The following is a 42,382-nucleotide window of genomic DNA, read 5'->3' as shown; positions in this document are numbered from 1 at the left end:
CCGCCCCGGCGCCCTCGTCGGCTTCGACGTCGACCTGACCGCGCAGGAGATCCAGCGGCGCGCCCAGATCCTCGCAGCCCTCGGGCCCGACTGGGACCCGGTCGAGGTGCTGCGCGGCGAAGAGGAGGCGTATGACCTGCTGTACTCGGGCCTGGACGCCGACCAGCAGCGGATCCACGACGACCTCGTCGCCGCCGGGGTGCTCCCCCGCCGCCCGGGCGGTGGCCGTGCTGCCGCTTGACCCGCAGGCCGACCCGGGCCGCCGCGCCTGGGTACGCTGCCCGGGCTGCGACGACGCCCGCGCCTGCGGGCCGTGCGCGGATCGGCGGACGTGCCCGGACCACTGGCGCTACCTGCTGAGCAACACCGGCAGCCTGCTCCACCTGCAGTGCCCGGGGTGCACCCACGTGTGGGTTCACGAGACGGGCTTCGGCGCGACCCGCTCCCGCTGGGACCGCCTCACCGACACCCTCCGCGGCCTCTGACGCGAAGCCCCCACGGGGGCGACGCACGTGCGACGACCCGACGGCCGTCCGCGTGCCCACCCGCCCGATCCCGCCAGACCAGGCCACTTCGCGCCAAGCGCGACGAAAGGCACCCGCGCTGCGGCTCCCCCCGGCTACACAGAGGGCTGCTGGAGCCGGCGGCCGCCACGGCCGTGCTCGGGGGAGGTCTGGACGGTTGCCGACGATCAACATGGCCGTACCGCTCGCGGTCGTCGTCTCCTTCCGCCTGCGCCGGCGCACCCGGGCCCGCAGCCGGGCGGAGGAGCGGACCACGGCCCTCATCATCCCGGCGCCGGGGGTCCTGCTCGCTCCCACCCCGGTCGGCCGCAGAGTCCTGGGCGTCCTGGGCCGGCCGGCCGGCGGCGTCACCCGGGCCGGCCGGTGAGCCCGCGCGCCCGCAGGCCGCGACGGGCGCCGCTGGGCAGGCGCCCGCCGGTACGGCGGCGCACCCGCAGGCCGGCCCGGCGGCAGCGCGCGCAGGAGCGCACAGCCGGTCTCCTGGTGGGCGGGGCCGCGGCGCTCGCCTTCGCGGCGGCCGTGGTCGACTGGCTGCTGACCCACTGGTGGGTCCCGGCCGCGGTCGGCGCCTGCGCGGTGGCCGCCGTCGCCGCCCGGCTGCACCGGGCGCGGCAGCGGGCGCGGTGGGAGGCGGTCCGCGCGCAGGGGCTGCGCTACGGGCTCCCCCGGCTGGACGCCCTGCACCACTCCCGCTTCGAGGACGCGGTACGGGACCTGATGCGCCGGGACGGCTGCGCGGACGCGGTCCGGGTCGGGGGCGGCGGGGACCTGGGAGCCGATGTGAAGGCCACCGACCCCTTCCGCCGGCGCTGGTCTGTTAACTGCACTTCGGTTGGGTCGTTGAGCGGGACGACGCCTACCCCCAAGGAGTCCCATTGCCCAGGGACCTACACCGCGAGCTGATTGACGGACGTACTGACGTACCCCGTGTCGGTGCGGTGATCCAGATGCCCCGCCAGATTCCGCCGTACGCCGTGGCCGACGCTGCCGGCATCTTGGTCGCCCCCGTCGAGTCCTACCTCAAGGACCTCTCCCTCGGTGACAACAGCCCGGCGACCTGTCGCAGTTATGCCAACGACCTGCTGCGCTGGTTCCGGCTGCTGTGGCTGCTTGGCGTCGACTGGGAAAAGGCCACCGGGGCGGAGGCCGCGACCATGGTCGGCTGGCTCCGCACCGCCAAGAACCCGCAGCGCCGCCGCAGCAACCCGTCGTCCCCGCCACCAGGGTCGGTGAATCCGCGCACCGGCAAGCAGTACCTGAGAGCCGGATACGCGCCGACCACCATCAATCACGCTCTGACCGTCGTCAGCGGCTTCTACGCTTTCCACCGCCACTACGGTCGCGGCCCGGTGGTCAACCCGGTGCCGGAGTCCGTGCAGCGCCGGCGGGCCCTCGCCCACCGCAGCCCGGACAGCCCGACGCCGCTGCACCGCCGGGCCCGGCTGAGGCAGCGAACCCCGCAGAAGCAGCCCCGAGCGATCCCCGACGCGATGTGGGACGAGTTGTTCGCAGCCATGAACCACGACCGCGACCGGGCCCTGCTCCAGCTCTACGTCTCCAGCGGAGCTCGCGCGAGCGAACTGCTTGGCATCACCTTGGGCGACATCGACTGGTCGGGCCAGCAGCTCTACGTCATCAGCAAGGGCACCGACCTGCGCGAACCGGTCCCGGCCAGCCCGCAGGGCTTCCTGCTGCTGGCCGCCTACCTTGACCAGGCCGGGATCCCCGCCGCAGACGAGCCGGTCTGGCGGACCCGGCACGGCGCCGAGAAGCCTCTCACCTACTGGGCCATACGCCGCATCCTCCAGCGCGCGAACACCAAGCTTGAAACCAACTGGACCCTCCACGACCTGCGGCACACCGCCGCTCAGCGGATGGCCAACGACGCCAACCTGACCCTCTCGGAAGTACGTACGATCATGCGACACGCCGCCCTGGCCACCACGGGCATCTACCTCAACACCCGCATCGACGACCTCTTCGACAAGCTCCAGGAGCACTACAACCGGCCGCGCGTCGAGCGGTCCTTCGCCCCCGGCTATGACCCCGCTGACATCCAGGCGGTGTTCGGTGGCTAACGTCCACGGCACGCTCGTCCCCACCTACACCGCCCGCAACCGCCGGACGGTGTTCCGGGACATGACCTTCGACGAACCGGTCGCCACCCGCTTCCCAGACGCCGCCGTGAAGGCCGCCCCGGCTCCGCGGCCGGACGACCCGCCGGCTCCTTTCGGCGACCTGTCCCGGACGTCGGTCCTGCAGCTGTGCTCGCTGGTCGAGCAGTTCGCGCCGGGCCTCACTCACTCCACCTACGTTAAGCGCCGCCGCGGTTTGCGGCTCCTGTTCGAGCACCTGGAAACCCTGCCTGGCGCGGACTGGCAGGCCAAGTGGGAGAACAGCCCCTTCGACGGTGACAAGGCCTTGCCGGTCAATACGCTCGTGGTTTCCGGATCGACCCAGGACCGGCAGGCCGTGACATCGGCGGCAAAACTGGCTTTCTGCGCGCGCGTCATCCGGCCCTCAGTCGGCGGGTTCCGCGCCAACAGGTTCGGCGATTACCCCGAAAGCTTCGGGTTGGCTAGCCACGACCCGGCCCTGGAGGCGTTCTATGCGGCGGTCGATGCCCGATCCAACCTCGGTCTCAGCCACCGCATCCGCGTCAAGTTCGACATCGCCTGCGCGCTCACTACGCAGGGGATCGGACTGGAACACCTCACTCCTGAGGCCCTGCTGCACTATTCGCTGGAATGTCGGCGCCTCGGCGTCACTCACGGTGCCAGCAAGGACCAGTCGTGTTTCGCAGCCCGAGGGGCTTGGGAGATTCTGCACTCTACCGGGCACTTCCCGCCCGGCACCCCCGCGACGCTGCGGAAGTTCATCTATACCGGCCAGCTCACCCCGGAGCAGCTGGTCGACCGCTACCCACTGCGCAATCAGGGGATCCGGCGGTTGATCATCGACTACCTCCTACGCAGGCAGGCCGACACCGACTACGTCACTCGCGACGGCTTGGCCCGCATTCTGGCGGGCACCTTCTGGTCGAAGATCGAGCAGATTCACCCTGACCAGGCCAGCCTCGCCCTCGGCCAGGACGTCTGGGACCAGTGGCGGGCACATGTCGCCTTCTGGGAGAGGGACCGCGCCAAGGAGCGGAAGAACACCGAGTCGATTCTCCTGGCGATTCGCGGCTTCTACCTGGACCTGCAGTCCTGGGCGGTCGAGGAACCTGAGCGCTGGGTTCCCTGGGTGGCTCCATGCCCGGTCCGGCCCGAGGACCTCAAGGGCTTCTCCAAGCGCCGGCGCGAGATCAACCGGCGGATGGCCGACCGCACCAGGCAGCGGCAGCCGCTGCTGCCTGGCCTGGTCAAACACGTCGAAGAACGACACGAACGGTTCTGCGGACTGTTAGAAGCGGCACGGCAAGTCGGCCTGGGAGAGTCCTTCGAGCACGGTGGCCGACGCTACCGCCGCAGCGACTCAACGAAGGACCAGCGACGGTTCAAGATCGAGACTGAGCCCCCAGTCCGCATCCACGACGAGGACACCGGCGAGCTGATCAACGTCACTTTCGCCGAGGACTCAGCGTTCTGGGAATGGGCGGCCATCGAGGTCCTGCGGCACAGCGGCATCCGTATCGAGGAGCTGTCGGAACTCACTCACCTAAGCGTCCGACAGTACGAGCGACCGAACGGCGAGGTCATCGCCCTGCTGGTCATCACTCCGTCGAAGAACGACCGTGAACGAGTGATCCCGATGTCAGCGGACCTCTTCCACGCGATCGCCCAGATCATCCGCCGCCACCACCGCGGCGGACAGACGATCCCGCTAGTCAGCCGCTACGACGGACACGAGAAGACCTGGTCTGACCCCATGCCCTTCCTCTTCCAGAGGCAGGTCGGCAGCATCCGCAGCGTCCTGGCGACCGGCACGATGCTCAACATGCTCCGCCGCACCTGCAAGGCGATCGGCGAGACGAACAGAGCATTTGCCGGCCTTGCCTTCACACCCCACGACTTCCGAAGGCTCTTCGCAACCGAGATCGTCAACGGCGGACTCCCCATCCACATCGGTGCCGCACTGCTTGGCCATCTCAATCTGCAGACCACTCAGGGTTACGTCGCGGTCTTCAACGAGGACGTCGTCGCGCATTACCAGCGGTTCCTCAACAACCGTCGGGCCCTACGCCCGGCCGCCGAATACGGCGAGGTCACTGAGCAGGAGTGGGCAGAGTTCCAGGAGCACTTCGAGAAGCGGAAGGTCGAGCTGGGCAGCTGCGCGCGCCCCTATGGGACCCCCTGCCGGCACGAGCACGCTTGCATCCGCTGCCCCGTACTCCAGGTCAATCCCAAAATGGTGGCGCGACTCGATGAACTGGAGAAGGATCTGCTCTTGCGGCGACAACGTGCTCAGGCGGAATCGTGGCTGGGGGAGATCGACGGGATCGATCAGACCCTCGTCTTCCTCCGCGGTAAGCGCGCGGAAGCCCTCCGCCTCACGCGAAGGACCCCTGTTGATCTGGGGCTCCCGCGGCCACGTTCCTAGGAGCCATTGTGACCACCCCGCTGAGCCCGACGACCATCCAGCGACTGGCGTTCGTCCGCTTCCTCCACGAGCAGGGCATAGCCCAAAGCAGCCAGCCCGAGCCGCTGTCAGCAGCCGCAGTCCTGTCGTTCCAGGATGCGGTGGAGCACTTCTTGCTGATAGCCGCCGACCATCTGAAGGTCAACCTGCCGAGCAGCATGCAGTTCCTCCAATACTGGGAGAGGCTGAACCCGTCCATGCCCGTCGGCCAGGAACTGCCCAGCAAGCAAGCCCTCGACCGGGTGAACAAGATCCGCGTCGCACTCAAGCACTACGGAACGATCCCTTCAACTCAGGCAATCTCCCAGGCGAAAGCGGACGTGACCACGTTCTTCACCGATGCGACACAGATGATCTTCAATGTCGACTTCGGCACCGTGGACATGGTGGACCTGGTTGCGAGGGAGGAGACCAGCAGGTTTCTTCATGAGGCGCACACCCACGCCGTCGCAGGAAACGTCATCCCGGCGATGGCCGGCTTGGTCCTCGCCATGGAAGAACTGCTCGACTACTACACAGGCGACAACCAGCACCAAAGGCACTGGCCGACGAACCCGTTCCAGTTCGGCCCCAAACTCGATCGCTACCGAGACCCCACGTTCCCCCTCGACACTGCGAAGCCTGAGCTGAAGCAGATCGAACGACTGACCGAGTCGGTCAGTCGTATCCAGCAGGCGATGCAGGTGATGGCACTCGGGATCGACTATGCAAAATACATCCAGTTCAGGGCAATCTCGCCAGCCATCGGCCGCTACTTTGCGGGCCCTATTCGGATTCACTTCTCGCCCGCACACCGGTCGCTGACGCTGGACGATTACAAAGCGTCGCGGCTCTTCGTCATCGAGTCTGCCCTGCGGGCAACTAGAGCAGACGCCACCCTCGCAAGGACGGCGTCCCACTACTCGGCGATCGAGGAAGTAGCGACAACAGCTAAGTACGTCTTCGAAGAGATGCACTGGACAGGCCCAGCCGAACCAGCACTGTAGTTGCCGTTCAGGCGCCCGGGTGAAGTGCAGAGAAGGGTGATCCAGTGCAAGCACCGCGCCAAGGGCCTGGACGGCTCGGCGGTGGGCACGCCGGACCTCCAGGTCCTCAACGGCACCGCGCGCCAGGTGCACGGCGCCGACGTCGCGGTGATCGTGACGAACGGCCGGGTCACCAGGCCGGCGGTGGCCTTCGCCGCACAGCAGCGCCTTCACGTCGTCGACCGCCAGACCTTGGCCGTCTGGGCGGCCGACTCACGCCCCCTGTGGGAAGTCCTGCGCTCCGTCCCCCCGCCGCGCCGCCCGACCCCCCGCTCGTAGCGGGAAACGGCCCCGGCCGCCGTGGTCAGGTCGGCCAGGCGACGGTGCCGTTGCGGACCACCAGGGGTTCGGGGCGGTCCGATTCGTGGAAGCGGGTCCAGCCGAGGGCGACCGCGCCGTCGGCGTGGCGGTGGCGGTCGACGGCCCTGGCCGCGAGCCGGGAGAGGAGCACGCCGACGTCGTCGAACTCGTCGGGGTGGAGTTCCTGCCGGCTGGTCAGCGCCCAGCCGCCGGAGCCCGGGCCGTCGCGGCGGACCAGTACGGACACCAGGGCGCCGCCCGACGAACGGGCAGGGCCCGAGCCGCCCAGCAGGGGCCGGTGGTCGTCCTCCGCGCCCGGGGCCGCGTACGGCTCTGCGGGTACGGGCTCCGGCCGCGGGCCGAGGCCGAGGTGCAGGCGCAGTTCGGTGAGCTCCGCCTCGGACAGGTCGTCGCGGAGGTCCACGGCGAGGACCACTTCATACGTGTCGGACATGGCCGCAGGCCAGCGGCCGGCTCCGACGGTCGGCTGAGCCGCCGGGTGCGGATCGCCCTGGATGCGGGCGTGCAGGTGTTCGTCGTGCCGGCCGTCGGCGTGGAGCAGGGCGCTGCGCAGGGTGCCTTCCAGGGGGAAGCCCGCCTGGAGGGCGACGCGGCAGGAGGCCTCGTTCGCGACGGAGTGCGTGATCCTCAGCCGGTGCAGTCCCAGTTCGTCCAAAGCCCACCGGCTGACGCGGGCTACGGCCGCGGCCATGACCCCGTGCCCCCGGCCCTCGGGCAGCAGCCAGTACACGAACTCGGCGCTGCCGCCCGCCAGGTCGACGTCGGCCAGCCCGACCAGGCCCACCGGGCGTTCGCCGGAGGGCGGGGTGATCGCCCAGACCGCCGCCTCCTCGGCGCGCCAGCGCCCGCCCCACCGCGCGATCTTCTCGCGGGCGCCGGCGGGCGTCAGGTCCTCGGGCCGATTCCAGTGCCGGATGCCGGGGTCGCGGCAGGAGTCCGCCAGGGCTTCCGCGTCGGTGTCGGTCTCGCGCCAGGGGCGCAGCAGGAAACCGGCGCGGAGGGCGAACTCCGGCTGGTCGCCCGCTCCCATGGCGCCGGCGGGGAGCACGGGCGGTATCGGATGCATCCGATCATGATGTCAGCCCGCCCTGTTAGCGTCGCCGCACCGTTGTGCAGGGGCAACGAATCGGGAGGGTGCGGGTGGACGTCCGGGGAGGCGGGGCGGTCGGGTACCGCTCGGCGGAGGCGGTCGCGCGGGCGGCCGGGGAGCTGATCGGCGGGGACGGCGGCAGCGTGCCCGAGTACGAGGCGCTGCTCGACGCGGTCGTCCGCCTGGCCGGACGGGACCGGGGCGCGCTCGCTGCGGCCCTGCAGCCGGTCGTGGAGCAGTGGCCCGGCCCGTACCAGCCGCAGGCGGCCGCCGCGAGGCGGCTCCTCGCGGTGGTCCGCAGCGCGGCGGGACCGGTCGAGCCGGGCCCCGCGGAGGCGTCGCGCTGGCTGGAGACCTGCCAGCACGAGGCGGTCGACCTGGTGCTCGCGGCCCGGGCCGGCGAGGTCTGCTCCCTGCTGCGCCGCGGTGCGGTGGTGCCGATGCTGCTGGCCACCTCCGACAGCGCGGACGGCACGCTGGATCCGCGCGAGCTGGTGATGCGGCTGACGGAGTACGAGCAGGCGGGCGCCCGGCCCGGGCCCGCCGACCTCGGGCAGGCGCTGCTGCGGTGCGGCGGCGGGCCCGCCGACCCGGACGTGGTGTCGGCCGCCGAGGAGTTGGAGCTGCCGGAGGGGCCGCGGGTCGCCGCGTGGCTGCGCGCCGGCGGGCTGCCGCAGCCGGAGCTCACCGTGGAGCGTGAGCCGGGCGAGCCGGAGCCGCCGAGCCGCCGGCGGCGGGCCCGCGTGGGGCGGCGGATCCTCGTCGGCACCGGGGAGCTCCCCGGGCGGGGGGACTTCCCGCGGCCGTTCTGGTCGCTGTTCCGCCGCTTCGAGCCGCTGATCGGCTGCAACCACCTGCTGCTGCGGTCCCGCGAGCGGCACGCCGCCGCCGCGCTGCCCTGGCATCCGGAGATCGTGGCGTCGCGTCTGCTGACGCAGGTCGCGGCGACCGCCGACCAGAACGGCGCCGGTGACGGCAGCCCGGACTTCCTGCCGGCGCTGGCCCGCAGCTCGGGCCCGGCCGGGCCGGCCGTGCACCTGGCCGTGGCGTACGGGCTCGGGGCCCGGCCCGACGCCGCCCGCGCCGCGGCGGTGGAGGCACTGGCCGGACTGGCGGCGCGCGGCCGCCTCGACGGGGCGCTGCTGGGCGCCCACTTGGCCCGGCTGGTGCTCCTGGGCACGCTGAAACTCCCGGTGGTCACGGCATCGCTCCGTGAGGCCGCGGAAGCCCCGGGCGGCGCGGCCGCCGTGTGGCCGGTGGCGGCCGCGGCCCTCCCCGAGCTGCTGGCGCCGCCGGCCGCGGGCGGGCCCGTACGGCCGCATGTGCCGCTGTTGGCCCTGGCCGCGGACTGCGCCGCGGCCTGCGGCGCGCGCGGCACAGTCCCCGGCGTCGACGCCCTCGCGGCCCGGCCGGGCTCGGCCCCCTCCACCCGCGAAGCCCGCCGCCTCCACACGACGCTCGCGGCCCCGGCGTGAGGCGCGGCGTCCCGGCTCACCGGGTGCCGCGGGCGGGCCCCGGCGGGCAGCCGGTGGTCCGGGGCGGCCTTCGGCCCGGCGCATCCGATGGCACCGGCAGCCTTCCGACGGCGATGCTTCCGCGGTGAACGCCCTTCCCCCGCCGCGCGACCGGCACCTCCTGCCGGTACGGGGCCCGCGGGGCTGCGGCTTCGTCCTCGGCTATGCGGACATGCGCGACCTGGTGGCCGGCCTGGTGCTGCCGCAGGCGCGTCGATGTACGTCATGAGCGCGATGGAGACGTCCCGCGAGCTCGTTCGGCACTCCACGGGTACGAGTTCGCCACCAAGGCTGTCACGCACGCGCTGTCCGCCCTGGAGCCCGTCCTCGCCGACCGTCTCGCCGTGCAGGAGCCGCTCCACGGCCTCATCGCGCGGGCCGCGGACGCCGGGCTGATCACGGCCGGACTCGCCGCCGAACTCGACCGCGGCCGGCTCCTGCGCGACCGACTCGCGCGGGGCGCCGCGTCGAGCGCGGCCCTCCCCCCGCTTCGGGCGGTCGCCTTGGTGCGTGCCGTCTTCGAGGCCGTCTCCCCACTCCTGCGCCCTGCGTCGGCGGGGCCGACAGCCCACGAGGGGGGCGGAGCGGGCCTCGCACGACTGTGGGGGGAGTACCGGCGCGGACCATTCCCAGAAGGCTTCCGCGGCGTGGACGTCGACGGCGTGGACCTGACCCTCTTGGACGCCGACGTGGCGGGCGTCGTGCAGAGCGAGCTGTCGGGCGGCCTCGACGGCAGGGGCGTCGCCGTGCTCTGGCGCTGCATCGCCACTCTCGACGGGATCGTTCCCCTGCTCCACGAGGAGTACTGCGCCTCCTGCTTCAGCAGGCTCAGGGCCATGGCCCGGGTCGCGGCGGCGCCCCACACCCCCGCCGCGACCTGACCGTTGCGGGCGGGCTCAGGGGATGCGCCACTGCTGGGACTTGTTGTTCGCGGTGCAGGGGGTGACCGTGAGTTGCCGGCCCGCGCCGTTCGACGTCAGGCAGCCGCCCTGGAAGGCGATGTCCTTGATGGTGTAGGCGTTCGAGGACGGGACGCGCTCCAGGTTCCACCAGAGTCCGCCGCCCGCGCCGCCCAGTTCCACGCGCACCGTTTCACCGAAGTGGGTGAGGGCACGGGCGAGGGGCTGGCCGCTGGAGGAGCACACGCGGAAGCTCTCGTAGCTGCCGCGCTCGTACACCCACCCGAAGGCCGTGGTGCCGCCCATGACGACCTGCGTTCCCGACGCCTGGCTGTTGGAGGCCAGGCCGACCTTGAGGCCGTCGCCGACGCTGGTGATGGCGCCCCACACGCCGCCGCCGCAGCCCTGGAGCGGGGTCGAGCCCGAGCCGCCGCCGGCCCCGCCGGACGGGGTGCCGCCCGACGGGGTGCCGCCGCTCGGGGAGCCGCCTGCGGCGTTCTGGGCGGGGGCCGGCGCAGGCGGCTGGGCCGCCCCTGCACCACCCGGCCCGCCGGGGGGCGTGCCGGTGCCGCCGCCGCCCTGCCCGTCCGCCGGGTCCTGGGCCGGCGGCGGGGCCGCCGACGCGGGTGGAGGGGACTGCGTGCCGCCGGTGGCGGTCGCGCCGGGGGCTGCACCGCCCGGGGCCTCGGCGGACGCCGACGCGGCGGGCTGCGCCCCCGCGCCCCGCGCCTCGGAGTCCCGCGCCCACGGCGCCACCTGCAGGACGGTGACGGCCACCGTGGCGGTCACCGTGACCGACACGGCGACCGGAACGACGACTGCCGCCGGAAGCCGGAACTTTCGCCACCGCTTCTTCCGCTCGCCGCCTGCGGGCTGCCCGGCGGCCGCGGCGACGACCGGCCCGGCCGGGGCGTCGAGTTCGCCCAGGGGCCGGCCGGCCGCCGCCCGGCGGGCCGCCGCGGCCATCACGGAGGCGTCGGCGTACCGCTCCTCGGGCCTCTTCGCCAGTGCCCGGGCGACGAAGGCGCGTACGGGCCCGGGGAACTCGCCGGGGAGGTCGGGCGCGGGTTCGCGGACGTGCTTGAGCGCGATCTCGATCACCGAGTCACCGCTGAACGGCGGTTCTCCGGTGAGCAGTTCGAAGCAGACGACGCCCATGGAGTACAGGTCGGAGGCGGCGACGGCGCCGAGGCCCTCGGCCTGCTCGGGTGCCATGTACAGGGCGGTGCCGAGGACGGCGTGGGAGTCGGTGATGCTGGTGGTGGCCGCGCTGGAGCGGGCGATGCCGAAGTCGGTGACGGTCACCCGCCCGTCCTCGGCCACCATCAGGTTCGACGGCTTGATGTCGCGGTGGGTCACCCCGCTCAGGTGGGCGGCGTGCAGCGCGTCCAGGGCCTGGGCGGCGATGTCGAGCGCCTGCTCGGGCGGGAGCGGGCCGGACCGGGAGCGGAGCTCGCCGAGGGTGCGGCCCTCGATGAGCCCCATGACGATGTACGCGACCCGCTCGCCCGTCTCCAGGGGGCTCTCGCCGTAGTCGTGGACGTCGACGATGCCGGGGTGGCTGAGCGAGGCGAGGACGGTGGCCTCGCGTCGGAAGCGGGCGGCGAAGCCGGGCGCGTCGAGCAGGGCGGGGAGCAGGACCTTCACGGCGACCTGCCGCCTGAGTACCCGGTCGTCGGCGCGCCACACCTCGCCCATTCCGCCGCCGCCGATCCGCTCGGTCAGCGCGTACCGGTCCCCGAGGACCGTGCCCCGTCCCCACATGTGTGCTCCCCCGCGATGCCGGCTGCCCGGTGGTCCGTACAACAAGTGCAGTGCGGGACAGGGTACTTGGGGTCGGTGTCGTTCCCCGCACGGCAGCTGGGGCCTGTCGCGAAAGTGGATCTTGTTCGTTGGTGATCACGTCTCGTGGGGCGGATCAACCGCCTCAAGCGCCACCGGGCCGTTGCCACCCGGTACGACAAACTCGCCGTCCGCCACGAAGCAACCGTCCTGGTCGCAGCCATCGACGAATGGCTGCGACCAGCACGTCCCGACGCCCCTCAGACGATGTCGAATTCGTTGCCCTCGGGGTCCTGCATGGCAGCGGCGTAGAACCCCGCATCCGGATCGTCCTTGATCCGCAGCACGGTGGCGCCGGCTTTGACCAGCCGCTCCACCGTAGCCTTGACCCGCTGTACGCGGACGTCCAGTGGGACGTCACGGCCCCCACCGACCTTCAGGTCGAAGTGCCACCGGTTCTTGGCGGCCTTCGGCTCCGGAACCTCCTGGAACCACACCCGTGGCCCGCGTCCCTCGGGATCGATGATCGACTCCGGAATGTCCCCGGCGCCGGCCGGCAACTCTGCCTCGGGCACCCCCACCGCCGCCCAATAAGCACGCCACGTGGCATGCCCGTCGGGCGCAGGCTCAGGCACATAGCCCAGGGCCTCGGACCAGAAGGCCACCATCCTCTGCGGATCGGAGCAATCGATCGTCAGCTGCACTGTCATCTCCATGCGCGGAGCCTGCCAGGCAGGTCTGACAGCCGATCCACTTTCACAACAGGCTTTAAGCGGTCGTCCCCCAGTGCCAGAGGAGGTCGCCGCCCTCGGGGAGGGCCGACCAGCGGGCGGCGGCCGCGTCGAGGCGCGGGCCCGTGCGGGCCAGGGCGTCCGGGCCGATCGGGGGGCGGCCGACACCGCGGCCTTCGGCGGGCAGGCCGCGCCACACCCGGTACGCCCAGTTCACGGACAGCTCGGCGGCCAGCACGGCGTCGCCGCCGCGGCGCAGGACCTTCATCCCGGAGCGGCGGTGCCGGCCCGGGGCGAGCAGCTCGAAGCCCTGGAAGGTGGCGCCGCGCGCCACCGCGCCCCAGAAGCCGTCGTCGATGCCGAGGGCGGTCTCGACGACGGCGTGGACCAGGTCGTGCGGCAAGGTCGGGCCGACGGGCTGGGCGGGCAGCCTGACGTCCGGGCCCTTGCGGTGGCGGACGAGGATCTCGTGCTGGTTGTCCGGCAGCTTCCGGAAGGACATCTCCATCGGGGCCGACGGTAGACGCGGCGCCGGCCGCCGCCAAGCCGGTTTCAGCCCGCGGCGGGCTGCGCGGCCTCGGCAGGCGCGGCGGGCTTGGCGGGTGCCGCGGGCTTCGCGGGCTTCGCGGGCAGGCCGACCGTGCCCGCGCAGCCGAGCGTGTCGCCCGTGACCGGGGCGCCCTCGGCGACGTTCCGGTCGTAGGTGACGTGCCGGACGGTGACGGGGTCCCTCCCGACGGCCACGTCGAGGGTGGTGCCGTGTCCGGGGACGGCCCGGAGGCGGGCGCCGGGCAGGGCCGCCGCGACCGTGGCCGCGTCGTCCTCCCGGCCGGGCGCGTACCGGATGACCGGCGGCCCGGCCGGCCGGGCGGCGGGCGCCGCCGCGGAGGTGTCCGTCACGACGAACGCGTCGGCGCGCAGGGCCGCCGCGACCGCGGCGTCGTCGACGCGCACCCGGATCCCCGCCGGGTTGGTGCGGGCGGGCGCCGCGTAGGCCGGCTGGATGCGGGTGTCGCCGGTGATCGGCCGGTCCGCGGCCAGCGCCGCCCACAGCGCCCGGGAGCGGGCCTCGTGCCACAGCAGGGTGGAGCCGACGCCGGGCACACGGTGGTCGAACTCCCGGATGGGGACGGTGGCGAACTCGGTCTGCCCGGCCTTCAGCCGGCCCAGGGCCCAGGCGAAGTGGACGAGGTCGTCGAAGCCGGTGCCGGCGTCGGTGCGGACGGACTTGAGGAGGGTGCGGACGGTGCGCGCGGCGCCCACCGGGTCGGTGAGGGTGCCCTCGGCGGTGAGCCGGCTCAGCAGGTCGGAGACGGTGCGCTGCTGGCGGCGGACCCGGCCGAGGTCGCCGGGGCGGTTGATGTGGCGGGCGCGGACGTACTGGAGGGTGCCGCGCCCGTCGGTGCGGTGGAGGCCTGCTGGGATGTCGAGCCCGGAGTTCTCGTCCTTGAGGGGCTTGTCGGTGCAGACGACGCCGCCGCCGATGCCGTCGACGGCCTGTTCGAAGCCGAGGAAGCCGGTTTCCAGGTAGTGGTCGATGCGCAGTCCGGTGGCCTTCTCCACGGTGCGGACGGTCATGTCGGCGCCGCCGAGCGCGTACGCGCCGTTGATCTTTCCGAGCCGGGCCGGTTCGGTGTCCTGGGCGTAGGCGACGTAGGAGTCGCGCGGGATGGAGACGACGCTGGCGCGGCGCTCGTCGGCGGAGAGGTGGACGAGCATCATCACGTCGGTGCAGTTGCAGCCCTTGCCTCCCACGTTCAGCCGGCGCTTGTCGGCTGCCGAGATGCCGGTGCGGCTGTCGATGCCGACGACGAGGATGTTCGTACCGCGGCCGGGGGCGCCGGCCGGGCCTCCGGCGGCGGGGCGTGCCTCGGCGGTGAGGGAGGAGCCCGCGGCGAGCGTCGCCAGCAGGGTCAAGGCAGTTGTGAATCGGCGCAACACACACCCCCATAACGTTCCTTTTCGGGCATCGCAGACAGTAGTGGTCGGTGGGGGCGGGGACGGGGCTACGCGCCGGGAGCCGGCCGAGCGCCGCCCGGGTAGTGGGCGGCCACGTTGTCGGCGGCGGGCCGCAGGCGTCCGGCCGGGCCGCGGGAGAAGACCCGCAGGACATTGGCCGTGACCGTCCGGGTGAAGGCCCCGGCCCGTCCGTCCAGGCCGTGGTTGGCCGTGCCGCCGGGGCCGGCCGCGTCGAGCGCCTCGACCCACCTCATGGTGCCCGTCGCGAAGACGCCGGCACCGCCGGGCAGGGTCGCGTACGCGGAGTCGGCGTGCGTACGGCGCCCCTTGCACACCACCGGCGAGTGGGCGACGATCTCGATCGGCCGCGGGGTGGGCCGGGCGGTGTCGACGCGGTCGAACTCGACGCCCACCAGGTGGGGGAAGGACTCCCCGCGCCGCACCCCGGTCCCCGCCATCAGCCAGTGGTCCGGATCGGACACCACGTACGGGGCGTCGACCGGGTACCCCTCGTACAGGACTCCGAGGAGGCTGCTCTCGGGGTCGGGTGCCGGCGCCTGCCGGAAGTCGTTGGTGGGCGGCAGCCCGCGGCGGTGGCCGGGGTCCTTCGCGTAGTCCTCCTTGAAGCAGACGACGGTCCGCCGCGGCCCGACCGGCGACGGCTCGTAGCGGATGCGCCGGTAGCAGCAGTTCGCCCCGAACACCGCAAGGTTCATGCCGGCGTCCCGTGCGCGGGTCACGTGGAGCCGCTGCTCGGGGCTCCAGTACTCGTCATGCCCGAGGGAGAGCAGGGCGGTCGCCCCGTACAGCAGGCCGGGACGGTGGGCGACGTCCGCACCGGTGGCGTAGGCCAGCGGGACGCCGAGCCGCTCGGCCAGCGCGAGGAGGGGCGCCTCGAAGAAGAGGAACTGGCCGGCGCCGTGCCGGTTGGCGTAGGGGCGGTCGAAGGAGACGGCGAGCGAGCGGGAGCCCTTCCGGCCGGTCGCGCCCTGGTACAGGTCGGCCCCGCCCCACCGGTTGTACGCCTGCCAGGTGGCGACGGAGTTGACGAGGACCGTACGGCCGACGGTGGCGGCGCTGCGCAGGGTGACGGGGACGAACCGCTGGGCGCGCCCGTCGACGGTGTCCAGCCGCAGGAGGTAGCAGCCCTCCGGCCAGCCGGCGGTCTGCAGCAGCACCGAGCGCTCCCAGTCGGTGGTCACCGTGCGGGTGGCCGGTTCGAGGCGCGCGGGGCTCTGGCGGCGGCCGCGCAGGGGCCCCGAACGCCACACGAGGCGGGCGCGGGCGCCGCCGTACCAGCCCATCCGGTAGGCGCTGACGGTGTAGGCGGCGGAGGTCGTGGAGACGCGGAGGCCGATCGGCTCGCCGGGCAGCACGCTGGCGCGTTCCGCGAAGCCCTCGACGGCATGCGCGGCGCCGGGCCGGGTGACGCGCCACCCGGGGTCGCCCGGGCGCCGGTTCTCGGCCGCGACGTCGAAGCCGCCCCGCGGCGCCGCGGCCACCCCCCGACCGCCGGGCCGGCGGCCCGGACGCGCGGCGGCAGCCGACCCGGACCACGGCCCGGCGACGACGGCGAGCGACAGACCCGCGATCCCGAGCACCCGCCGCCGCCCGGCCCGGCCGGGGCTCGACTCCAGCCCGGGGCCGGGGCCGGGGTTCGGGCCGGGGTCGGGGGTTGCTTCCGCAGTCCCCTCCGGGCCGCGAGCGGGCCGGAGGCCATCGCCGGGCCCGGAACGCGGGGCCGGCTCCTGCCCGTCGGTTTCGCCGCGTTCGCTCCGTCGGTCCATCGCAGCACACTCCGGGCGTGAGTCGTCGTCCGTGCGCACTCCTGTGTAGCGGAGCGACCGGTGGGGGCGGCGCACGCGGCCGTTCACGGCGCGCCGCGCGGAGTGGGCCGCCAGGGGGAACGCGGGGTGGAAGTGCGTCGTTGGGACTCGTATGACCGTACCTGTGACACCGGACATCCCCGAGACGCTGGACCGGCGCGAGGGCCCCTACGGGGAGGTGGTGCTGCGCCGGCGCGGCACCACGTACGAGATCATCGCGAACGGCTGTTTTCTCATGGACACCTCGGACGGGCGCTCCGAGCGGATGCTCGTCGATGCCGCGTACCTGGCGCTCGACCCGCCGCCCGGCTCCCGCCCCGGCCTGCTGATCGGAGGCCTGGGCGTCGGGTTCTCGCTGGCCCATGCCGCCGCCCGGCCCGACTGGGGCCGGATCGCCGTCGTCGAGCGCGAGGCCGCGGTCGTCGACTGGCACGTCAGCGGGCCGCTCGCCGAGGTGTCGGCCGCGGCGCTGGCCGACCCGCGCACCGAGATTCTGCGGACCGACCTGGTCGCCTACCTGGCCGGGTCCGCCGACCGGTACGACGCGCTGTGCCTCGACATCGACAACGGCCCGGACTGGACGGTCGACGAGGACAACCGCGGCCTGTACTCGCCCTCGGGCCTGGCGGCGTGCCGGGACCGGCTGCGGCCCGGCGGCGTGCTGGCGGTGTGGTCGGCGCAGCCGTCCGCCGCGTTCGAAGCCGCCCTCCGGGCGGCCGGGTTCGAGGACGTGCGGACGCAGGAGGTCCCGGTGGCTCGCGGCGTACCGGACGCGGTCCACCTGGCCCGGAGGCCGTGACCGTCCGAGGGGGCTCCCGCGGCGGGTGGGCCGGCCCGGGCGGCTGCGGGGGGACAACCGGGTCGGAGCCGTCGGGGAGAGGGCGCAAGCCGCCTTGCCGGAAGAGGAGTTCCGTCCCGGGCGCCGCGCGGCGGGCGGGCACCGGCTCGTCCCGGCCCCGGGAGCACCCCATCCGGGACGTCCGTGCCGGACGGCTCGCGGACGAGCAAGGGGCTTCCGGATCACCGGCGTTGACCAGCCCGCCGTCCTCACACATCCCCGCACCGCCGCACCGCCGCGTCGCGGTCCGGGGGCGGGCGAAGGCGGGCCCCCTGCTCCGCCGACTGGAGCAGGGGGCCCGCAGGGGCTTCGGCGATCGGGGGCCGGTCGGATGCAGGCGCCTCCGACCGTCCACCCCGGGGAGTACGCGGCGGGCGGGCACCTCAGCCCGCAGGGCGACGCGGGCCCGGCCCCGGGGCCCGTAGCGTCCCAGGCATGATCACCCTGCCTCGGGCGGCCGCGGCCGCCGTCCTCGCCTGCACGCTCGCCTTACCCGCCACTGCCGCCGCCGCGGCGGCGGCCGCGCCCGACTCCGCCTCCGCCCGGCCCACGGCCGCCTCCGATGCCGCCTCCCCCGACCGGATGCGGCTCCCTGCCCCCACCGGCGTCCACGGCGTCGGCAGCACGGTGCTCCACCTCGTCGACCGCTCCCGCAAGGACCCCTGGGTGCCCGCCGCCGACGGCCGCGAGCTGATGGTGACCCTGCACTACCCGGCGGCCCGCCGCACCCACGGGCGGCCGGCCCCGTACGCCACCGAGCCGGAGGCCCGGGAGCTGCTGAAGGCGGCCGGTGTGACGGACCGCCCGTCCGCCGCGCGGGAGTTGGCCCGGCTGCGGACGCACGGCGCGGTGGACGCGCGCCCCGCACCGGGACGGCATCCGCTGGTGGTCCTATCCCCCGGCTTCGGGGCGCCGCGGTTCACCCTCACGAACCTCGCCGAGGACCTCGCGTCGCGCGGGTACGTCGTCGCGTCCGTCGACCACGCCTACGAGTCCTCCGGTACGTCCCTGCCGGACGGGCGGCTGCTGACCTGCACGGCGTGCACGGCCCTCGACGAGGGCGGCGTGCCGGGGAGCACCGTGACCGCCGCCCGCGCCGCCGACACGCGGTTCCTGCTGGACCGGCTGACCGGCCCGGCGCCGGTGTGGCGGCACGCGGCGTCGATCGACGCGTCCAGGATCGGCATGGCCGGGCACTCCATCGGCGGCGCGAGCGCCGCCACCGCCATGCTCGCCGATCCGCGCATCGACGCGGGCGTCAACATGGACGGGGCGTTCTGGGACGCCCTGCCGGCGGGCGGGCTGCAGGGACGGCCGTTCATGATGCTCGGGACCGACGACGACATGCACCGGCCGGGCGGCGCCGACACCACCTGGGACACCACCTGGCAGGCGCTCGGCGGTTGGAAGCGGTGGCTGACGGTGGCGGCGACGGACCACTTCAGCTTCTCGGACGCACCCGTCATCCAGCGGCGGTTCGGCCTGCCCGCGGGGGACATCCCCGCCGAACGCGCCCTCGCCGTGACCCGCGCCTACACCGCCGCCTTCTTCGACCAGCACCTGCGCGGGCAGCCGCAGCGGCTGCTGGACGGGCCGGACGCAGCCCATCCGGAGGTGCGGTTCCACCAGCCGTGAGGGGGCGCGTCCCGTCTCCGCCCGGCGGGGGCGGGACGCGGCTGCGCGCCGGTGCAAGCCGCGCACCGGGGACTCGGCCGCACCCCGGAAGCCGGCCGTGCCAGCGGGAGCAGACCGCGCGGCGGAAGCCGGGCCCACGGCGGGAGCCGGGCCGTACGCCTGGGGACGGCGGTTCAGCGGCCGGCCGCACGGGCGGCGTCCAGGCGGCGGGCGGCCGCGCCCGCCGTGCGTTCCGCTTTGTGGAGGGCCTGCTCGGCCTGCCGGTGCCGGGAGCGGGCGGCTCCGGCGGCTTCCTCGGCGGCCTCCAGGCGGATCCGCAACCGGGAGAGCTCCTCGCGGAGTGCCTCAACCGCCGCGGAGGTCCGGTCCAGCTCCTTCGCCGCCCCGGCGAGCGCCGTCCGGGCGCGCTCCCGCTCCTCCTCGGCCGCGGCGACCGCCCGCAGCGCCGTCCCGACACGAGCCTCCAGGCGGGCGGCCCGCCTCTCGGCAACGGCATCCCCCGCCGGCTCCCGGGCCGCCGCCTTCCCCGCCGGCGGTTCGGTCCGCCCGGCGGGCGCCTTCCTCGCCGGCTTCCCGGTCGGCTCCGGCGCCAGTCCCCGGGTCGGCTTCTTCACCGGTTTCGGCGCCCGCGGTCCGGCGGCCCGCGCGGTCGCGCGACCGGCCGGCTTCCCGGCCGGCGCCGGGGCCGGCCCCTCTGTCGCCGCCTCGGCCGGCTCCTCCGTCCGTCCGGGGGCCGGCTTCCCCGCCGGTTTCCCGGGCCGCTTCCGCGGTGGTTCCGCTTCCTTCCGCTCGCGGCGTGCCGCAGCAGGTGCGGGCTCCCCCGGCCCGGCCCCGCCCGGGTCCGCCCCCGGCCCCCGTTCCGCCGTGTCGGGCGTCGTGCGGGTCAGGGCGGCCAGGGCGGCCGGGCCCGGTTCGAGGCCCTCGAAGCCGAGTCGCGGGGCGGGGGCCCGCGTCAGGTGTCCCGCGGCCCAGTCCCGGCCGGACTCCTCGTCGCCCGCCAGGCCGTGCAGGACGGCCTCGACGTCCCGGGCCAACGCCTCGCCGCCGCGTTCCCCCGCGCCCTCCGCCAGTGCGGCCGCGTCACGGGCCAGGCCGGCCGAGAGCCGGTTCCGCTCGGCCGACAGTTCCCGGATCCGCCGGCCGTCGAGCTCGCGGTGCGCCCTGCGCAGGGCATCGCCCGACTCCAGGAGCTCCGCCACCCGCTCGGGCTCGGCGGCGGCCAGCAGGTTCGCCGCCCACACCGCGAGCGCCGGGCGCCGCAGCGCGGCGAGTGCACGGGCGGCCTCCTGGTCGCCCTCCCGCCTGGCCCGGGCCGCGTACGCGTTCCTGGCCGCCACGAACCCGCCCGGGGGGAGCGCGTACAGCTCCCGCATCACCGCCTCGACGTCCATGCCCCCACCATGGGGCGCCGTCCCCGCCGCCGCCTCCCGCGACCCGCCGGGGCCGGCCGGAGGCGCGCCCGGACCGCGGCGGCGTGTCAGTCGGTGTCCTCCCGGGCCAGGGCCAGGGCGAGGTCCTGGAGGATCTGCTCCGTCGAGACCGGCGGATCGGCCTCGTCGTGGGCGTCCGCGAGCGCGTCGAAGGCGGTGATGAAGCCGTTCACCAGCGCGCTCAGCGGCGCGGACATCTGCTCCAGGACGGCCATCCCGACCTCCTGGGCGCCGGCGTCCGCCGGGACGACGAACTGGGTGGGCATGACCTCGGCCAGCACGTCGGAGACGAACCCGGCGTCGGCCCCGGAGCGGAGGGCGGTGAGCGCGGCAATGGCCTTCAGTTTGATTTCGTTCTCCGTCATCGGACGAGCTTAGAACGCCCCTCGGCCTCCGCGGCCGGCCCCCACCGCCACCGAAAGAAACAGAAAAGTTGTTGAATATCGTCTGACTGGCCGGATATCTTTGGCAGATTTGGCGACTGGCGCACTGATGTTCCATCATCGTGACTGCACGTCAGCTTCGGCGTGCGCCGAGGAGGCGGGGGCACGGGGGTTCCCCGGTCACACCGGATGGTTCCGCAGGCGGGCTCACGGCCCCGCCGCGCACGGTGGCTCCCGCCCCGGTATCCCGTCACCTAGGCAAAGGCCCATGTCCGCCCAGCAGCTCTCGGACCTCATACGTTTCGCCCGCCTCAACTCGCCCTTCTACCAGGAGCTCTACGCGTCCCTCCCTGCCGGCGCCGACCGCCTGTCCGACCTCCCGGTCGTCGACCAGCGGCGGTTCTGGGAGGCCAACGCCTTCCCCGGCAGCCGCGTTCTGACCGGCCCGCTCAGCGAGGCCACCGTCTTCAAGACCGGCGGCACGACCGGCGCCCCCAAACTCTCCGTCTACACCCGCGACGAGTGGCGCACCTTCGTCACCTCGTTCGGCCAGGGGCTGGTGGACGCCGGCCTGCGGCCGGGCCACCGCGTCGCAGACCTGTTCTACGCGGGCGAGCTGTACGCCAGCTTCCTCTTCATCCTCGACTCCCTCGCCCACGCCCCCGTGGACAACGTCCGCCTGCCGGTCGGCGGCGGAGCCCCGCTGGAGTCGACGGTTCCGACGCTGCGGGACCTGTCCGCGCAGGTCGTCGCGGGCACGCCCACCACCCTGTGCCGGCTGGCCGAGCACCTCGCGGCCGCCGGCGACCGGCTGGAGTCGGTGGAGCTGCTGCTCTTCGGCGGCGAGGCCCTCTTCGACGACCAGCGCCGCCTGCTGGCCGCCGCGTTCCCCCGCGCCGAGGCCCGCTCCGTGGGCTACGCCAGCGTGGACGCCGGCCTGCTCGGCCGGCCCGTGCCCGGCCCCGACGCCCGCGTGCACCGCGCGTTCACCCCGTACTCCGTCGTCGAGATCCTCGACGACACCACCGGCGAGCCGATCACCGAGCCGGGGCGGCCCGGCCGGGTCGTCGTCACGAGCCTCTTCCGGCGCCTCATGCCGATCATCCGCTACCCCGCGGGCGACCGCGCCGAGTGGACCGGCAGCGCTCCCGGGCACTTCCGCATCCTCGGCCGCGCCGAGGAGGGCGTACGCGTCGGGCCGGTCTCGCTCCACACCGACGACGCGCAGAACGCCGTCGCCGCCGCGGACACCGGGGGCCGGGTCGTCGGCATGCAGCTCGTCGTCCGCCGCCGGGACGGCCGGGACGGGCTCGTGATCCGCCTCGCGACCGCTCCCGGCGACACCGGCGACGGCCTCGACACCCTCGCCAAGTCGGTCGTCACGGAACTGGAGGCGGCGCGGCCGCTGTACCCGCAGAGCGTGGCCGCCGGCTTCGTGCACCCGCTGTCCGTGGAATGGGCACGCCACCGCGACCTCGCCGTCAACCCGCGCTCCGGGAAGCTCGTCCGGGTCCTCGACGAGAGGCCCACCGCATGACCGCCGCACCACCGTCCGCGCCGTCGCCCGCGCCCGCGGCCGCGCCGGCCGGGCAGCCCGCGCGGCGCGCCCCGCTCGTCCTGCGCAACCAGGCCTTCGGCGCCGTGTGGCTGGGGCAGGTCCTGACCCAGGCCGCCGTGCGCATGTTCCAGGTCGGCGTCTCCTGGTGGCTCGTCGCCTACGCCGTCCGGGACGCCGCGGGGCTCGCCTCGGGGCTGTTCATGGCCGTCTGCACGCTCCCGGCGGTCGTCCTCGCCCCCGTCGTGGCGAAGGCCGTCGGCCGGTACGCGCACCGCTCGGTGCTGCGGACCGCCGCCGGCCTCGCCGCGGCCTCCGCGGCCGTCCTCGCCGCCGGGGCGCAGGCGGGCGGGCCGCCGCTCGCGGGCGTGTACGCCGCCGCCCTCGCCCTGGCCGCCTGCCAGGCGTTCTTCGACCCGTGCCTGACGACGTCGATCCCCGAACTCGTCGACGACGAGGACATCGAGGCCGCCACCGGCTTCGAACTGTCCACCCAGTCGCTGGCCGGACTCGGCGGGGCGCTGCTCGGCGCGCTCGCCGTGGACCGGGCCGGTGTCGCGGGGCTGGCGGCCGGCTGCGCCGCCGCCTACCTCGGCGCCGCGGTCCTCGTCGCCACCGCCCGCTTCCGCGGCCCCGCCGCCGCGGACGGGGGGACGGCGGCCGGCGGGGCAGCGCCGGGCGGGCGCCCGCTGCGCCGCATCCTGGGCGAACTGCCTTACGTGCGGCGGATCCTGGTGTGCTTCACCGCGGCGAACCTGTTCACCGCCGCCGTGTTCGTCGTCATCCCGCTCTACACCCGCTCCGTCCTCGACGGCGGGGGCGGCACGGTGGCCCTGCTGGAGGCCGCGCTGGGCACGGGCGCGCTCGTCGGCGCGTTCACCGGAACGCGGATTCCCGGACGGCCCACCGTCGCCGGCGCGTACTGCCTCGGCCTGATGGCCGTGGCGCTGGCGCTGCCCGGCCTGGCCGCGCACCCCGCCGTGGCGGTGTGCGGGCTCGCCGTGGCCGGCTGGTGCGCCGGGGCGGTCAGCGTCCGGTTCGTCGCCCTCTTCCAGCGGCTCGTGCCTGCCGCCGACAAGCCGGGCTTCTTCGCCGTCATGCAGGCCGTGCTGGGCGCCTCCCTGCCGGTGGCGTCCCTCGTCTTCGGCTCCGCGGGGGACCTGCTGTCCCCGCGGACCCTGTGCCTCGTCCAGGGCGCCGGCCTGCTCCCCGCCGCCCTCGCCCTCGCCCTCCTCGGGGCGCGCACCCCCGAACCCGATCCCGAACCCGACGCGGCCGCCAACTCCGCCGCCGGCGCCGAGGGAGGCGGCCGGTGAAGCCCGTCATCACGCAGGCCTCCCCGGCGGACATCGCCGAACTGCGCCAGCTGTACTACGCCGTCTACGGGCCCCACTACCCCGTGGCCCTCGGCACCGACCCCGCCGAGATGGCCCGGCTGATCGAGGACCCGCACTCGCTGTGGCTCGTCGGCCGCTGCCCCGGCAGCGGCGCCCTGACCGGGTCGGCAGCCATCCACGGCGAGTCCGGCAGCCGCATCGGCCGCCTCGAAGGCATCGCCGTGCACCCCGGGCACCGCTCCGGGGGCCTGGCGGGCGCGCTCACCGCCGAACTGTGCGCCGGCATGCTGGACACCGGGCGCCTGGACTCGGTGTACGCGACCGTGCGGACCGTCAGCGCCGGCCCCCAGCGGGTCGTCCTGCGCAACGGCTTCCGCCCGCTCGGCATCCTGCCGAACGCGGTCGACCTCCGCAGCCGCGAGAGCCTCGCCCTGTACGCCCGGCACTCCGCCGGCGTCCTGGACCGCCGCAAGCCCGTCACCGAGGTCCCCGCCGCCCTCATGCCGCTGCTGCGCACCGCCGAGGACGCCCTCGGCATCAGCTACGGCGGCGTCCGGGCCGTGTCCGGGCCGGAGCCCGCGCCGGCCGCCCCGGGGGCCGCCGAGCGCCTGGAGGTCATCGAGGCCCCGGCGTTCGTACGCCGCCGCTTCCGGGAGCGGTTCCCCGGCCGGGGGGACTGGTTCTACCCGCTGCACACCCCGAACGTCCTGCTCACCCCGGAGGACGGCCGGTTCGAGGTGTACGCCTACCTCAACCGCACCGGCGGCTACTGCTCCCTGCTCACCGCCCACCCCGAGCCGGCCGCGGCGGCCGCGTACCTGGAGCCCGTCACCCGCGCCCTGTCCCGGGCCGGCGCCGGCTACGTCGAGGCCCTGGTGCCGCTGGACCGCCCGGAAGCCCTCCGGGCCTTCCACGCCCAGGGGTTCGTCGCCGGGGCGCTGTACCCGGCGATGCGCGCCGACGGCGACGGCTTCCGCGACTACGCCGTGCTGTCGCGCTCCTCGGAGCGCATCGACTTCCGCGGCGTCGCCGTCGAACCTCCGCTGCGGCCCTACCTGGACTGCTACGTGTCGGCCTGGGCGTCGACCCACCTGCCCACCCCATCCGAGGTTGCCCGATGAACCCCCATCTCGCGCCGGTGTCCGTACCCGACCCGGCCCTCCTGCCGCACGTCCAGCGACTGTGCGACCTGACCGACCCTTATGCCTGCGGGCCCGCCGAGGACGAGCTGTTCGCCGCCGCCATGGCGGAGTCGCACGCCTGGCACCGCGAGCGGTCGCCGTTCTTCCGCTCGCTGTACGAGGCGACGCCGCCGGCCGAGCCGTACCGGACGCCGCTGGTCCACGCGAACTTCTTCAAGCGCCACGAGGTGCTGTCGATCCCCCGCGAGGACGTCGAACTGCACCTGACCTCCTCCGGGACCACCGGGCAGAAGTCGCAGATGTTCTTCGACACCTGGACGATCCGCTCCGCGCAGCGCATGGTCGCCCGGATCTTCGAGCGCAACGGCTGGATCACCCCCGAGCAGGAGGTCAACTACCTGCTCTACAGCTACGAGCCGTCGCCGTCCCTCAACCTCGGCACGGCCTTCACCGACAACTACCTGTGCGACTTCGCGCCGGCGCGGAGCGTGGCGTACGCCCTGCGCAACACCGGCGGCGGCCACGAGTTCGACCCCTTCGGCTGCATCGCCGCCCTCCGGCGCTTCGCCGAGGACGGCGCGCCGGTCCGCATCCTCGGCTTCCCGGCCTTCCTCTTCTTCACCCTGGAGCGGATGCGGGCCATGGGCATGCCGCCGCTGCGGCTCCCGGAGGGCTCCCTGGTCGTCCTCGGCGGCGGCTGGAAGGGCCACGCCGACCGGCGCATCGGCAAGGAGGAGCTGTACGACCGGGTCACCGAGCAGCTCGGCATCCCGGGCGAGCGGATCCGGGACACCTTCGGCTCCGTGGAGCACTGCATCCCGTACGTGGAGTGCGACCGCCACCGGCTGCACGCGCCCGTGTGGTCGCGGGTGGTGATCCGCTCCACGCGCACCCTCGAACCGCTGCCGTACGGGGAGCCGGGCTACCTGCACCTGGTGTCGCCGTACATCACCTCCGTCCCGGCCCAGAGCGTCGTCATGGGCGACCTGGCCTCGCTCCAGCCGGGCGAGGCCTGCGGCTGCGACGTGCCGACCCCCTGGTTCACCGTCCACGGGCGTGCCGGGGTGAGCCGCAACCGGAGCTGTGCGGTGGCCGCCGCCGAACTGATGAAGGGCATGGCGTGACCATGATCGACACCACCACCGCCGCCGGGGCCGCCCCGACCGCCGCCGCGCCGCACTTCTGGCAGGGCGCCTTCGTCGGCGACGAGGAGGCCGGGCGCCGCCTGGCCGACCTGCCCGCCGCGGTCGAGGCCGCGCTGGCCGGCGTCCTGGAGACCGAGACCGTCCTCGCCGCCTGCGACGCCCTCTCCGCCGCCCTCCTCGACCCGGCGCACGCGGTCCACGCCCGGCTCGCCGCCCACCTCCCGCAGGGGGAGGACCCGGCGCTCCTCGCCGAGCTCGGGCAGGCCCTCGGCCGCCGGGAACTCACCCGCAAGCTGCGCCGGGAGCTGGGCGGGACCGCGCCGGGCCGCCTGGACCGGGCCGACCCGCGCGAGACGGTCTACGAGGCGTGGGCGCCCGTCGGCATGGTCGCCCACATCGCGCCGGGCAACGCCGCGACCGTCGCGCCGCTCAGCATCGTCGAGGGCCTCCTCGCCGGGAACGTCAACGTCCTGAAGACCAGCAGTGCGGACACCCTCCTCGCGCAGGCCCTGATGGCCGAGCTGGCGGCCCTCGACCCGACCGGGGCGTTGGCCGCGCGGATCGTCGTCCTGCGCTTCCCGTCCTCGCGGCAGGAGTGGCTGCGCCTGATGTGCGCGCCCGCGGACGCCGTCGCCGTCTGGGGCGGGGAGGCCGCCGTCGAAGGGGTGGCCGCCCATGTGCCGGCGGGCTGCCGGCTGGTGGAGTGGGGACACCGGATCTCCTTCGCCTACCTGACGGCCGACGCCTGGTCGGACCCGGCCGTGCTGGAGGCCCTCGCGGACGACGTGTGCCTGTACGAGCAGCAGGCCTGCTCCAGCCCGCAGGTGGTCTACCTCGACACCCGGGACGAGGCGCAGGTGTTCGCGTTCGCGGAGCGCTTCGCCGCCGTCCTCGGCGCCCGTCCGCCGGCCGTCCCGGCGGGCCCGGCCGGTGCGCCCGACCCGGCCGAGGAGGCCGAGCTGACCACGACCGAGCTGGTGGCCCGGCTGGAGGAACACCTGGGCCTGACGCGGGTGTTCGCCGCCCCCGACGGCTCGTGGCGGGTCATGGCCGACACCCGCTCGCCGCTGACGGCGTCCCCGCTGCACCGCAGCGTGTGGGTCAAGCCGCTGCCCCGCAAGGAGCTGATCGCGACGCTGCGCCCGATGCGCCGCTACCTGCAGACCGCGGGCATCGCGGGCAGCCGCACCGACATCGCCGAGCTGTCCCGCGCCGTCCTCGCCGCCGGCGCGACCCGGGTCACCCCGGTCGGGGCGATGCCGCACAGCTACGCGGGCGAGCCGCACGACGGCGTGTACGCGCTCCAGCGCTACAGCCGGCGCGTCGCCGTCCAGGCGGACCCGGAGCTGTTCGCGACGACCGCCTGCCTGGACGACCTGGCGCGCCCGGTCGTCCTGCCCCGCCCGGAGGGGCCGCTGGTCGGCAAGGAGGAGGTGCAGGCCCGCAACGGGCAGGTCGCGCGGGCGGACGCGGAGCTGTACTTCCACAGCGGAGGCAGCACCGGCGCCCCGGCGCTGTCGCTGTTCAGCTACGACGACTACGACACGCAGATGCGGGCGGCGGCCCGCGGCCTGATCGCCGCCGGGTACGACCCGGTCGGGGACCGCACCGCCAACCTGTTCTACTGCGGCGGCATGTACGGCAGCTTCATCAGCTTCTTCTCCGTTCTGGAGCGGCTCGGCGGGGTGCAGCTGCCGCTGGCGGCCGGCCCCGACCACGCGGCGACGGCACGCGCGATCGTCGAGCACCGGGCGGACACCCTCTTCGGGATGCCGTCCTACCTGTGGCAGCTGCTGCACGCGGAGGCGGACACGCTGCGCGCCTACGGGGGCCTGCACAAGGTCTTCTACGGCGGCGAGCACTTCACGCCGGAGCAGCGGCGGGTGCTGGAGGAGGAGTTCGGCATCGAGGTCGTGCGCTCGATCACCTACGGCAGCACGGACCTCGGGCCGCTCGGCTACCAGTGCACGGAGAGCTCGGGCGGCGTCCACCACCTCCACGCCGACCTGCACACCCTGGAGGTCCTCGACGAAGCCGAGGACCGGCCCGCGACGCCCGGGGAGACGGGCCGGCTGGTCTTCGCCACGCACGCGCGGCGCGGCCAGCAGCTGGGCCGGTACGTCATCGGCGACCTCGGCCGGGAGGTGCCGGGCCGCTGCCCGTGCGGCAGCCTCGCCCCGCGCTTCGAGCTGCTGGGGCGGACCGGGGACACCGTGCGGGTGGCGACGTACCTGCTGAACCACCGCCGCTTCACGGCCCTGGCCGGCGAGGGCGGGCACCGCGGCGAGCTGCAGCTCCGCATAGGCGCCGGCCCGGAGCGGGAGCGGCTGGCGGTGCGGGTGGAGCAGGCGGAGGGGACGGATCCGCAGCGGCTGCGCGAGGTCTTCCTGTCCGGGTATCCGGAGCTCCGCTCGGCCGTGGCCGAGGGGCTGCTGGAGCTGGTGGTCGAGGCGGTGGACGGAGCCGTGCTCGACCGGGTCCCGACGAGCGGCAAGCTCCGCTCGGTGGTGGACGACCGGCCCCGCGCCGTCTGACCCGCCGCCTCCGCGCCCGCCCGGATCCGCTCCGGGCCGGGCGGGCGCGGGACGGAGCGGGCGCAGGCCCCGGCGCCGAGTGGCCGGTGCCGGGGCCCCGGCCGACGATGGGAGGACATGCGGCTCGGGGATCTCCCCGGGAGGGCCAGTGACGGACACCGATGTGCTGATCGTGGGCGCCGGACCGGTCGGACTGACCGCGGCGGCGGAACTGCGCCGCCAGCGCGTGGCCTGCCGCGTCATCGACCGGCTGCCGGGCCGGCTGCCGTACGCGAAGGCGGTCGGGATCCAGCCCCGCACCCTGGAGGTGTGGGACCGGATGGGCCTGGTCCGCGCCGCGCTGGAGGCCGCCGTCCCGATGCGCGGGCAGCTGCTGTACGTGGACGGGGCCGAGCAGGGCCGCATCGACCTGCGGCTGCCGCCGGAGGTGCCGTACGGGTTCGCGGCGCTCCCCCAGTACGAGACGGAGCGGATCCTGGAGGAGCACCTGGCCCGCTTCGGCACGCGCATCGAGCGCGGCGCCGAGCTGGTGTCGTTCGCGCAGGACGCGGACGGCGTGCTCAGCCGGATCACCACGGCCGACGGCGGCGACGAGGAGGTCCGCTCGCTGTTCCTGGTGGGCTGCGACGGCGCGCACAGCACCGTCCGCAAGGGGCTCGGCCTCTCCTTCGAGGGCGGGGCGTTCCCCGAGGAGTACATGCTCGGCGACGTGGAGGTGGACTGGAGCCTGCCCCCGGGGTACGGCGTCCGGTCGCTGCACCACGGGGCGGACGGCGCGGTGGACGACGTGCTGGTGTGCATTCCGCTGCCGGGCCGCCACCGGTACCGGATGTCGATGCTCGTGCCGCCCGGACTGTCCGCTGCGGGCTCCGGCGGCGACGGCGGCGGGGCGGACGGGGTCGCGCACGGCCTGGAGACGGGGCGGGGGCCGAGGCTGGAGGACATCCAGGCGGTGCTGGACCGGCTGGCGCCCGAGCCGGTCACCGCGTCGGCACTGCGCTGGTCGTCGGTGTTCCGGATCAGCCACCGCCTGGTGGACCGGTACGGGGACGGCCGGGTGTTCGTCGCGGGCGACGCGGCGCACATCCATCCGCCGACCGGCGCGCAGGGCATGAACACCGGCATCCAGGACGCCCACAACCTGGCCTGGAAGCTGGCGCTCGCGGTGGCGGGCCGGGCGCACCCGCGGCTGCTGGAGAGCTACCACGCCGAGCGGCACCCCGTCGGCGAGGAGGTGGTGGGCCGGACGGTCCGGCATGCCCGGCAGGGCGCCGCATCGGATGCGGAGGACGCGGGCACGGCCCTGCTCCGCGAGGCTCAGCTGCTGGTGGCCTACCCCGGCAGCCCGCTCGTCGGCCCGCGCGGCGGGAACGGCGCGGGCCCGGGGCCGGGGGAGCGCGCACCGGACTGCGGCGGCCTGACGAGCGGGCTGGCGTCGGTGCCGCTGCGGCTGTTCGACCTGCTGCGGGACCGCGGGCACGTGCTGGTGCTGTACGCGGAGTCGGCGGCGGACCTGCCCGCGTGCGGCGAACTCGCCGCGCTGGCACGCCGGTCGGCCGGTGCGGGCGGCGGCGCGGACGGGAGCGGGCCGCAGGCGTGCGTGGTCCTCGCGGCGCCGGACCCCTCAGGGGACGGCGCAGGGCAGGACCGGCACGGGGCGGCGGTGGACGCCGCGTACGAGGGGCCGGCCTCGGGCGCGGCGCCGCTGCCCGTGTTCGTGGACGGCCGGGGCGAGTTCGCCCGGGCGTACGGAACGGGCGGCGCGACGGCGTTCGTGGTGCGGCCGGACGGCTACCTGGGGGTGCGGCTGGCGCCGGTCGCGGGGCCGGAGGCGGCGGCCGGGCTGGCGGCCCACTTCGCGCGGGTCTTCGCCGGCTGAGGCCGCCCTGCGGGACGGGGCCGGTCAGGGCGCCCCGGTGCCGCCGGCGGCGGGCTCCGGGGCCGCGCCGGTCCGGGGGGCGTCGGCGTCGCCGGCGATGCGGCGGCGCACAAGGTCCTCCTGGGCGAGCCGGCGCAGCAGTTCCAGGACGGGCGCGGAGAGGGCGAAGACGATGACGGCCTGTTCGGCCAGGGCGGCGGGGTCGTCGATGGCGGCGGCGCGCTCCAGGTCGAGGCGGGCGATGGAGCGGGCCAGGTCGGCGTAGGCGACGAGGCGGTCCGGCCGGTAGTGCGGGTCGAGGCGCCGCAGCTCCTTGACGGCGGTGGCCAGTCCGCGGACGTGCGGGGAGACGTCGGACACCTGCCAGTCCATGGCGGCGACGAGCTCCGCGACGTCCGCTTCGGCGGCGTCCGCGGCGCGGGCGTCCTCCTCGGCGTCGGCGGCGGGCGATTCGGCGACGGGGACGGGGAGCGCGTAGCTGATCGCGCCGAGGGTGCCGTCGGTGGTGTCGGCCCGGTCGAGGGCGGCGAGCACCTCGCGGGTGGCGGCGATGGACAGTCCGCCGAGCGCGGTCAGCGCCTTGATGAGCCGCAGCCGCTGGACGTGTTCGTCCCCGTACTCGGCGAGGGTGGCGGCGGTCGCACGGCCCGCGGGGAGCAGGCCTTCGCGGCGGAAGTACTTGATGCTGGCGACCGGCACGCCGGTTCTGCGGCTGAGCTCCGAGATCTTCATGCTTCCTCGCTCTGGTGCGGCCGGTCTCCGCCGGACCGATTGGACACCCTTCCAAGATAGTGCAACTATCTAGTGCTGGATACCTCAGATATCCAGTTTTCTGCCGGCACTCCCCCGGGAGCCTCCATGACCTCCTCACCGCCCTCCGTGCTCCGCAGCCCGCGGCTGTGGATCGGCTCGGGACTCATCCTCGCCGTCGTCTCCACCCTGTTCGCCCTGCTGTACGTCGGCGGCAACGTCGACCCCAAGGGCAACCTCCGCGACCTGCCGGTCGCCCTGGTCAACGAAGACCGCGGAACGGACGCGGGCGGCGGCAAGCGGACCAACCTCGGGGAGCAGGTCGTCTCCGGGATCCGCGCCTCGGCGGGGAAGGACCGCAGCATCGACTGGCAGGTCCTGACCCGGCAGGAGGCCGACAGGCGGCTCGGCCAGGGCAAGGTGTACGGGGCGCTCGTCGTGCCGCCGGACTTCACCGCGGCCGTCTCCGGCCTGGCCGCCCCGGGGCAGCCGGCCGCGGCGCAGGCCGGGCAGGGCCAGACCCCCCAGGGCAGGGGCCAGGCGCCGGCCCAGGCACAGCCGCAGGGCCAGGGGCAGGCGCAGGCACAGCCGCAGGGCCAGGGGCAGGCGCAGCCGCAGCCGGCCCGCCCGAAGCTGACGGTGCTGACGAACCAGGCGGCCGGCAGCTTCGGCTCCTCCATGGCCTCGCAGGCCACCCAGAAGGCCGCCCACGCGGCGTCCGCCCAGCTCGGCAAGGACCTCCTCGCCAAGGCGGGCGGCGGCCAGCCGGCCGCCCAGGCGCAGCTGCCGCCGGCCGCCAGGCTGATGCTGGCCGACCCGGTGGCCGTGGAGGTCGCCGACGGGCACCCGCTCGGCGGGCGCAGCGCGATGGGCCTGAGCGCCTTCTACTACGCACTCGTCCTGCTCGTGTGCGGCATGCTCGGGGCCAACGTCATCCACTCCCAGGTCGACAACGCCCTCGGCTACCTCCACACCGACTTCGGCCCCTTCCGCCGCCGGACCCCCGTCCGCCACACCAGCCGCGTCCGCACCCTCGGCATCTCCACCGCTCTCATGCTCGGCCTGTCCGTGGTCATGGGCTCGCTCGTCGAGGCGACGACGGTCGGCCTGCTCGACATGGACGCCTCCCACCTCGGCCTGCTGTGGCTGTACTCGGTGGGCACCATCGCCGTCGTCGGCGTCAGCGGACTGGCCCTCCTCGCCGCGTTCGGCACGCCCGGCATGCTGGTCTCGACGATCGTCTTCATCGCCATGGCCGTCCCCTCCTCCGGGGCGACCGTGCCGCTGGAGGCCCTGCCCGGGTTCTTCCGCACGCTCTCGGAGTTCGAGCCGCTGCGGCAGCTGACCGGCGGCCTGCGCTCCCTGCTGTACTTCGACGCGCAGGCCGAAGCCGGCCTGGCCCGCGCCTGGGCCTCCATGGGCCTCGCCCTGGCCGGCGCCCTGGCCTTCGGCTTCGGCGCGACCCGCCTGTACGACCGGCGCGGCCTGCACCGCATCCCGCAGCCCGCGGAGGACGGCCCGGACGGTCCCCGCACCCCGGCCGCCGCCCCCGCCGGACAGGACGCGGCCACTCCGGCGCCCGCCGGAGTCTGACCGGCCGTACGCCACCGTCGAACGGGGTCCGCCGCGGGCCCCGTTCGGCACATCGGCTGGTTTCGGCCACCACAACCACGCAACAAAAGACGGCATTCACCCCCGAACCACCGACAGCGACCGGAAGTCAGGGCTTCCCGCCCGGCCCGGCCCGGCGGCTCCCGGTCCACCTGCCGACACTCGATTGCGTGAGCGATCCCATCCGTGATCTATTGGTATTGCAGGTCGCAGGAGCGTGCCGGCAGCCCGACCGCCCCCTGCACCCATCGCCTGGAGGGTCGTTGAGAGACGGGTACGGAAGGCTCGCCGAGACCATGGACACCGCCGCAGCCACCTGTCCGGAACCGGACCCCTGCGCCCGCCCCGGTCTCCCCCGGACGCCGTGACGTCCGATGATGCGAGGCAGCGACTACTTCATACCGGCGACCGCCATGGCCCTGGCCCTCGCGGTGAAACTGCCCACCCTGCTGCGCGGCTGGCGCTCCCCCATGGTCCGCTCCGTCTGCGCGCTGATCGCGACGGGCGCGAGCAGCTGGTTCTTCGCCGCACCGCCCGTGGTCGAACGCGTCAACCGCTGGACCGGCGTGCCGAACATCAGCGCGCCGCTCGTGTACTCACTCGTCGTCTCGTTCTCCTGCGCCTCCCTGGTGCTGATCCTGCACTGGCGCGGCGGCCCGCCGCGGGCGCAGCGGCGCCAGGCGCTCGGCTGGATCGGCGGGACCGCCGCCGTCATCACCGTCCTGGCCGTCCTGTTCGCCCTCGGTGACGCGCCGGTGGAGCGCCGGCAGGACTTCGACACCCACTACGCGCGCACGCCGTTCCTCCGCGAGCTGATCGCCGTGTACCTGGCGGCCCACACCGGGGCCGCGCTGGTCGTCACCCGCACCTGCCTGCGCTGGGCGCGCGAACTCGACCGCGGCTGGGTCAGGAACGGGCTGCTGACCCTCGTCACCGCGTTCAGCTTCAACCTCGCCTTCGGACTCCTCAAGGGGACCGCGCTCGCCGCCCGCTGGCTCGGCGCGGACCTGGACGTCCTGAGCACGACGGCCGCCCCGCCCGCCGCCGGCATCGGCGCCGGCCTGGGCGCCTGCGGGTTCCTGATGCCGCTGGCCGGGCCCCGCCTGGAAGAGGCCTGGCGCGCCTGGCGCGCGCACCGCCGCATGTACCCGCTGTGGCGGGCCCTTCAGGACCATCCGGACGCCAGGTTCACGACGATGCGGCTGCCCCTGTGGTCCCCGATCGCGATGCGGGCGACGCAGCGGGCCACCCAGGTCGCGGACGGCATCCACGACCTCGCCCCGTACATGGACGAGGCGAGCCGCCCCCTGCTGGAGCGGCAGGCCGAGGCGGCCGGCCACTCCGCGGCGCAGGCCCGTGCCGCCGCCGAGGCCGCCCTGCTGCGCGGCGCGCTCCGGGCCCGGGCCGCCCGCCGTCCGCAGGACGGTGCGCCCGCCCCGGCCGGCCCGGCCTCCCGGAGCCCGTACCCCGTCGCGGCCGGGTACGAGGAGCTGGGCCTGCTCGGCGTGCACTTCGCCCGGCTCGGCAAGGCGCCGCGCCCCCGGCGGCCGCTGCGGGCCCGCGTCCCGGAGAGCGGCTGAGCCGGATGCCCGCCTTCCCCGGCGCCGCCGGCCGCCCGCGCCGTCCGGGCGCCCCCGGACCGCAGACCGCTTTGGTGCTCGGCGGCGGGCTCGCCGGCATGCTCGCCGCGGCCGCGCTGGCCCCGTACGCGGACGAGGTCGTCGTCGTCGAACGCGACGGCCCGCCCGCCCCGGGGCCCGCGGGCGGGGCTCGCCGGGGCCTGCCGCAGGCACGGCACGCGCACATGCTGTGGTCGGGCGGGGCCGAGGCCATCGAGGAACTGCTGCCGGGGACGGGCGCGCGGTGGCTGGCGGCCGGCGCGAACCGGGTGCCCGTCCCTGCGGCGATGGTCGCCCTGTCCCCCGCGGGCTGGTACCGGCTGTGGCCCGAGTCGCACTTCCTGATCGCCGCGAGCCGCCCCCTCGTCGACGCGGCCGTGCGGTCCCGGCTCCTGGACCTCCCCCGGGTGCGCCTGCTGCACGGGGCGGAGGCGGTCTCGCTGCTCGGCGGCGCCGCCCGGGTGTGCGGGGCCCGCGTACGGCACGCCGACGGGACGCACACCGACGTCGCCGCGGCCCTCACCGTCGACGCCACCGGGCGGGGCTCCCGTACGCCGCGCTGGCTGGCCGGGCTGGGGCTGCCGTCCCCCGCACCCGAGGTCGTCGACCCGGGCGTCGCGTACGCCACCCGCCGGTACCGGGCGCCCCTCCCGACGCGGGGATGGCCCGTGGTCACCATCCAGCCGGAGGCCGGGGCGGGCGGGCCGGCCCGGTACGCGGCGATCCTGCCGGTCGAGAACGACGAATGGCTCGTCAGCCTCTCCGGGAGCCGCGGCGCCAACCCGACGTGCGCGAACGAGGACTTCGAACCGTTCGCCCGGCGGCTGCGCAGCCCGCTCGCGGCGGACCTCCTCGCGCGCGCCGAACCCCTCTCCGACGTCATCGTCACGCGCGCCACCGCCAACCGGCGCCACCGCTACGAGCACCGGCGGATGCCCGAGGGGTTCCTGGTGCTGGGCGACGCCGCCTGCGCCCTCAACCCGGTCTACGGGCACGGCATGTCGGTGGCCGCCCTCGGAGCGCTCGCCCTGCGGGACGCCGCCGCCCGGGCCGAAGGCGTCGGCGGGCCCGGGTTCACCCGGCGGGCGCAGCGCGCGCTCGCCGCGCCGGCCACCGCCGCCTGGCTCCTGGCGACCGGCGCGGACATCGGCCTGCCGGGCTGCCGGGGCCGGGCGCCCGGCGCGGTCGACCGGATCGCCAACCGGTACGTGGGCCGCCTCGTGCACACCGCGACCGGGGACCACACCGTCACCCGCGCGCTCACCCAGGTCATGACGCTGCGGTCCGGGGTCGGCACGCTGTTCGGCCCGCGCGTGCTGTGGGCGGCCGCCCGGGGGCCGGGCCGGCCCGCGCTGGACGGCCCGCCGCTGCCCGCCGCCATGGCGGACCTCCTGGCCCGCGACCCCCTCCCGGGCGGCCCGGCCCCGCGCTGACAGGGCCGCACCCGGAGCCGCCGTCCCGCGGTACGTCGGCGCGGGAGACAAGGGGGAAACGCCATGGCACACGACGGGGATTACGAGGATGTCGCGGTCCGGTACGACCGGGGCAGCGCGGACAGCGTCCACAACACGCTGCTGGACCCGCGGTTCCGCTCGGAGGAACTGGCCGACGCGTGGCAGGGCTTCGGGTCGCCCGCGCCCGTCGTCCGGTTCTTCCGCCGCCCCCTCGGTGCCATGGTCGCCGACGTGCACCGCGCCGGACTCGGCCTGCGCGAGCTGTACGAGCCGCGGGCCGACCCTGCCCGGCGCGAGGAGTTCGGCGACCGGTACGGGAAGCTGTCGCGGACGCCGTCGTTCCTCGTCCTGGTCCTCGGCCACCCGATCGTGCACAACCCTCCCCCGGCCCGGACCCGCGTGACATCATGAGGAGTTGTGGCTGAGGGGGGAGCTTTGGCGAACAACACCATCCGCGTACGCATGGTCCGGGGTGCCGACGACGCGGACGTCGCGGCCTTGAAGGCCTGGCTGCAGCGCGAGCACCGGCTCGAACAGCTCCGGAACGGCGAGCACCTGGACATCCGCGAGCAGCCGTCGGCCCCGGACCCGGACAGCAGCCCCATGGGGGCCGCGATGGACATCGTGCTGGTGCTCGTCGGCGCGGCCGCGCCGAAGCTGTTCGAGGAAGTGTACGAACAGGTGAAGAGCGGGGTCCGGGCCTGGCGGGAGAACCGCCGCGCCGTCGAGCGGGGGGAGCCCCCGGAGGTCGAGGTCACCCGGGAGAATGACGGGAGATAGCCGGGTGGTGCGCTTCGACCCGCGCGGGAAGGTGAACCGGGCGCTGCTCGTCGGCGTGCCCGAGTACGCCTTCAAGCAGCCGAAGCACCCGGCGGGGGTGTCCGGGGACCTCCCGGCGGTCGCGCACAACCTCACCGAACTGGAGCGTGTGCTCCGCACGGGGGGCGTCTTCGGCCCGGACGGGGTCACCGTCTCCCGGCCCCGCAACGTCGACGAGTTCGACCGCGAGCTGTACACGGCCGCCGCCGAGGCCGAAGGGCTGCTGCTGCTCTACTTCTCGGGGCACGGGGCCGTCCCCAGCACGGGCGACGGGCTGTGGCTCCAGATGCGCCGGGCGACCATCGTCCCCGGCGCCGAGTCCGTCTTCCTCGGCGCCGCGCCGTGGAAGGGGGTCCTGGCCGTGCTGTCGGGGGCGCGGGCGGAACAGGTGGTGGTCGTACTCGACTGCTGCTACGCGGGCAACGCGGCGGCGGCGTGGGACGCACTCGGCACGACGCAGCGCCGGCGCACGTCGCTGCTGATGAGCGTCCAGGCCAACAACCGCATCGACGCCGGCGACGACGACACGCCCACGCCGTTCACCGCCCGGCTGGTCGAACTGCTGGAGCGCGGGCTGCGGGGGCGGGGCGGAGAGGTGACGTTCGCCGGGCTCGCCGACCGGCTGCGGGTCCACATGTCGACCCACCACACCACCCTCCGGGAACCGCCCGAGCCGTGGGAGCCGCAGAGCCGCCCGGCGACCTCGGGTGCCGACGTCCTGCTCGCCGTCGCCGCGCGGCGCCCGCCGCGCTTACCGGTGACCCGGCCGACAGGCGGAGCGACCGGGCCGGGCGCGCAGGACGACCCGACCGCCCGCGCCACCACGGGCACGCCTGGTTCCGGCAGTACGGTCGGCGCCGGCAGCGCGGGTGGTCCCGACAGCACAGGCGGTCCCGGCGGAGCAGCCGGTTCCGGCCACTCGGGCGGCGCCGGCGGCCCGGGCGGTCCCGGCCCGGCGACAGGCAGCGACGGATCAGGCGGTTCCGACGGCTCGGGCGGTACCGGCTCCGCGGCCGGCAGCGCAGGCGCCGCGGGCGGCGCCCGCAGCACGGCCCGTGCCGGCAGCGGGGACGGTTCCGGCCGCACAGTCGGTCCCGGCGGGGAGGGCACCCCCCGCGGCCGCGCATCCGGCCCCGGCGGACCCGACGAACCGAAGGCCTCCGATGCGGGCGTCGGCGGGAGCGGCTCCGGTGCACCCGGCGGGGGCCTCCCGTCCAGCGGCTCCGGCACATCCGGCGGAGGGACCGGCTCCGGCGCGCCCGGCACAGGCAGCGGCACCGACGCGGCCGACAGCGGCCGCGGTTCCGGCACACCCGGCGGCAGCGGCGCCGGGCCAGTCGGCGGAGGCACCGGCTCCCGCACCGCGAACGACAGCGACAGCGACAGCGGCAGCGACAGCGGCAGCGGCAGCGGCAGCGGCAGCGGCAGCGGTGCAGCCGACGGCGGGAACGCCTCCGGCGCGACAGGCGGTGGCAGCGGACCCGGCAGGGCCGACGGCGCAACCGGCTCCGGCACACCCCGCGGCGGCTCGCGGCGCTCGTCGGGGTGCCCGCGGCGGCGCTCTCCCTCATCGTCGCCGGCCTCGCGTACTTCGGCGGCGCCGACCGGCCGCCGTGCCGGCCACCGCTGGAGCTGCGGCTGCTCACCGACCCCGACCTGGAGCCCACCGTCCGCAAGGCCGCCGAGGCCTACCTCTCCTCCGCCGGCAACCGGACCGCGGAAGGCTGCCGCCGCTCCGGCATCACCGTCTACAGTGCCGGATCCGCCGCCGTCGTCTCCGCGTTCGGCCGCCAGTCGGACCACTGGCTGCGCCCCGCCGGCGAGGAGGACAACCCGCAGCGCGACATCGGCCCGCAGCCCGACATCTGGATCCCCGCCTCGCCCGCGAGCGTCGAGCGGGCCCGGCCCGCCGCGGACCAGGCCGCGTACGCCGATCTCACGGCCGACCCGGTGCCGTTCGCGTACTCGCCCGTCGTGCTCGCCGTCCCGCAGAACCTCTCCGGCGAGGCCCTCGCCGACCGTACGGGCCGCCTCGCCGCGCTCACGGCGGCCCTGCGGCAGCGGGACCCCAAGGCCGAGGTACGCCGCACGGACCCCGAGCACACCGATGCGGGCCTCCTCGCGACGGTCGGCATCCACGGCCCCGGGCAGGACGACCCGGCCACCGCCGAGCGGGCGGTCTCGCAGGCCGGGCTTCCCGCCCGGACCGGGGTGGACCTGCTGTGCACGCTGCCCGACGACGACGCCGTGGACGAGCGGACCGCCGCCCTCGTCCCGGAGTTCCTGCTCAAGACCGGCGTGGCGTGCGACAGCACGACCCGGGCCCGGCGGATGGCCGCCTACCCCGTGGACGTGCCGGGGCTCGCCCCGACGTTCGTCCGGGTCCGCTGGCTGGGCGCGGGCCGGGACGCCGACCGGCGCGACGACGCGGTGCGGCGGTTCCACGAGTGGCTCGCCGGCCGGGCGGAGGGCGCCGGGACGGGCGGGCTCGCCGTGTTCGGGGAGGACGGGTTCCGCAGCTTCGCCGCCGACCACCCCCCGCTCGGCCCGGACGGGACCGGTAAGGACAAGGACACCGACGACACGGCCCCGTTCAACGCGTTCGGGGCCCTCAAGGCTCCGGGACCGCTCGCCGGCCCGGCGTCCCCGACGGCGATGGCCGACGCGCTCAAGGGCTACCGGGAGGCCAACGGGCCCGGCCGGGTGCTGTTCCTGCTGGACTCCTCCGGTTCCATGGGCGGACTGTGGACGGGGGCGAGCGGCGCGCCCGGCATCGTCTCCCAGTCCCTGGCGGGGCTCGGCGACCGCGACGACTACGGCGTCTGGGGAGTCGCGAGCGACCCGCGCACCGGCCGCCACCACACCGAGGTCCTCCCGTTCGGCAGGCAGGCCCGGCGCGCGGACGCCCAGCGCGCCGTGGCCGCCGCTCCCGTCCTGGACCTGGAGGCGGACCCGTACCGGGCGCTGACCGCCGCCCTGGACGAGATGGACCGGCGCGGTACCGACGACCACCGCCCGCAGCTGGTGGTGTTCCTCACCGACGGCGAGGACAGCGGCCGCCTGACCGAGCCCGGCCGCCTGGACGCCCTGCTCCAGTCGGCCCGGACGAAGGGCGTCCCCGTGGTCATGGCCGTGCTGGACGGCGGCGGCTGCGACCCGGGGAAGCCGGCCGCGGCCGTGGCCGAGGCGAGCGGCGGCCGCTGCCTGGACACCAAGGGCGACCTGGTCACCCGGCTGCGGGAAGAGGTAGCCAGGACGGGAACGGGGGACGAGGCATGAGGCACGGACCGGTGGCGGCCGCCCATCCGGCAGCCGGAGGCCGCAGGCGGGCGCTCCGCGGCGGGCGGCGCCGGGCCGGCGGGGTCCTCGCCGCGCTGCTGGCGCTGCTGACGGCCCCGGCGTGCGACGCCACCCCGTCCGGCGGCGCGGCCGCGGGCGGCAAATCCGGAACACCCCAGTCCGTGGACCCGCCGGGCGACATCGTCCTCGCCAGCGGGGTCGACGTCACCGGCAGGGGCGGCATCCGCCGGCAGCTCGTGGAGGAGTGGAACAGGCAGCAGGCGGCCGCCGGCAACCGCTGGCGGGCCCGTCTCGTCGACCTGCCCGGCTCCGCCGACCAGCAGCGCAGTCAGCTCCTCGGCGCCCTCCAGTCCGGCAGCGCCGCGTACGACGTCGTCAACCTGGACGTGACGTGGGTGCCGGAGTTCGCGGCGGCCGAACTCGTCCGGGAGCTGCCCGGCAGCCTGGTCGACGACCAGGACGTCATCGCGTCCGTGGCCGCGACCGCCAAGTGGGGCGGCAAGGTGTACGCCGTCCCCTTCAACAGTGACGTCGGGCTGCTCTACTACCGCCGCGACTACCTCAAGAGCGCCGGCGTGACGGACATCGAGCTCGGCAAGGACAAGGACAGCCGCTGGTCCGTGGTGCAGCAGCTGACCGAGGACCTCGGCGCGGCGGGCCGCAAGCCCGCGCCGGCGTACGAGAAGGGGTGGACGGCGCAGCTCGACGCCTCGTACGAGGGCCTCACCGTCAACGGGATCGAGGCCTTCGCCTCCGCGGTGGACGGTTTGCGCCTCACCGACGGCGCCGGCCGCTACAGCGGCACCCCCGAAGTTCTGGAGGAAGGGCTGGAGGAACTGCGCAGCCGTACCCAGGCCGCATACACCCTGCCGGACTCCGCCCGGTCCGACGAGGCGGACTCCCTCGCCGACTTCGCGCGCGGCCGCACCGCGTTCCTGCGCCACTGGCCGTACGCGTACGGCGCGCTGCACCAGTCGCTGGCGCCGGAGCAGCTCGGTGTCGCCCCGCTGCCCGGGCGGGCCGTGCTGGGCGGGCAGAATCTGGCGGTCGCGAAGGACTCGCCGCGGGCGGGCGCCGCGGAGGACCTCGTCCGGTTCCTGACGGGCCGGGAGAGCGAACGCTGCCTGCTGGACGCCGGCTTCGCCGCGACCCGGCACTCCGCGTACAAGGACGACGGGCCCGCCTGCAAAGTGGGGAAGGCGGCCGGCCCGTCGTCCGGGCCGGCTTCGGGTGAGCGCACGGACCGGATGCCGCGCGACGCCCAGGGTCGGCCCGCGTACGCCCGGGATACGCTGCTGCCCGCGCTGGAGAAGGCCGTCCAGCGGCCCCGCACCCCTCTCTACGGCGCGTTCACGCAGACGTTCGCGGCGGAACTGGGCCGCCTGCAGTCCGCGAAGCCGCCGTCGAAGTCCGAACTGGCCGCCGCACTCGACGCGAAACTCCGCAAGGCCCTGCCGTAAGCCGCGTCAGACGGCCGGGTCGAAGCCGAAGGCACCGCCCCTGCGGTGTACCCGAACCGCTCCGGGACCGGCGAAGTGGGCCGGGATGACCAGCTCCCCTTCGTCCGCCGCGCGTTCGAGGATCCTGCGGCGGCTGGCCGCGGCCTGCACCGGGTCCATGCAGAAGCAGCTGTTGCAGGACGGGTGGAGGATCTGCACCGGGTTGTGCAGGAGGTCACCGGTGAAGACGGCGCGCTCGCCGCGGGAGGCGACCTGCAGCACGCCGGAGCCGGGGGTGTGCCCGGGGGCGGACTCCAGGGTGAGGTGCGCGTCGATGCGGAGCGTGCCGTCCCACAGCCGCGCCTGCCCGGCGCGGTGGACGGGGGCGATGCTGTCCTCGTACATCAGCCGGTCGTCGGGGCTGCGGCCGCCGCCGTACCCGCCGCCGGGGCCGAAGTGGTGGTCGTCGGCGGCGGGGAGGAGGTAGCGGGCGTTCGGGAAGGCGGGGACCCACTCTTCGGCTTGGCCGGTGGTGTTCCCGCCGACGTGGTCGGCGTGGAAGTGGGTGTTGACGACGACGTCGACGTCCTGCGGGCGGATCCCGGCGCGGGCGAGGTCCCCGAGGAGGTCGCTCTGACGCTGGTGGAAGTCCGGGGACTCGGGCCGCTCGCGGCCGTTGCCGATGCCCGTGTCGACGAGGACGGTCAGGCCCGCGCTGCGCACGACCCAGGTCTGGAGGGCCATGACGGCCAGGCCGCGGGCGGGTTCGTAGTGGTCGGGGGCCAGGAGGGTGCCGCCGTCCTGCCACATCTGCGGTGCGGACTGGGGGACGAGGTCGGCGGCGGGCGCGAACGGGCCCTGCCACTCGACGACGCGGATGATCTCGACGTCGCCGACGGCGATGCGCTGCGGCGTGCTGGTTTCTGTGCTCATGGCGCCACCGTAGGAGGCGTGTTCGAGCCTCTCAATGCGCTTGCGGCTCTGTTGGATGCGCACACGTCTCACAGGTGAGGGCTGCCGTTAGGGTGGCGGGGTGGATGTGGTGAGCGACGCGATCGCGGCCGTCCGGGTGGGGCGGGCCGAGTCGCAGCGGATGAGGGTGCACGGGCGGTGGTGCACGCGCTTCGCGCCGTACGGCGGGGCCGGGTTCCACGTGGTGCTGGAGGGGAGTTGCTGGCTGCTGCCGGAGGGGGGCGGCGCGACGGTGTCCCTGGCCGCGGGCGACGCGGTGCTGCTGCCGCACGGGACGGGGCACGTGAT

Annotated in this window: 35 protein-coding genes and 1 pseudogene; 26 read left to right on the top strand and 10 right to left on the bottom strand. The window is 75.1% G+C overall.

The features are described 5' to 3' along the window. The 8 genes and pseudogenes from EF903_RS04030 to EF903_RS03995 form a co-directional block, all read left to right on the top strand. On the top strand, nucleotides 1–241 hold a 241-nt coding region (locus EF903_RS04030; protein WP_125541187.1), incomplete at its 5' end, for a DUF6400 family protein. Next, nucleotides 228–485: a hypothetical protein gene (locus EF903_RS04025; RefSeq protein WP_125541186.1), complete on the top strand. Its 258-nt coding sequence runs from the start codon at nucleotides 228–230 to the stop codon at nucleotides 483–485. The genes EF903_RS04030 and EF903_RS04025, both read left to right, overlap by 14 nt. Nucleotides 486–681: 196 nt before the next feature. Continuing rightward, entirely contained in the window at nucleotides 682–891 is a 210-nt protein-coding gene (locus EF903_RS04020) for a hypothetical protein (RefSeq protein WP_125541185.1), read from the top strand. Between the two features lie 116 nt (nucleotides 892–1,007). After that, nucleotides 1,008–1,427, top strand: coding sequence for a restriction endonuclease (locus tag EF903_RS04015; protein WP_399420068.1), 420 nt, complete (start codon nucleotides 1,008–1,010; stop codon nucleotides 1,425–1,427). 44 nt (nucleotides 1,428–1,471) lie between these two features. Beyond that, entirely contained in the window at nucleotides 1,472–2,602 is a 1,131-nt protein-coding gene (locus EF903_RS04010) for a site-specific integrase (RefSeq protein WP_125541184.1), read from the top strand. Next, nucleotides 2,595–5,066 (top strand): site-specific integrase, encoded by a 2,472-nt coding sequence (locus tag EF903_RS04005; protein WP_260614782.1) that lies wholly within the window; start codon nucleotides 2,595–2,597, stop codon nucleotides 5,064–5,066. The genes EF903_RS04010 and EF903_RS04005 overlap by 8 nt, the downstream gene beginning before the upstream one ends. A gap of 8 nt (nucleotides 5,067–5,074) precedes the next feature. After that, a complete protein-coding gene (locus EF903_RS04000) occupies nucleotides 5,075–6,091 on the top strand; it encodes a hypothetical protein (RefSeq protein ID WP_125541183.1) in 1,017 nt (338 codons plus the stop codon). A 27-nt stretch (nucleotides 6,092–6,118) separates the two neighbouring features. Beyond that, nucleotides 6,119–6,409, top strand: a pseudogene (locus tag EF903_RS03995) (restriction endonuclease); the annotation flags it as partial. 25 nt (nucleotides 6,410–6,434) lie between these two features. Here the strand turns inward: EF903_RS03995 and EF903_RS35795 are convergent. Then, the gene (locus EF903_RS35795; protein ID WP_312845881.1) at nucleotides 6,435–7,517 is read right to left on the bottom strand and encodes a GNAT family N-acetyltransferase; all 1,083 of its coding nucleotides are present in this window, start codon (nucleotides 7,515–7,517) and stop codon (nucleotides 6,435–6,437) included. A gap of 74 nt (nucleotides 7,518–7,591) precedes the next feature. Here EF903_RS35795 and EF903_RS03980 point away from each other — a divergent pair, with 74 nt between their 5' ends. Together EF903_RS03980 and EF903_RS34980 are read left to right on the top strand one after the other, a co-directional pair. Next, the gene (locus EF903_RS03980) at nucleotides 7,592–9,016 is read left to right on the top strand and encodes a hypothetical protein (protein ID WP_125541182.1); all 1,425 of its coding nucleotides are present in this window, start codon (nucleotides 7,592–7,594) and stop codon (nucleotides 9,014–9,016) included. 383 nt (nucleotides 9,017–9,399) lie between these two features. Continuing rightward, a complete protein-coding gene (locus tag EF903_RS34980; protein WP_260614781.1) occupies nucleotides 9,400–9,936 on the top strand; it encodes a hypothetical protein in 537 nt (178 codons plus the stop codon). Between the two features lie 15 nt (nucleotides 9,937–9,951). Here the strand turns inward: EF903_RS34980 and EF903_RS03970 are convergent, their stop codons facing one another. The 5 genes from EF903_RS03970 to EF903_RS03945 form a co-directional block, all read right to left on the bottom strand. Next, a complete protein-coding gene (locus EF903_RS03970; protein WP_125541181.1) occupies nucleotides 9,952–11,718 on the bottom strand; it encodes a protein kinase domain-containing protein in 1,767 nt (588 codons plus the stop codon). Between the two features lie 278 nt (nucleotides 11,719–11,996). Further along, complete coding sequence (locus EF903_RS03960) at nucleotides 11,997–12,452, bottom strand: VOC family protein (RefSeq protein ID WP_125541179.1); 456 nt, start codon at nucleotides 12,450–12,452, stop codon at nucleotides 11,997–11,999. Nucleotides 12,453–12,504: 52 nt separating this feature from the next. Further along, entirely contained in the window at nucleotides 12,505–12,975 is a 471-nt protein-coding gene (locus EF903_RS03955) for a hypothetical protein (protein ID WP_125541178.1), read from the bottom strand. Nucleotides 12,976–13,019: 44 nt separating this feature from the next. After that, nucleotides 13,020–14,384, bottom strand: coding sequence for an LCP family protein (locus tag EF903_RS03950; RefSeq protein ID WP_260614779.1), 1,365 nt, complete (start codon nucleotides 14,382–14,384; stop codon nucleotides 13,020–13,022). An 89-nt stretch (nucleotides 14,385–14,473) separates the two neighbouring features. Next, nucleotides 14,474–15,928 (bottom strand): N,N-dimethylformamidase beta subunit family domain-containing protein, encoded by a 1,455-nt coding sequence (locus tag EF903_RS03945; RefSeq protein ID WP_125541176.1) that lies wholly within the window; start codon nucleotides 15,926–15,928, stop codon nucleotides 14,474–14,476. Nucleotides 15,929–16,364: 436 nt separating this feature from the next. On the opposite strand from EF903_RS03945, the gene EF903_RS03940 reads away from it, so the two are divergent. After that, on the top strand, nucleotides 16,365–17,051 hold the full coding sequence (locus EF903_RS03940; RefSeq protein ID WP_125541175.1) for a spermidine synthase: 687 nt from the start codon (nucleotides 16,365–16,367) through the stop codon (nucleotides 17,049–17,051). Between the two features lie 474 nt (nucleotides 17,052–17,525). Then, on the top strand, nucleotides 17,526–18,725 hold the full coding sequence (locus EF903_RS03935) for an alpha/beta hydrolase (RefSeq protein ID WP_125541174.1): 1,200 nt from the start codon (nucleotides 17,526–17,528) through the stop codon (nucleotides 18,723–18,725). 173 nt (nucleotides 18,726–18,898) lie between these two features. Here the strand turns inward: EF903_RS03935 and EF903_RS03930 are convergent, their stop codons facing one another. Both EF903_RS03930 and EF903_RS03925 read right to left on the bottom strand, forming a co-directional pair. Further along, complete coding sequence (locus EF903_RS03930) at nucleotides 18,899–20,116, bottom strand: hypothetical protein (protein ID WP_125541173.1); 1,218 nt, start codon at nucleotides 20,114–20,116, stop codon at nucleotides 18,899–18,901. 86 nt (nucleotides 20,117–20,202) lie between these two features. Next, entirely contained in the window at nucleotides 20,203–20,520 is a 318-nt protein-coding gene (locus EF903_RS03925; protein ID WP_125541172.1) for a hypothetical protein, read from the bottom strand. Nucleotides 20,521–20,806: 286 nt separating this feature from the next. Between EF903_RS03925 and EF903_RS03920 the strand changes: the two genes are divergently transcribed. The 6 genes from EF903_RS03920 (at nucleotide 20,807) to EF903_RS03895 (ending at nucleotide 30,130) form a co-directional block, all read left to right on the top strand. Then, nucleotides 20,807–22,075, top strand: a complete 1,269-nt coding sequence (locus EF903_RS03920; RefSeq protein WP_125541171.1) for a phenylacetate--CoA ligase family protein — start codon at nucleotides 20,807–20,809, stop codon at nucleotides 22,073–22,075. Continuing rightward, nucleotides 22,072–23,409: an MFS transporter gene (locus EF903_RS03915; protein ID WP_125541170.1), complete on the top strand. Its 1,338-nt coding sequence runs from the start codon at nucleotides 22,072–22,074 to the stop codon at nucleotides 23,407–23,409. Before EF903_RS03920 ends, EF903_RS03915 begins: the two co-directional genes overlap by 4 nt. Beyond that, complete coding sequence (locus tag EF903_RS03910; RefSeq protein WP_260614777.1) at nucleotides 23,406–24,551, top strand: GNAT family N-acetyltransferase; 1,146 nt, start codon at nucleotides 23,406–23,408, stop codon at nucleotides 24,549–24,551. The genes EF903_RS03915 and EF903_RS03910 overlap by 4 nt, the downstream gene beginning before the upstream one ends. Then, a complete protein-coding gene (locus EF903_RS03905; protein ID WP_125541169.1) occupies nucleotides 24,548–25,696 on the top strand; it encodes an acyl-protein synthase in 1,149 nt (382 codons plus the stop codon). The genes EF903_RS03910 and EF903_RS03905 overlap by 4 nt, the downstream gene beginning before the upstream one ends. A 2-nt stretch (nucleotides 25,697–25,698) precedes the next feature. Beyond that, nucleotides 25,699–28,251, top strand: a complete 2,553-nt coding sequence (locus tag EF903_RS03900) for an acyl-CoA reductase (RefSeq protein ID WP_125541188.1) — start codon at nucleotides 25,699–25,701, stop codon at nucleotides 28,249–28,251. 148 nt (nucleotides 28,252–28,399) lie between these two features. After that, complete coding sequence (locus EF903_RS03895) at nucleotides 28,400–30,130, top strand: FAD-dependent monooxygenase (RefSeq protein WP_125541168.1); 1,731 nt, start codon at nucleotides 28,400–28,402, stop codon at nucleotides 30,128–30,130. 24 nt (nucleotides 30,131–30,154) lie between these two features. Here the strand turns inward: EF903_RS03895 and EF903_RS03890 are convergent, their stop codons facing one another. After that, nucleotides 30,155–30,862, bottom strand: coding sequence for a MerR family transcriptional regulator (locus EF903_RS03890; RefSeq protein WP_125541167.1), 708 nt, complete (start codon nucleotides 30,860–30,862; stop codon nucleotides 30,155–30,157). Between the two features lie 126 nt (nucleotides 30,863–30,988). Between EF903_RS03890 and EF903_RS03885 the strand changes: the two genes are divergently transcribed. From EF903_RS03885 to EF903_RS03855, 7 genes are all read left to right on the top strand, one after another. Continuing rightward, nucleotides 30,989–32,473, top strand: coding sequence for a DUF3533 domain-containing protein (locus tag EF903_RS03885; RefSeq protein ID WP_125541166.1), 1,485 nt, complete (start codon nucleotides 30,989–30,991; stop codon nucleotides 32,471–32,473). A gap of 392 nt (nucleotides 32,474–32,865) precedes the next feature. Further along, entirely contained in the window at nucleotides 32,866–34,071 is a 1,206-nt protein-coding gene (locus tag EF903_RS03880; RefSeq protein ID WP_125541165.1) for an MAB_1171c family putative transporter, read from the top strand. Between the two features lie 5 nt (nucleotides 34,072–34,076). After that, a complete protein-coding gene (locus tag EF903_RS03875) occupies nucleotides 34,077–35,543 on the top strand; it encodes a pyridine nucleotide-disulfide oxidoreductase (protein ID WP_125541164.1) in 1,467 nt (488 codons plus the stop codon). 63 nt (nucleotides 35,544–35,606) lie between these two features. Next, the gene (locus EF903_RS03870; protein ID WP_125541163.1) at nucleotides 35,607–35,975 is read left to right on the top strand and encodes a hypothetical protein; all 369 of its coding nucleotides are present in this window, start codon (nucleotides 35,607–35,609) and stop codon (nucleotides 35,973–35,975) included. 24 nt (nucleotides 35,976–35,999) lie between these two features. Continuing rightward, nucleotides 36,000–36,344 carry an effector-associated constant component EACC1 gene (locus tag EF903_RS03865; RefSeq protein ID WP_125541162.1) on the top strand — a complete coding sequence of 115 codons (345 nt, stop codon included), beginning with the start codon at nucleotides 36,000–36,002 and terminating at the stop codon, nucleotides 36,342–36,344. 1,584 nt (nucleotides 36,345–37,928) lie between these two features. Next, nucleotides 37,929–39,662, top strand: coding sequence for a VWA domain-containing protein (locus EF903_RS33820; RefSeq protein ID WP_185902510.1), 1,734 nt, complete (start codon nucleotides 37,929–37,931; stop codon nucleotides 39,660–39,662). After that, nucleotides 39,659–41,143 carry an extracellular solute-binding protein gene (locus EF903_RS03855; protein ID WP_125541160.1) on the top strand — a complete coding sequence of 495 codons (1,485 nt, stop codon included), beginning with the start codon at nucleotides 39,659–39,661 and terminating at the stop codon, nucleotides 41,141–41,143. The genes EF903_RS33820 and EF903_RS03855 overlap by 4 nt, the downstream gene beginning before the upstream one ends. 6 nt (nucleotides 41,144–41,149) lie before the next feature. On the opposite strand, the gene EF903_RS03850 is transcribed toward EF903_RS03855, so the two are convergent. Continuing rightward, on the bottom strand, nucleotides 41,150–42,055 hold the full coding sequence (locus EF903_RS03850; protein ID WP_125541159.1) for an MBL fold metallo-hydrolase: 906 nt from the start codon (nucleotides 42,053–42,055) through the stop codon (nucleotides 41,150–41,152). Nucleotides 42,056–42,155: 100 nt separating this feature from the next. Between EF903_RS03850 and EF903_RS03845 the strand changes: the two genes are divergently transcribed. Beyond that, nucleotides 42,156–42,382: cupin domain-containing protein (locus EF903_RS03845; protein WP_148142501.1), on the top strand; the 227-nt coding region annotated here is incomplete at its 3' end.

This window comes from Streptomyces sp. WAC05292, assembly GCF_003949955.1.
Lineage (GTDB): Bacteria > Actinomycetota > Actinomycetes > Streptomycetales > Streptomycetaceae > Streptomyces > Streptomyces globosus.
Note: the sequence above shows the minus strand (reverse complement) of the source record. Positions and strands in the feature narration are given on the sequence as shown.

What these genes read in the sequence shown, in the direction of transcription:
- EF903_RS04010 (WP_125541184.1), top strand. Translation starts at nt 1,472, where the DNA reads ATGCCCCGCCAGATTCCGCCGTACGCCGTGGCCGACGCTGCCGGCATC.
- EF903_RS35795 (WP_312845881.1), bottom strand. Translation starts at nt 7,517, where the DNA reads ATGCATCCGATACCGCCCGTGCTCCCCGCCGGCGCCATGGGAGCGGGC.
- EF903_RS03970 (WP_125541181.1), bottom strand. Translation starts at nt 11,718, where the DNA reads ATGTGGGGACGGGGCACGGTCCTCGGGGACCGGTACGCGCTGACCGAG.
- EF903_RS03960 (WP_125541179.1), bottom strand. Translation starts at nt 12,452, where the DNA reads ATGGAGATGACAGTGCAGCTGACGATCGATTGCTCCGATCCGCAGAGG.
- EF903_RS03955 (WP_125541178.1), bottom strand. Translation starts at nt 12,975, where the DNA reads ATGGAGATGTCCTTCCGGAAGCTGCCGGACAACCAGCACGAGATCCTC.
- EF903_RS03940 (WP_125541175.1), top strand. Translation starts at nt 16,365, where the DNA reads ATGACCGTACCTGTGACACCGGACATCCCCGAGACGCTGGACCGGCGC.
- EF903_RS03935 (WP_125541174.1), top strand. Translation starts at nt 17,526, where the DNA reads ATGATCACCCTGCCTCGGGCGGCCGCGGCCGCCGTCCTCGCCTGCACG.
- EF903_RS03930 (WP_125541173.1), bottom strand. Translation starts at nt 20,116, where the DNA reads ATGGACGTCGAGGCGGTGATGCGGGAGCTGTACGCGCTCCCCCCGGGC.
- EF903_RS03925 (WP_125541172.1), bottom strand. Translation starts at nt 20,520, where the DNA reads ATGACGGAGAACGAAATCAAACTGAAGGCCATTGCCGCGCTCACCGCC.
- EF903_RS03920 (WP_125541171.1), top strand. Translation starts at nt 20,807, where the DNA reads ATGTCCGCCCAGCAGCTCTCGGACCTCATACGTTTCGCCCGCCTCAAC.
- EF903_RS03915 (WP_125541170.1), top strand. Translation starts at nt 22,072, where the DNA reads ATGACCGCCGCACCACCGTCCGCGCCGTCGCCCGCGCCCGCGGCCGCG.
- EF903_RS03905 (WP_125541169.1), top strand. Translation starts at nt 24,548, where the DNA reads ATGAACCCCCATCTCGCGCCGGTGTCCGTACCCGACCCGGCCCTCCTG.
- EF903_RS03900 (WP_125541188.1), top strand. Translation starts at nt 25,699, where the DNA reads ATGATCGACACCACCACCGCCGCCGGGGCCGCCCCGACCGCCGCCGCG.
- EF903_RS03890 (WP_125541167.1), bottom strand. Translation starts at nt 30,862, where the DNA reads ATGAAGATCTCGGAGCTCAGCCGCAGAACCGGCGTGCCGGTCGCCAGC.
- EF903_RS03885 (WP_125541166.1), top strand. Translation starts at nt 30,989, where the DNA reads ATGACCTCCTCACCGCCCTCCGTGCTCCGCAGCCCGCGGCTGTGGATC.
- EF903_RS03880 (WP_125541165.1), top strand. Translation starts at nt 32,866, where the DNA reads ATGATGCGAGGCAGCGACTACTTCATACCGGCGACCGCCATGGCCCTG.
- EF903_RS03875 (WP_125541164.1), top strand. Translation starts at nt 34,077, where the DNA reads ATGCCCGCCTTCCCCGGCGCCGCCGGCCGCCCGCGCCGTCCGGGCGCC.
- EF903_RS03870 (WP_125541163.1), top strand. Translation starts at nt 35,607, where the DNA reads ATGGCACACGACGGGGATTACGAGGATGTCGCGGTCCGGTACGACCGG.
- EF903_RS03855 (WP_125541160.1), top strand. Translation starts at nt 39,659, where the DNA reads ATGAGGCACGGACCGGTGGCGGCCGCCCATCCGGCAGCCGGAGGCCGC.
- EF903_RS03850 (WP_125541159.1), bottom strand. Translation starts at nt 42,055, where the DNA reads ATGAGCACAGAAACCAGCACGCCGCAGCGCATCGCCGTCGGCGACGTC.